Raw genomic sequence first — 46910 nt, 5'->3', positions numbered from 1 at the left:
GCCAGGCGCGATCGCCCGGGCGGCGAGCGCCATGTCGAGCGCCGCGAGAGCCAAGTCAGCTTTGAGATGGTCCGCCAGCGCCCAGCCCACCACGCGGCGGCTCCAGGCGTCGAGGATCACGGCGAGATAGACGAAACCCTCCGCCAGCCGCACGTAGGTGATGTCGGCCACCCACAGCTGGTTCGCGCCCGTGGGCATCATCTTGCGCGCCAGATTGGGGTAGACGCTGAAACGATGCCGGCTGTCGGTCGTCGGCGGACGGAACGTGCGCCCGGTGATGCACAGCAGATTGTCGGTCTGCCGGAGGCGCTGCACGCGCTTGTGATTCACCGCCCAGCCGGACTGGCGCAGCAGCGCCGTGATTCGGCGATAGCCGTAGAAGCGATGCTCGAGCGACAGGCGCTGCACCTCGTCGCGCACCGCCGTCTCCTCCCGCGCCGGCTGTGACGCCTGCCAGTGCCGGTAATAGCCGGCACGGCTGACGCCGGCCAAACGGCACATCCGTTCGATCCCACGCGCGCCTTGCCGCTCGGCCTGCGTCTGGATCACGACGTAGATCCCGTCCCGCCAGACCCGCCGCTCGTGCGACGATGTCCCGCGAAGTGCTGCAAGGCTGCTCGAAAAAAATCCAGCTCCAGCGCCTGCTGCGCGACCTTCCGCTCCAGCTCGGGAGTGCCCGCCGGTACCGCCGGAGCATCCTTGACCCCGGCGCCGATCGCGCGGTCGCCCGCATCCAGGACTCGCGCCGGCAGTCCCTTGCGCACCCGCTCGCCGGGAAACAGCAACGCATCCGCGCCGCCGATCTGAAAAGCGCGATTCCACTTGTAGAGAAGCCCGCGATCAATCCCGAGCTCTGCCGCCAGGCCCGCCACGTCCAACGCGTCCTGCATCCGCGCCACCGCCGAAAGCTTGAACGCCTGCGTATGCCGTCGTCGCCTCGCCACACCAGCCTCCTTGCTCAGTGTGTCTTAGCTCAGTGTCTCACTTTTGGGGGTCACTCCACTCCCTCACACGAAGACACGACGAGCACGAAGACACGACGAGCCTGGCGGGGATCACGAAGATCGGCGCCGGTTCGGAATCGTCGTGGCTTCGTGATCCTTCGTGCCGTCGTGCGGAATTGCTGTCGGCGCGCCGCGCGGCGGCCCCGGTCCAGCGAGACGTCGGGACCAGCCCTGAGCATGCCTCTTGTCCCTCGGCCCCGCGGGCCCGCCGGCGCAGCGCTGCTGCGGAGCCGGTTTTACGCGAAGACGCGAAGAAGACGGAAGGCGCGAAGAGAGAGGGTTGCGCCGCAAAGCGGCGCTTCCCTGCTCGACGGCCTCCAATGGTCTCGAGCGTCGATTTCGCGCCGATGCATCTTCGCGCCTTCGCGTCCTTCGCGTGGAACAGCTGCCGCGGCGCAGTGAAGAGGTCTGGCGGTCCAGCATCGGCTTCCGCAACCGGGAGACGGCGCCGTATCGCCGCGGCAGGGTGACGGCAGCGTCCGGCTTCGTTACTCTCGCGTGATGAGCAACCTTTCCGCCTCCATCGTGCTGATCACCGGTGCCGCGTCCGGGATCGGGGCGGCGACCGCCACGGCGCTGGCCGGCGCGGGCGCGCGCAAGCTGATCCTGGTCGACCGCGACGAGGACCGGCTGCGCGATTTCGCCTTCACCTTGCCCTGCGAGCGGCAGCTGATCGTCGGCGACGTCTGCGACGAGAGCCTGTGGGCGGCGGCCGATCTGACCGGCCTCACCCACGCCGTGGTCAATGCCGGCATTGCCGCCGGCGGCATGATCGACGCGCTGAGCTTCGCCGAATGGCGGCGGGTGATGTCGGTCAATCTCGACGGCGCCTTCCTGACGCTGCAGGCGGCGATGCGGGCGATGAGAGGCAGCAAGGGCGCGATCGTGCTCACCGCCTCGGCGGCCGGGATCAAGGCCGAGCCGGGAATCGCCGCGTACGGCGCGTCCAAGGCGGCGGTGATCCAGCTGGCCAGGATCGCGGCCAAGGAAGGCGCCACGGCCGGCATCCGGGTCAATTGCGTCGCCCCGGGCGGCGTCGCGACGCCGATCTGGTCCGACGCTCCCTTCTTCCAGGATTTGGTCCGCAGCCAGGGATCGGAAGAGGCCGCCTTCGCCGCGCTGGGCAGCCAGGCGACGCCGCTCGGCCGGCTCGCCACGCCGGAGGAGATCGCCGCCCAGATCGTCTTCCTGCTCTCCGACGAGGCGGCCTTCACCACCGGCGCCTGCCTGGTCAGCGACGGCGGCTATTCGCTCTAGGATCCCGATGCGCTTCGCTCCGGCGGCCCTGCTCGGCGCCCTCGCCCTGCTCGCCGGCTGCCGCGACCAGCCAGCGCCGGCGAACGAATTCGATCCGGCGACAATTGCCGCGGCAGGCGCGTGCCGCGAGCAGATCTTCGAGGGGACGCGCTTCACCATCTGCCCGTTCGACACGAACCGGGACCGGATCGAGCTCGCCTGGCGCGGCGCGGACGGACGCCCGCTGCGCAGCCTGCCGGCGCTGCGCGACTGGCTCGGCCCACGCGCGGCGGACGTCCGCTTCGCGATGAACGCCGGCATGTACGACGACAAGGGCGCACCGATCGGCCTCCTCGTCGTCGACGGGGCGCGGCTGAAGCCGCTGAACCTCAACACCGGCCCGGGCAATTTCCACCTCCTCCCCAACGGCGTGTTCGCCGTCGACGAGGCGGGCCGGGTGTCGGTGACGGCGAGCAGGGATTTCGCGGCGCGCGTGCCGAAGCCGCGCTGGGCGACCCAATCGGGGCCGATGCTGGTGATCGACGGCGCGCTTCATCCCGGCCTCGCCGACAATGGCGACTCCCGTTACGTCCGCAACGGCGTCGGCGTTCGCGACGCCCGCCGCGGCGTCTTCGCGATCAGCGACGAGCCGGTCTCGTTCGGCCGTTTCGCCCGCCTGTTCCGCGACGCCCTGGGCTGCCGCGACGCCCTCTATCTCGACGGCAGCGTCTCCAGCATCTGGGATCCGGGCGCCGGACGCGAGCAGGGCCACATGGAGCTGGGGCCGCTGATCGTGGTCAGCCGGGGAAAGTAGCCGGCCTCATTCCTCCCCGGCACGGGGAGGAATTGATCTCAAGCCAGCAGGTCCTGCATCTCCTCGTGGCGCTCGATATACGCCCGCACGAACGGGCAGCGCGGCACCACCTTCAGCCCCCGCGCCCGCACCTGGTCGAGCGCGCCGCGGACCAGTCGGCTGCCGATCCCCTGCCCCTCCAGCGCGGGCGGCACCATCGTGTGGGTGAAGACGATGCGATCCTCCTCGAGCCGGTATTCGGCGATCGCGATCTCGCCGTTCGCGACCAGCTCGAAGCGATGCGCCGCGGGATTGTCCTGGACCTCGTTCATTCCTTTTCCTTTTGCCGAAGAGTCACCGGCCGGCTGCCGTTAACCACATAAAGTGATGAAATGGTTCGCGTTTCTGACGGGCTGCGGAACGGCGCTCCTGCCCTGCCGGTTTCCGTCCTTCCACCCCGTGGCACAGGATCGCGCGATGTTCATCCACAACAAGAAGCTGCAATATACCGTCCGGGTCTCCGAGCCCAACCCGGTTCTCGCCACCTTCATGCTCGAGCAGTTCGGCGGTCCCGACGGCGAGCTCGCCGCGGCGATGCGCTATTTCACCCAGGGGCTCGCCGAGGACGATCCCGGCCGCAAGGACCTGCTGCTCGACATCGCGACCGAGGAATTGAGCCATCTCGAGATCATCGGCTCGATCGTCGCGATGCTCAACAAGGGCGCCAAGGGCAAGATGTCCGAAGGCACGCTCGAGGAGGCCGAGCTCTACATGGACATCGCCAAATCGGCGAGCACGCCGACCCAGCAGATCGTCTATGGCGGCGGCCCGTCGGTCACCAATTCGGCCGGGGTGCCGTGGAGCGGCGCCTATGTCGACAGCCGCGGCGAGCCGACGGTCGATCTCCGCTCGAACATCGCCGCCGAGGCGCGGGCCAAGATCGTCTACGAGCGGCTGATCAACATCACCGACGATGCCGGGGTGAAGGACGCCCTCACCTTTTTGATGACTCGCGAGGTGGCGCACCAGAAGTCGTTCGAGAAGGCGCTCTACGCGATCGAGAACAATTTCCCGCCGGGCAAATTGCCCGGCCATCCCGATTATTCGAGCCTCTACGTCAACACCTCCCAGGGCGAGGGCGACCTCCAGGGGCCGTGGAACAGCGGCGACGAATGGGACCGGATCGACGACGTGGTCAGTGCCATTCCGCTCGGCGGCGGCGACGGGACGGCGAGCGTCTCCGGCCTCAGCCGCCGCGAGAAGAAGGATCTGAAGGAAACCGCGGTCCGCACGATGTCCGATCCGACCCGCAACCCGACCACCGGCACCGACCTCGGCGCCGGCCCGGGCACGGGCCGCACCAAGGAGGTGCCGCAGGAGGGCTGACGCGTCGCCTCCCCTCCCGCTTGCGGGAGGGGATTGAGGGGTGGGGCGGCCGCAGGCCGCGCGGTTTCCCCGCACCCTCGGCGTCCCGCACGCAGCCCCACCCCCGCCCCCTCCCGCAAGCGGGAGGGGAGATTCTCAGGGCGGCGTGAGGGCGGCGTCGCGGAGGCCGCGCCAGAGGCGGAGCGCCTGGACCGTCTCCGCGACGTCGTGGACGCGCAGCAGCTGGACGCCCTGCTCGGCGGCCTTGAGCGCGAGCGCCAGCGAGCCCGGGAGGCGCTGGTCGGCCGGGGCTTCGCCGGACAGCGCGCCGATCATCCGCTTGCGGCTGGCGCCGAGCACGATCGGGCAGCCGAGGCCGTGATAGAGCGAGAGGTGGTTCATCACCGCGAGATTGTGCTGGACGGTCTTGCCGAAGCCGATGCCGGGATCGACCAGGATCTGCTCGCGCGCGATGCCGGCGGCGACCGCTGCGGCGATCCGCTCCTCGAGCCAGTCGTAGACCGCGAAGGCGACCGGCCGATCGTAATGCGGCGCCTTCTGCATCGTCTCGGGCGTGCCCTGATGGTGCATCAGCACGATTGGGCAGCCCGCCCGTGCGACCGTCGCGGCGGCGCGATCGTCGAAGGTCAGCGCCGCGACGTCGTTGACCATCGCGGCGCCGGCGGCGAGCGCCGTCTCCATGACCAGCGCCTTGCGGGTGTCGATCGAGACCGCGGTGCCCGAGGCGGCGAGCGCGCGGACCACCGGCTCGATCCGCGAGGCCTCGTCCTGCTCCCATACCGGCTGGGACCCCGGCCGGGTCGATTCACCGCCGACGTCGACCAGAGCGGCGCCGGCCGCCGCCATGGCGAAGCCGGCGTCGGCCGCGGCCTGCGGCGAGGCGAATCGGCCGCCGTCGGAAAAGCTGTCCGGCGTGACGTTGAGGATCGCCATCACCTGCGGCTGGTCGAGGCGGATGGTGCGGGCGCCGAGCTGCAGCGGCCGGCGCGGCGCGACGATGTTCGCCCAGGCCGCTTCCGCTTCGGGGCCGAGCGCCGCCAGCGCCGCCTCGATGCCGGAGACCGGCACCAGCGCCACGGCGGCGCGCCGATCGCCGTCCAGCGTGACGATCTCGACCGCCGAGAACCAGGCCATGGTGCCGGCGAGCCGAGCGACTTGGCCGTCGAGACCGAACGGCGCGTCTACGAACGCGGTGGGGCGAAGATAGGATCGGCTGCGCATCGCGCCTTCGTCCCGCGCGGCGCGCGCGATGTCCAGCCCCCCGGCGCCGCGCCGGGAGCGTCGAGGCGCGTTCGGCAGGCGGCTCAAGACCTTGCTTTTCCGGCCTTTTCAGAACGGGCGCGATCGCGAACGATCGGCAATGTCGAAAAAATCGCCTGGCCCGCAAAAAAGTGCGACAGAAATCGCATCATCCAGTGACTAGTGGCGATGGAGAGGTGTGGCGACCGCCTCTTTTCGAAGGTCAGCAGGGTAACTGAATCTCCGAGGTACGAACCGCCATGGTGGGCATGGCATTGGTTCGCACCGCTTCTACGCCCAAAGGGGCTCCCGCATGCCTCCCGTGGTCAAAGGCGTGCGGGCGATGAGGCGTGAAGGGACGGTCGCCGAGCCGTCATACTACGCTCTTTCCTGCCGCTGTCGAGACCGTTTTGATCCGCACGGGCGGCCGCTGGGGTCCCGATCGAAGCAACGCGCCGACCTGTCCCGTTTTAGTCCATCATCAGCAAGTAACGCTGGCGCAGCGTATCTATCGGAGCGAGCGTCCCGGCCTCTTCATAGTGCCAGAAAGTCCAGCCATTACAGGCAGGTGCACCCTGGACGAGGGCGCCCATCTTGTGGATCGAGCCCTGGTCGGCGCCGACGTCGAGCGTGCCGTCGGCGCAGATCCGCGCCTGCCAGCGGCGCTTGGTGTCGGTGAGGATCGTGCCCGGGACCAGCATGCCGGTCTCGACCAGCGCGCCGAACGGCACCTTGGGCTGGGCGCGTTTCGAGGCCATCGTCTTCATCGCGCTCTCGTCCAGCTCGAGCGTCGAATCGATTCGCTGGCGGGCGACCTTGACGTAGCGCTTCTCGCGCTCGATCCCGATCCAGTTGCGGCCGAGCCGCCGCGCCACCGCGCCGGTCGTGCCGGTGCCGAAGAACGGGTCGAGGACGACGTCGCCCTTGTTGGTGCAGGCGAGCAGCACCCGGTAGAGCAGGGCTTCGGGCTTCTGGGTCGGATGGGCCTTGGCGCCGCCCTCCCCTTTCACCCGCTCGCCGCCCGAGCAGATCGGCAGCAGCCAGTCCGAGCGCATCTGCAGCTCGTCGTTCAGCGCCTTCATCGCGCGATAGTTGAACGTGTAGCGGCTGTCCTCGCTGTGCGACGCCCAGATCATCGTCTCATGGGCATTGGTGAAGCGGGTGCCGCGGAAGTTCGGCATCGGATTGGCCTTGCGCCAGACGATGTCGTTCAGGATCCAATAGCCTTCGTCCTGCAGCGCGGCGCCGACGCGGAAGATATTGTGGTAGCTGCCGATCACCCACAAGGTGCCGTTGGGCTTGAGGATGCGGCGCGCCTCCTTCAGCCAGGCGCGGGTGAAATTGTCATAGGCCGCGAAGGTCTCGAACTTGTCCCAATCGTCGTCGACCGCGTCGACCCGGCTGCCCTCCGGACGGAACAGGTCGCCGCCGAGCTGCAAATTGTAGGGCGGATCGGCGAAGATCATGTCGACCGAGGCGCTCGGCAGCTTCGACATGGCGGCGACGCAATCATCCTCGAGAATCTGGTTGAGCGGGAGATCCGGCGCAGGCGCCACCTTCCTGGCGCGCCGAGCGCCAGCGTCCACACGCGTCAATACCGTCATCGAGATGCCGCCCCCGGTTTACCGAACTCGCGCCCAGAGTGAGTCAGCGCGAGTCCGCGGTCAAGAACAAGCACTTGGCCGGCACGGCTGCGGCGGGTTGCAACGCGGCGGGAACGAAAGGAGTCCTCGCTAGGAATGGGGCCCGGCGGCGTTCTTCAGACTCAATATGAAGTGGTGTGGCCGGAAAGACTCAGCAGGCCGGCGATGTGGGTTGTGGCCGCGAGGCCTCCAGATCGAGGGCGAGCTGCCGCACCGGCGCGAAGCTGCGGCGGTGGAGCGGCGTCGGCCCGAGCGCCTCGAGCGCGCGGCGGTGCTCGGGCGTCGGATAGCCCTGGTTGGTCTCCCAGCCGTAACCGGGATGGGCGCGGGCATAGTCGGCCATCATCCGGTCGCGGGTCACCTTGGCGACGATCGAGGCGGCGGCGATCGACCGGCATTTCGCGTCGCCGGCGACGATCGCGACCGAGGGCCGCTCCCATTTCGGGGTGCGGTTGCCGTCGACCAGCACCATCGCCGGATCGAAGCCGAGCGCGTCCACCGCGCGGCTCATCGCCAGCATCCGCGCCCAGTAGATGTTGAGCCGGTCGATCTCCTCGACCGTGGCAATGCCGACACCGACCCGCGCGACCTGGTGCAGCTTCGCGCAGATCGCCTCGCGGATCTTCGCCGGCAGCGCCTTGGAATCGTCGATGCCGCGCGGAAAGCGCTCGCGGTCGAGCACCACCGCCGCCGCCACCACCGGCCCGGCGAGCGGCGCACAGCCCGCCTCGTCGACGCCGCAGACCGGATCGGGATAGACTTTCTCGAGCTTGAAGCAGGGCCGCGCCATCGGCGCAGCATAAGGAGCCCGCCGCCGCGAACCCAAGGAAAAAGCGTGTCCGCTCAACCTTTTCCTGTGGATTAATCCGTGCGAGGAAGCCGCTCCCGATCCTCCCCGCTCGCGGGGAGGGGGACCGCACGAAGTGCGGTGGAGGGGGTTCAGAGCCCCCCCCACTAAGGCCGATTGCACGCCTCGCCAGATGAAGAGCCCCCTCCACCACTCGCTCTCGCGAGTGGTCCCCCTCCCCGCTAGCGGGGAGGATGATCAGGCCGTCGTGCCCCCGGCACGACTGCGGACTGCCGGCGGCAGTCCGCACCTGATCAGTCCTCGATCTCCACCCAGGTGGGGGCGTGGTCGCTGGCCTTGTCGCGGCCGCGATAATCCTTGTCGACGCCGGCATCGAGCAGCCGGTCGGCGGCCTGGGGCGAGAGCAGCAGGTGGTCGATGCGGAAGCCGGTGTCGCGCTGCCAGCAGCCGGCGGTATAGTCCCAGAAGGTCCAGATCGGCCCGTCGGGATGGCGGGCGCGGATCGCGTCGGTCCAGCCCTGGTGGACGATCGTGCGGAAGGCGGCGCGGCTCTCCGGCTGCATCAGCGCGTCGCGCGCCATCGCCTTGGGGGAGAAGACGTCCTCGTCGGTCGGGATGACGTTCCAGTCGCCGGCGAGCACGGTCGGCCGCTCCTCGTCGAGCAATTCGCGGGCATGGGCGCGAAGCCGCTCCATCCAGGCGAGCTTGTAGTCGAACTTCTCGCCCGGCACCGGATTGCCGTTGGGCAGATAGATCGAGGCGATCGTCACGCCGCCGACCTCGGCTTCGATGTAGCGGCTGTGCGTATCGTCGGGATCGCCCGGCAGGCCGACACGCCGCAGGTTCGGCAGCCCGGCCGCGACCGGCGTCAGGATGGCGACGCCGTTGAAGCCCTTCTGGCCGTGCCAATGGCCGTCGTAGCCGGCGGCGCGGACGTCCTCGATCGGGAAGGCCTCGTCGGCGCACTTGATCTCCTGCAGGCAGAGCACGTCGGGCTTCTGCTCCTCGAGATATTCGACCAGCCGCGGCAGCCGCGCGCGGATGCCGTTGAGATTGTAGGTGACGATCTTCATGGGCGCCGGTCTAGCGGGACGCGCCGCCCGCGTCACCAGCGTCAGACGCTGAAGCTGGAGCCGCAGCCGCAGCCGGAGGCGGCATTGGGGTTGCGGACCTGGAAGGCGGCCCCGCCGAGCGATTCGACGAAGTCGACCTCGCCGCCGCGGACGAGATCGTGGGTCATCTCGTCGACCACCAGGGTGACGCCGTCGCGCTCGGTGGCGAGATCCTCCGCCTCGACCGCCTCGGCGAGGCCGAAGCGGTAGGAGAAGCCGGCGCAGCCGCCGCCCTCGACCGCGAGGCGCAGGATCGCCGGCTTGCCGGTGCGGGTGGCGATGGCGGCGACCCGGGCGGCAGCGGCGGGCGTGAGGGCGATTTCGGGGACCTGGGTCATGCAAGCGAGATAGGGAGCGCGCGGCGGCGCAGCAAGCGCCGGACCGGCGGCCGCTGCCGTCGCGCGACAGCGGCCGGGCGCGGCCTCGTGCGACTCGTTCCGAGCAGGGTCCGTCGACAGCGTCACCGCCCTGAAAAGCCGTTGTTCCCCGGATGCTTACGTCCTACACCGCTCGGATGACCGCTTTGCTGCTCGCCCTGGTGGCCGCCGCCACCCCCGTTCCCGGCGAAACCTGCGTCTACGAGGCGGTGCCGGCCGGCAGCCGCGGCGCGATCGCCGACGCGGTGCTCGCCAAGCGCCTCAGGGGCAGCCCGGTCGAGGCCGTCCTCCAGAAGGCGACCGACGGCTGCGCCCGCCAGCACGGCTGGACGGTCCAGCAGGCCTTGCACGCCAATGGCCATGCGATGATGCGCGTCGGCGCCGAGCGCATCGCCGAGCAGCTGGGCAGGCCGGGCTGGAGCGGGATCGCGATGACCGCCGTCCGGCTTCGCCCGCGCGAGCAGCTCGAGACGCTCGTCACCGTCGGCAAGGGCAAGGCCGAGTTCGAGCTCGTCCTCACCCACATGATCGCCGCCGACCGCGGCATCGCGGCCTTCGTCGACGCCTCCGACAATGCGACGGTCGAGCGCTTCATCCTGATGATCAAGCTGCTTGCCGTCGGCGAGCTCGAGCGGCTCCGCCTGGCGGAGGCGCCGGCCTTTCTTTCCGCGCCCGGCGGATTGATGCCGGGGACAGCAGATGCCCGGTGATCCGGAACACGATCAGCACGTGCTCGAAACTCTCGAGAAGGAAGGCGGCGGCCTCAGCTACGTTCTCGACCCCTCGCGTGTGAAACCGAGCTACTGTGTCTCCTACGGCTGGTCGATGCGCTACGGGTGCGAGATCATCGTGTTCGGCACGTACACGATGGCGCTCACCTCGTGCCCCGCCCTGATCGACCTGTTCTGGGACCAGGCTGCAGCGGGCACGCCGGTGATGGACGGCCAGCTCTGGGAGGGGGCGGATGGATCCCGGTTCGCCGGCCGCCTGGTCGATCCGTCACAGACCGGGCGCGAATATTTCCGCGATGCAAGACTGTGCAGGGACCATGCGGCGGTGGTCGGCGACATGCCCGTATACCAGCTCTTCTGGCCCGACGAGAATGGCGCCTTTCCCTGGGATTCCGGCTATCGTGGCATCGAGCAGCCCTTGCTGTTCGATCCCCGTTCGGGCCCCGAGTAGATCGCGCGGCGGCCCCGGCAGCGATCCGGGCGCTTGTGCGATCCGCCGCTCCGGGCCATAGGGCGGCCACCCTCTCCAGCCGCGAGCGAGACTGATGAAAACCCGCGTCTACGTGACCCTCAAGAACGGCGTCCTCGATCCGCAGGGCAAGGCGATCCACCATGCGCTCGAGGGGCTCGGCTTTTCGGGCGTCAACGACGTCCGCGCGGGCAAGTTGATCGAGCTCGACCTCGCCGAGGGCGTCTCCGACGAGGATGTCGAGGCGATGTGCCGCAAGCTCCTCGCCAACACCGTCATCGAGAATTTCCGCATCGAGCGCCCGGAAAGCCAGGGCGCGGCCGCATGAAGAGCGCGGTCATCGTCTTTCCCGGCTCCAATTGCGACCGGGACATGATCGTCGGACTGGAGACGGTGACCGGGCAGCGCCCGATCCCGATCTGGCATCGCGAGACGACGCTTCCCGACGGGCTCGACGTCATCGCCGTTCCGGGCGGCTTTTCCTACGGCGACTATCTGCGCTCCGGCGCGATGGCGGCGAACTCGCCGGTGATGCGCGCGGTGAAGGACGCGGCCGAGCGCGGCGTGCCGGTGCTCGGTGTCTGCAACGGCTTCCAGATCCTCACCGAGGCGGGGCTGCTGCCCGGCGCGCTGATGCGCAACGCCGGCATCCGCTTCGTCTGCCGCGACGTCGCCTTGACCGTCGGCGAGGCGCGCTCGCCCTTCACCGCCGGCTATCGCGCGGGCGAGCAGGTGGTCTTCCCGGTCGCGCATCACGACGGCAATTACCAGGCCGATGCCGAGACGCTCGACCGGCTCGAGGGCGAGGGCCGCATCGCCTTCCGCTATGCCGGCGAATGCAACGGCTCGGCCCGCCACATCGCCGGCATCGTCAGCGAGAGAGGCAACGTCCTCGGCATGATGCCCCACCCCGAGCGCGCGGTGGAGCCGGCGCACGGCAACCAGGACGGCCGGCGGCTGTTCGAGGGGCTGCTCGAGACGGTGGGGGCGTAATCCTCCCCGCTCGCGGGGAGGGGGACCGCACGAAGTGCGGTGGAGGGGGTTCTGGGACCCGCTCCGGCCTGCAACGAGCCCCCTCCACCAAGCTTCGGTTGGTCCCCCTCCCCTTACAGGGGAGGATCTAAGAAAGCACCGCCTCCGCGGCGAGGAACAGCAGGAAGCCCGCGGTCGCGGCGTTGAGCAGGCGCATCGCCCGCGCATAGCCTTGGGCTTCGTCGAGGCCGGCGATGGTGCGCGCGAGGCGCAATTGCCAGGCGATCAGGCCGAGATAGGCGACGCCCACCACCAGTCCGTCCGGCCCGGGGAAGAGTCTGGAGACCAGGAACGAGGCGATCATGCCGGCCGCCGCCAGGCAGGCCGCGCCGAGCCGCAGCGCGCCCGCTGGCCCGAGCACCACCGCCAGCGTGCGGTCGCCCCTCGCCCGATCCTCGTCGACCTGGAAGACCTGGGTGACCGGGTAGAGGCCGAGCGCGGTGAGCGAGGCCGACGCCGCGCCGAGCGACAGAGCGGGATCCTCTGGCGCGAGCGGCGCCAGCGCCGCCCAGCCGGCGGCGAAGCCGATCACGCCCTGCCCCAGCCCGATCGCCGCCGCGCTGCGCCACGGCCCCGCCTTCCAGCGCGTGCGGGGATGGCTGTAGGCCGCCGTCCAGCCCACGATGAGCAGGTAGAGCGTGACGAATTCCGGGCCGGACGGGAAGGCGAGAAGCAAACCGGCGAGCGCCAGCGTGATCGCGACGCGGGCGAGGTGCGGCGGCACCGGCGGCGGCACGGCGAGGCCGCTCACCGCCCCTTCGTCGCGGTCGTAGACGGCGTTGAACGCCGTCGCCGCCGGATAGAGGAAGAGGTGGAGGCTCAGGAAGGCCGCCGCGGCCGCCCAGTCCGGCCGGCCGCCCGAGAGCAGCGCGCCCCAGAGGAAGATCGGCGCCAGCGTCAGCTGGAACGGCAGCCGCAAATGCGGCCAGGCGGCGGCGAGACCGGTCAGCGGCGGCTCACCGCTTCAGCACCCGGGTGAAGCGGGCGAGGAGGAAGAGGACCATCGGCCAGAAGCACGTGTTCCAGACGTCGTGCCAGCTGCGCGCCCAGGCGATGCGCTGGCCGGCGGCGTGGGTCTCGATGATGTCCCACGCCTCGCCGGCCAGCGCCGCGACGAGCACGGCCAGGATCGGGAAGCGCCCGCGCAAAGGCTGGCGGAACAGGATCGCGGCGAGCAGGAAGACGGTCAGGCCGACATAGATGTGGAGCGCGTCCTTGGGCAGGCCGAAGAGCTGCGTCAGCCAGATCTTGGCCTGCTGGAAGTCGCTCATCTCAGACCGCCGCGCGGAACGGGCTGAAATCGGTGCCCGAATCGTAGACGTCGACGCCCTCGCGCCGCTTCAAAAAGCCGACCACGGCATAAGTGACCGGCGTCAGCAGCACCTCCCACGACACCTTGAGCGCGAACTGGCTGACCATCACCCACAGCATCGCCTCGACCGGCCAGCCCGGCGCGCCGTAGAAAGCGAGCGGGTAGAAGACCAGGCTGTCGAGCCCCTGGCCGACGATCGTCGAGCCGATCGTGCGCATCCAGAGATGCCGCCCCTCGGTCGCCAGCTTCATCCGCGCGAGCACGTAGCTGTTGGCGAACTCGCCCAGCCAGAAGGCGACCACCGAGGCGAAGACGATCCGCGGCACCTGGCCGAACACGCTCTCGTACGCGCCCTGCCCCGGCCAGTCGGAGGCCGGCGGCAGCGCCACCACCACCCAGCTCATCGCCGCCATGAACAGGGTCGCGACGAACCCCGCCCAGATGCAGCGCCGCGCCCGGGCATAGCCATAGACCTCGGTCAGCACGTCGCCGAGCACGTAGGAGAGCGGAAAGAACAGGATGCCGGCGCCGAACGGCCACAGGCCGATCAGCGGCAGGTCGATCTCGGCGCGCTTGCCGGCGCCGAGCACGTTGGAGAGCAGGAGGATGGTGACGAACGCCGCCATCACGAAATCGAAATAGCGGAAGTGCGCGCCGCGCAGCGCCTCGCCTTCCACCGCCTGCATCCTGCCCCCGCTCATCCTCGCGGCCTAGCGCGACCGGCGGCGCGGCGGCAAGGGGGTGGCCGGGCGGAGACGTCGGCCGGGCGGACGATCAGGGTCTCGCGCCAGCCTTGCGGAACCGCGCGCGCGCCCATTGATAGGGGTTCGTCACCGGCGCCTGCGAAAGCGCCCGTTCCCCGCAGGCGACGCTGACCAGGACGTCACGTCCTGAGCCGGATGGCGGCGCCTCCTCGTTGAAGGATCGGGGATCGGTGTCCGCCGGATCGAACGGAAGCCTGATCAGCGGCGGCGGGTTCCGCGTGCCGTCGAGAGCGGTCTCGTGATGCTCCTCCCGCAGGCGCCGCGTGGGGCAATGCACGGCCAGTGCCTCGGAATAGGCGTCATAGGCGACCCCGTCTTCCTCGTCAGGCTCCCTGAGGATCAGCATCGTGGCGAGGCGCGCCACGTCGCCATTGCGGCCGATCAGCGCGACGAACGCGGCGGCCTCGCCGTCTTCCTTGAACAGGCGCCACGACCGGCCGTCGGCCTTGCCCGGTATGGAGGCGCGATGGTCTTGCGCCGCGGCGGGGCCAGCGGCGGCGGCGGCGAGAGCGATTGGAACGAGCACCTTCAGAGACATCCGCATGGTCGATCCTCCCTGTGCGACTCCATAGCACAAGGCGCTTCTGTTCACCATTTGTTTTGTTGGCACGCGGCGCTGCCTCGTTCGCCGCAGGGCGTTTCCCCGCCGCGCGAATCCCGCTAGAGCGGAAACCATCGCGCGCCCGTAGCTCAGTTGGATAGAGCACGAGCCTTCTAAGCTTGGGGTCACAGGTTCGAATCCTGTCGGGCGCGCCAATTGTGCGGCTGTTTTCCCGAAGGGAGAACAGCCGGACGATCGGCGGGCTCATGCGGTTCGCGCCTTTTCGGAATCGGAGCGCAGCGGAGATGACGGAGCCCGCAGGGCGACGACAATCGTGTCGGGCGCGCCAATTGTGCGGCTGTTTTCCCGAAGGGAGAATAGCCGGACGATCGGCGGGCTCATGCGGTTCGAGCCTTTTTCGGAATGCAGCGCAACGGAGATGACGGAGCCCGAAGCGCGACGACAATCCTGCCGGGCGCGCCAACCGGCGGCTGTCCAGCCCGGACACATGGGTGACAGAACGTTCCTGAGACATGGGTGACAACCTCGGACCGAACGGGCTGTTGCCCGGGCCGTTGCGGAGGAGGAACATCCCGCACCCTTCCTCGTTCGCCGCCGCATGTCCTCCCCAGCCTCCCCACCCGTCGCCACGCGTTCGTCTGGCCAGCGCCTCGCGATCGCCGCGCTCGCCGTCGTCCAGATCCTCGTGACCCTGCTGCCCTCGGCCGGCATCGGCGCGCCGATCGGCGAACGCTCCGACAATGTGCGGACGCTGATCACGCCGGCCGGCTGGGCCTTCTCGATCTGGGGGCCGCTCTACGCCGGCTCGCTGGCCTATGCCGTCTACCAGCTGCTGCCCGGGCAGCGCGACAATGGCCTGCTCGCGCGGATCGGCTGGGCGAGCGCCGGCGCCTTTCTCGGCAACGCGGCCTGGGCGCTCTACGTCCAGTTCGTCGCGGTCGACGCCGTCTCGGCGGCGATCATCGCCTTCACCCTCGCCTGCCTGCTGTCGATCTACCGCGCGCTTGCCGAGGCGCGGGCGTTCAGCCGCGGTGAGCGCTTCCTCGTCGCGCTGCCGCTCAGCGCGCTCGCCGCCTGGCTGACCGCGGCGACGATCGTCAACATCGCCGCCGCCCTCGTCCATCACGGCGTCGACGCCGGCGAGTCGGCGCCGCTGGTCGCCGCCGCGATCGTGCTGGTCGGCGGCGCCATCGCCGCCGCCGCGATCTGGCGCGGCCGCGGCAATCCCTGGTACGCCTTGGTCTTCCTCTGGGCGCTGGCCGGCATCCACGCCGCCGAGGCGGGTCGGCGCGAGGTCGATGCCGCGACGCTCGCCGCCGGCGTGCTCGTCCTTGCCGTCACCCTGGCGCGGCTCGCCGGCCCGGCGAACCGCCGCCACTGGCTCGGCGGCCCGGCGTAGCGAACCGGGGCTCGCTCAGCCCTGCGGCTTCATCCAGCCGTGCATCGCCATCCAGCGCGCGAAGGCGTCGAACCAGCCGGTGCTGGTCGTCTCCTTCGGATACATGCCAAAGCCGTGGCCGCCCTGCTCGTAGAAATGGAACTCGACCGGCCGCTTCGCCGCGCGCCAGCTCTCGATCAGACCGAAGCCCTGGCTGGCGAACAGGGGATCGTCGGCGGCGAGGGCGACGAACAGGGGCGGCGCGTCGGCCGGCACGGTCACCGGCGAAAGCGGGCCGTAGATGTCGCCGATGAACGCCGGCTTCGCCTCGCCGTCGAGGGTCGCCGCCATGGTCAGCATCGCGCCGGCCGAGAAGCCCAGCATGCCGACCCGCTGCGGATCGATCTTCCACTCGGCCGCGCGGCCGCGGACCAGCGCGAAGGCGGCGCGGGCGTCGGCCAGCTGCGGGGCGAGCGCGGCCGCCGCCTGCTCCGGCGACGGACGGGCGGGCCGCGCCGCGCCGGAGAACATCGCCGCCATCTCCCGCTCGAAGCCCGCCATGTCGGCCGGAGTCTGGTTGAGCCGGTATTTGAGCACGAACGCCGCGACGCCGCGCGCCGCCAGCGCCCGGGCGACGCCCCAGCCCTCGTTCTCCATCGACAGGGTGCGGAAGCCGCCGCCCGGCGCGACGATCACCGCGGTCCCCGTCGCCTTCCCCGGCTGCGGCAGGAACGGGGTCAGCGTCGCAACGGTCACGTTGCGCGCGAAGACGCTACCGTACTGGCTGTGCCAACTCTCGGGCGTCACGGCGCCGGGGAGCGGCCCGGTGCCGAGCGGAATCGCGCCCGGCTGCTGCGGCGCGGCGATCGGGGTCATCCGGTCGCCTTGCGCCCAGGCGGGCGAGAGGGACGCGAGCGCCAGCGCCGCGCTCGCCCGTACGATCAGGCGCCCCGCCCTGCTCGCTCTCCTCATCGTGATCCTCCCTTGCTCCCTGCGGCGGAAGACTAGGCCCGAGTCCGGGCGCGTCAATCGCCCCCTCCCCGTCCGCGCGAGAAGCGCTTGCGCCGCCCGCCGCGCCGCGGCAGCCTGCGCCCGGCGCCGCGCGCGCCTTGCGGGGGAAAGACGATGATCAAGACGCCGACCGACCATCCGCTCGAGCGACTCGTGTTCTTCTCCGACGCGGTGTTCGCGATCGCGATCACCCTGCTGGTGATCGAGATCCACGTCCCGCACCTGCCGCACGGCGCCGCGGACGGCGACTTCCTGCGCGCGCTCGCCCAGCTCGCACCCAGCTTCGTCGGCTATTGCGTCAGCTTCGCGGTGATCGGCGCCTTCTGGTCGGGCCACCACCGCAGCTTCGCGCTCGCCGGCCGCTATTCCGGCCGGGTGGTGGTCTGGAACCTCGCCTTGCTCGGGGCGATCGCCTTCATGCCGTTCGTCACCGCCTTCGGCAGCACCTACAGCGGCGCGCGGGTACCGACCGTCCTCTATTGCGCCTGGATGCTGCTCACCGCCTTGCTCAACATGAAGGTGGTGCGGATCGTCACGTCCGCGCCGATGGTCGCGCCGGGCAACGATGCGGCGGTGGCCGACGCCCGGCGGCGCAGCCGCAGCGTCGCGCTCGGCGCGGCCAGCGCGACGCTGATCGGCCTGATCGTCCCCTATCTCGGCCAGGCGGCGCTGATCTCGATCCCGCTCTGGCGCCGGCTGCTCGCCGGGCTCGAGCGCGGCCGCGCCCCCGTCCCAGCCGCCGCGGCCGAGGCCGACGCGCACGGCTGACGTCCGGTCCGGCGTCCGCTCAGCGGGTCTCCGGCACCTCCCCGCCGCAGAGCGCCGCGGTCACCCGCCGGGTCATCGCCTCGCAGCTCGGCCCGAGAAACGGAAAGGTCCCGCTCAGCGCCGTCTTCAGCTCGGGGGCGAGCGCCTCCTGCAGCCGCCGCTTGGCGCGCAGGTGGCGCGTCTTGACCGTGCCCTCGGGGATGCCGACCGCCGCGGCGACCTCCTCGATGCTCAGCCCCTCGACCTCGCGCAGCACGAACACCAAGCGGAACGCCTCCGGCAGCCGGGCGATCGCCTGCTCGAGCATCTGCCGGATCTGCGCGCGGGCGAGCGCGGCGTCGGGCGGCGCGGCGCTTGTCGATCCTGCCATCAGCCTCTCCCGGTAATCGTCGAGCACCACCACCGAGCGCGGATCGAGCCGCTCCCGCCGCCGCTTTGCCGCCCGCGCCCGGCCGAGCGATTCGTTGACGACGATGCGGGTCAGCCAGGTGGCGAGCGAGGCGCGCCCCTCGAAGCGGCCGATCGCCCGGAAGGCGCTGAGATAGGCGCTCTGCACCGCATCCTCGGCCTCGCTGCGGTTGCCGAGGATGGCGAAAGCGGTGCGGAACAGCCGCTGGTTGTGGCGCTGGGTGACCACCCGCACCGCGGCCGCGTCGCCGCGCGCCACCCGCGCCGCCAGCGCCACATCGTCGACCGGCGCCTCGTCGCGCCGCAAACCTGCTTCCATCCGCACCCTCCTGCAGCCTTGGATGCCGCGGCCGGCGGGAAGTTCCCGTCAGCCGGGATCGGACGCGGCGGCGAGGTCCATGAAGTTGCGCGCCGCCTCGCGATCCTGCGGGTCCTCGAAGGCGATGTCGAGATCGGGGGCGGCGCCGAACATGTGCATCAGCGCCCAGAGCGCGAAGCGGCGGCCGCGGTCCTGCTCGAGGCCGAGATCGACCCCCATACGCTCGAGCGCCGGCGCCACCGCCTCCGGCGCCACGGCGGCGAGGTCGGCGGTGCCGAAATAGCGGCGCAACTGATCGTCGAAGTCCATCGGCCCCGCTTAGGCGAGGATCGGGCGTCGGGGAAGCGGCGGGCGCGTCCGGAAGATCAGCGCAGCTGGGGGAGAATCGGGCCGCTCTCGGCGACGACGTTGAGCACCCGGGTCGCGCGATTGTAGGCGGCGACCGCGGCTGCGGCGCTCTCCTGCTCCGGGCCGGAGGCGAGCAGGGTGAAGCGGGCGACGGCGAGGTCGCGCAGCACCGAGACCGCCTCGGGCGGCGCCGGCTCCTGCGTGGCCGCGACGGCCGCGACCTGCTGCGCAGCCTCGATCTGCGCCAGCCGCGTCTGGCGCGACAGGCCCATATCCACATTCGAGACCGGTGCGATCGGCTTCACTTCTTTCCCCCCGGAAGACGAATAGTCTTTAGTTGCGAGACGTTATCATAACGTCAACGCAACGGACTGGCAAGTTCGGGCGGCGTCGCGCGCCCTTCGCGGGCCTTCACGGTCCCGCCCGCAGCGGTCCTGCCCGAACGCTCCCGCGGGACCAGACCGGCCTCGGAGCCTGCACCGCGGCCCCTATTTCACGCGAAGACGCGAAGAGCGCGAAGGCGCGAACAGCGACGGCCAGGCCGACGGCAGCTGAAGGAGCCCCAGCGCCGCCACAGGCGGCGCAGAAAAGGACCGGCTCATGCCGGTCGATAGGGCAGCAGAACCGCAGATCCTTCGCGCCTTCCTTCTTCTTCGCGGCTTCGCGTGAAAATCAAGCGCGTGGGCGAGCCGCCACGTCCTTCAGGCGCCAGGTGCGGTTGGGCTGCACCACTCTGGCGCCTTCGCATCGAACGGCTGAGAGCAGGCGGCACGCTGGGTCGGCGCCGCTTGCTCCTCACGCCGTTTCCTTGACTACGGCCGCTTCGCCTCCGCCTCGCCGAGGAAGCGCTCGACGGCGGCGCGGAAGGCTTGCGGCTGGTCGAGCATGATGAAGTGGAAGCTGCCGTCGACCCGCTCGAGCCGGGCCCTGGGCGCCGCGGCGTACGCCCCGCGGAACAGGGTGTCGAACGCCTCGGCCGGCGCGCCATAGGCCGGATCCCAGGCGTAGAGCACGGTCAGCGGCGCCGCGATCCGGCCGAGCTCGGGCCTGAGGTCGGTGGTCATCAGTTCGTAGACCGCCGCCGCGACCACCTTGCGGTCGGAGGCGAGGCCGTCCTCGACCAGGGCCGGGCGCGCGGCCTCGGTCTTGGCCATGCGGGCGATCACCGCCTCCTGCATCGGCCGCGCCTGCTCCGGCGCCTGGCGCAGCAGCCCGTCGCGCATCGCCGCCGCCTGCGGCTTCGCGCTCTCCACCGTCGCCGCCGGGTTCATCAGCAGGGTGTAGAAAGGCAGGGCATCGACCACCAGCACGCGGCCGACCTGCGCCGGGTGGCGGGCGGCGAGCATCAGCGCCGCCTCGCCGCCGAGCGAATGGCCGATCACCGCCGGCGCCTTCAATCCATTGGCCTCGATGTAAACGGAGAGCGCCTCGACGAACGGCGCGACCACCGCGCCCTCGGCCGCCGGCGCTTCGGGCGCCCTGGTCCCGGCAAAGCCGGCGAGGGTGACGCGGTGCAGCCGGTAGCGGCCCGCGAGGTCCTTCGCGGTCGCATCCCAGACGTGCTGCGAGGAGGCGAGGCCGGGGATCAGGATGACGTCCGGTCCCTTCCCTTCGACCGTGACCGCGAATGGCGGCGCGGCTTCGGCGCGGGCGACGACGGTGAGCGCGAGCAGAGCCGCGATGATTCCGAGTATCCGTTGCATGATGTCAGTCCTTCTCTGGAAAGAAGATGTCCTCGATCGCGAGGGCGAAGACCCCGGCGATGGTGAAGGCGAGCGGCAGGCTCGGGTCGTAGCGGCCGTTCTCGATCGCATTGACCGTCTGGCGGGAGACCTGGAGCGCCTCGGCGAGGTCCCCCTGGCTCCAGCCGCGCGCCGCGCGCAGGTCCTTGATCCGGTTGTTCATCGGTAGCGCAGGGTGAGGATGCCCACCCCCAGCCCCCACAGGCTGCCCATGATCGCCCAGACGCCGAAGGCATGGAGGCCGGGAAGGCCGGCCTCCTGGGCGAAGCCCCAGCCGAAGGTGATCAAGGCGGTGCCGAGGAAGGAGAAAGCGATCGCCTCGAGCTGGATGCGGCGCTGCATCTCGTCCATCCGCAGGATCGCCCGCAGGATCACCCAGGCCGCCGCCACCGCGCCGATCATCGGCGACAGCGCCAGCGCGATCCGCACCGCGCCCTCGGGGTGGAAAGCGTCGTCGATCCGGTTCGAGGCGATCAGCAGCCCGGCGTAGAGCGACATGGCGGCGCCGAGCTGGACGAAATAGCGACGTGGCTTGAGCATGTTTCCTCCTGTAAAGGGAGCTTTACAGAAGACAGCCACGCCTGTCAAGGACGCTTTACAGACAATCCTCCCTGTGAGGCGAAGCCTCATGGTGAGGGGGGTGTAGGCGGGTCGGCATGATCAGCAGGTTCGCCATGCCCCCGGCATGGCTGGACAGTGCGGGGCACTGTCCACCTGCTGATGGCATGCCGAGCGCCGGAGCCGGCCGCGGAGCGGCCGTCGGCCGAAATGAACGGGCCGTCGTGCCCCCGGCACGACTGCAGGCTGCGGGGCAGCCTGCACCCGTTCATGGTGGAGGGGCCGGGTGGGAGTAAGGCGCGCCCTTTGCCCCTCCACCGCGTTTCACGCGGTCCCCCTCCCCATCCGCTTCGCGGACAGGGAGGATTACGGCAGCACTACGCCAAACGCCCGCTCACTTCCCGCTTAGCCAGCGCCCATTTTCATGTTATGTTCTCCCTTTCGGCAGGAGAAGGACCATGCGCAGCGCAGCCCTCTTGTTGCTTCTGGCGTGTCTCGCCACCCAGGCCGCAGCGGCCCCGCGCGGCAAGCCGAAGGATCCTCCGCCGCTGGTGCGCACGCCTTCCCCGCCTCTCATCATCACCACGACTCCGCCGCCGGCGGTGCGACCCCCCTCCCCGCCGGCCGAGTCGGACCGAACCCGCGACCCGCAGGTGGTTGCCGCTTATGAGGACTGGACAGTCGGCCATGCCGATCCCTACGTCTTCGCCTACACCGAGAATGCGAGCCACTCGGAGTTCGGCCTGATCTGCCGCGACGGCTGCATCTTCTATCTCGACGTCCAGCTGGCCTGCGAGGACGGCCACGCCTATCCGGCGATGATGAACAGCAGGAACGGCTCCGATACATTCGACCTGCAATGCATCCTGGTCGACGGGTCGCCGCTGCTGACCGCGGGCCCGACCGACACACTGGTCGGCGCGATCAAGTCCGGAGGCGAGATCGGCTTCGCCGTCCCGCTCGAATCGGGACGCTTCAACGTGGCGCGCTTCTCGCTGGCCGGCGGCGTCGAGGCGCTGGGCCGCGCCCGCGCCCTGTCGGACGCCCGCCGCGACGAGGACGAGACGGCACCGCGCGACTTCACGATCTGAGGGCGGCTTGCGCCGCGGGGGCCGGACAGAAAGGATCGTGCAGGGCTCTTCTGGGGGAGGGAGACATGGAAGGGATCATCGAAACCGTGATGCTGCTTAGCGCGGGTGCCGTGGCAGTGCCGCTCGCGTTGCTCGCCATCGTCACCTGGTTCCTCCACTTCTTCGTGGCGCTGCGCGCCCCGCCCACCGCGCGGGCGACCTGGACGGTGGTACCGGCCTTCGTCGCGGTCGCGATCCTGCTCGCCACGTTGGCGCCGCCAGACAGGGCCTGGGCCCTGCTCCTCGGCACCGCCGTCGCGTCCCTCGTCGCCTTCCTCTGGTGGCACTCGGAGTTCCGGACGGCGTGGATCGAAAGCGCCGACGTGCTGCCGGAGGGCGTCGAGCTGGCCAATGACAATTGGCGCGCCGGCCTGATCCTGGCGATCGGCGTGATCGGGCTGCTGCTCATCCGCGGACTGTACCAAATGGTCGCCGAGGGCCGGCTCTAGCCGCGGCGTCGGGAGCCGCGGCGAGAGCGATCCGGCCTATTCCTACTTGTCGCCGGAGGCGATGGGGAGGGGTTGGAGGGGGGTAGAGGCGGGTCGGCAGGCCGGGGGCTTGCCGAGCGCCGGAACCGGCTGCGGAGCAGCCGTCGGCCGAAATGAGCCGGCCGTCGCGCCCCCGGCACGACTGCGAACTGCTGCGAGCAGTTCGCACCCGCGCATGGTGGAGGGGCCGGGCAGAGTGAGACGCGCTCTCGGCCCCTCCAAAGCGGTTCACGATGTGCAGGTCGGGGCTGCCCCCGGCAGCCGCTCGCCATGCCGGGGGGCATGGCGACCTGCGCATCCCCCTCCTCATGAGGCTTCGTCTCACAGGGAGGGATTGGACCGCCCCTACGCCGCCGCCACCGTCACCAGATGGTCGCGCTCCCGTTCCTCGAACGCGATCTTGACGTCGAGGAAGCGGGAAATCACGTCGGCGCCGGTCAGGCTGTGCTGCGACGGCTTGACCGTGGTGAAGCACCCGCCGCCGGCGAGCGCGAGAGGCAGCAGCAACTGGTCGGCGAGATAGGGGCCCGCCGCCGCCGCGCCGGCGAGATAGCCGGCCATCCTCTTCGCCGCCTTGGCCGCAAGCACCTGCGCCGGCACGCCCAATTTGCCGAAGCCGCTGACCAATTCGCCGACCTGCTCGAACTGCGCCTCGAGCATCAGGATGTTGCCCGGCCCGGTGCGCTCCGGCAGCGGCTCGATCCGCCGCGCCGCGTCGGGCCAGCCCAGGTGCTTCTCGACCTCGGCGAGCTCGCGCTCGGCGATCTCGCGCGGCAGCGCCGCGATCAGCACCCGCGCCTCGACCCGGCGAAGCGCGCCGCGCTCGACCAGCTCGATCGGCCGCAGCCGCGCGCACGGCAAAATGTCGACCTCGATCCGCCCGCCGCCGGCCGGGTAGAAGCCCGGCCGCACCAGCCGCGCGGTCACGCTCGGCCCCATCCGGTTGAGCACCGGCAGGAACACGCGCTCCAGGAAATCGAACGGCGGCGCGTGGATGTTGTGCGTGCCGCCCTCGAGCACCAGCCGCGACGGCGCGTCGGCCAGGATCAGCGGCGGCAACAGGGTCTGCAGCACCAGGCTGGTGCTGCCGGCGGTGCCGACCGAGAAATGGTATTCGCCGGGCGTTACCCGGCCCGGCGCGAAGCTCAGCGTCGAGGCGCCGACCGCGAGCTCGTCGCACTCGGCCCCGCCGATCGCGCACGCCGCCTCGACCGCGGTGACGTGCTGGCGCATCACCCCCGGCTTCGACCGGTTGGCGCGGATGTTGTCGATCCGGAAGGCCTTGCCGGTGACGAGCGACAGCGACAGCGCCGTGCGCAGCATTTGCCCTCCCCCCTCGCCTTCCGAGCCGTCGATGATGATCATTGTCTCACTTTCTGATTCCCTCCCCTCCCGCTTGCGGGAGGGGATAAGAGGGGTGGGCCGGCGACGGAGAGCTCGCGCTGGCGCGCTGCCACTACAACTCTCCGTCCGCCTCCGGCGATCGCCGCCCTCTCCCTTGAGGGGAGAGGATACCGGAGCTTGGCGGCTCTGCCGCCTAGCGGAGGTTGGTGAGGGTGACTGGGGCTCGAAGAGCGCCCGCTCCGCCATCGAGGCGGAGCGTTCGCTTCCCCTCACCATGTGATCGAACGCGCTCGAGGCGCTCCGCCCCCGCCGCTGCGCGCCAGGGCGGTGACCCGGCCGCAGCATGCCCCCGGCATGCTGCTCCTGGTCCCCTCACCCCTTCACGCACACCACCTGCTTCAGGGTGTGGACCACCTCGACCAGATCGGCCTGGGCCGCCATCACCGCCTCGATCGGCTTGTAGGCCGCCGGGGTCTCGTCGATCACGCCCGCGTCCTTGCGGCATTCGACGCCCTCGGTGGCGAGGACGTGATCGTCGAGGGTGAAGCGCTTCTTCGCCTCGGTCCGCGACATCAATCGTCCGGCGCCGTGGCTACAGCTGTCGAACGACTCCCTGTTGCCGCGGCCGCGGACGATGAAGCTCTTCGCCCCCATCGAGCCCGGGATGATCCCCATCACCCCCTCGGCCGCGCGCACCGCCCCCTTGCGGGTGACCAGCACGTCCTCGCCGAAATGGCGCTCCTTGCGGACGTAATTGTGGTGGCAGTTGATCGCCTCCAGCTCCGCCTCGAACGGCTTGGCGATGACCGACCGGATCGCGCGGATCGTGTTGGTCATCATCATCCGCCGGTTCAGCGCCGCGAAGTCCTGCGCCCAGCCGACCGCCTCGACATAATCGTCGAAATGGTCGGTCCCCTCGGTGAAATAGGCGAGGTCCTCGTCCGGCAGATTGACGAACCACTTGCGCATGTCCTCCTTCGCCAGGGCGATGAAGAAGGTGCCGATCGCGTTGCCGACGCCGCGCGAGCCCGAATGGAGCATCACCCACACCTGGTCCGCCTCGTCGAGGCAGAGCTCGATGAAGTGGTTGCCGGTCCCCAGCGTCCCCAGATGCACGAGGTTGTTCGTGTTCTGGAGCTTCGGGTACTTGTCGGTGATCCGCTTGAACCTCTCGGCCAGGGTCGCCCAGGCGGAGACGATCTCCGGCGGCGGGTCGCCCCAGCTGCCCTTGTCGCGCTTGCCGCGCCCGACGTCGCGCCCGTGCGGCACCGCCTGCTCGATCGCCCGGCGCACCCCTTCCAGATTGTCCGGAAGGTCCGAGGCGTGGAGCGAGGTCCTCGCCGCCATCATGCCGCAGCCGATGTCGACCCCGACCGCCGCCGGGATCACCGCGCCGCGGGTCGGGATCACCGATCCGACGGTCGCGCCGATCCCGACATGGACGTCCGGCATCGCCGCGACGTGCCTGAAGATGAACGGCATCTTCGCCGCGCGCGAGAGCTGCTCGCGCGCCTTCGGATCGACCGCGACCCCCCTGGTCCACATCTTCACCGGCGCGCCGCCCTCGACCGCCATCATCTCGAAACTCTCGGCCATCGGGCCCTCCTTCAATGATCCCTATTATCCAAATTCGTCATACCGGCGAAGGCCGGTATCTCGTGGAGGGCTCGTCCAGGCGCCGATGGAGGGCGCTTGCCATCCCGCCCCGTCAGCGCCTCTCCCCTCACCCGTCATTCCGGCGAACGCCGGGATCTCGGGTCGGAAGGACAGAAGCGCCAATGGAGCGCTCCACGACCCTCGGGACTCCTTCGCCACGAGATTCCGGCTTCCGCCGGAATGACGAGCAGGCAAGCGCGGTGGCACCGGTGGCTGGAGTCGAACCAGCGGACCTTGGTGTTGGAATCCAGGCCGCACCCGCGCGCTCACCGGCATCACTGCAATCCTTTGGGGCGGCTGGCCCATTCCAGCCGCCCCGCCGCTCCCGCTCCGCCAGCGCCTCTCCCCGCACCCGTCATTCCGGCGAAGGCCGGAATCTCGGGCCGGAAAGGCAGAAGCGCTCATGGAGCGCTCCACGACCCTCACGACCCCTCCTCCACGGGATTCCGGCTTCCGCCGGAATGACGAGCAGGGGATCGCCAGAGCCACGCCTCGCATCACCACAATCCTTTGGGGCGGCCGGCCCATTCCAGCCGCCCCGCCGCTTTGTCGGGCGGCGACACGATCCGTCCGACGGAAAATACAGTGCAGAGGCCGTGCCAGTTTACCTGCGCGTGCTGCAGAAAAGTCGCAACGCCTTGTTCTCACGTGGGAAATTCTCCGCCCCGCTGCAACAGCCCTCCAGCGTCACCCGCGCAGCGCCCGCCGAATCCCTATCGACACGTCTAGCAATCTATCTCATCGTATAAGGATGAGACCCAATGTCGTGATCGGCTTCCTCGGCTCCACCCTCGACGCGAGCAGGCAGGGCCCGGAGCGCTGGAACAAGTGGCGGCCGACCGTCGGCCTGTGCATGCACGAGGATCTGCGCGTCGACCGGCTCGAGCTGATCCACGGCGGCCAGCACGAGGGGCTGGCGAAACATGTCCGCGCCGACATCGCCGGAGTCTCGCCCGAGACCGAGGTCAACCTCCGCCGGCTCGACTTCGCCGATCCCTGGGACTTCGAGGAGGTCTATGGGAAGTTGCTCGATTTCGCCCGCGCCTATCGCTTCGATCCGGAGGCCGAGGATTATCTGATCCACATCACCACCGGCACCCACGTCGCCCAGATCTGCCTGTTCCTGCTCACCGAGGCGCGCTACCTGCCCGGCCGGCTGCTGCAGACCAATCCGTCGCGCCCGGCCGAGGGCGCCGCCGCCGGCAAATGGAGCGCGATCGACCTCGATCTGTCGCGCTACGACAGCATCGCCACCCGCTTCGCCGCGGCGGCGGCGGAGGGCAGCTCGTTCCTCAAGTCGGGCATCGAGACGCGCAACCCCGCGTTCAACCGGATGATCGACGAGATCGAGCAGGTCGCGGTCCGCTCACGCGCGCCGATGCTGCTGATGGGGCCGACCGGCGCCGGCAAGTCGCAGCTCGCCCGCAAGATCTACGAATTGAAGCGGGCGAAGCACCAGGTCTCCGGCCCGTTCGTCGAGGTCAATTGCGCGACGCTGAGGGGCGACGGCGCGATGTCGGCGCTGTTCGGGCACCGGAAGGGCGCGTTCACCGGCGCCGCCGCCGACCGGCCCGGCCTGCTGCGCACCGCCGACAAGGGCGTCCTGTTCCTCGACGAGATCGGCGAGCTCGGCCTCGACGAGCAGGCGATGATCCTGCGCGCCATCGAGGAGAAGCGCTTCCTCCCCGTCGGCGCCGACAAGGAGGTGGGTTCCGACTTCCAGCTGATCGCCGGCACCAACAAGGAACTCGGCGGCGCCGTCGCCGCGGGCGCGTTCCGCGACGATCTGTTCGCCCGCCTCAACCTCTGGACCTTCGAGCTGCCGGCGCTGCGCGACCGGCGCGAGGACATCGCCCCCAACCTCGACTACGAGCTCGACCGCTTCGCCGAGCGCGAGGGCGCCCGCGTCGGCTTCAACAAGGAGGCGCGCCGCGCCTTCCTCGATTTCGCGACCGCCCCCGACGCCGCCTGGACCGGCAATTTCCGCGACCTCGCCGCCAGCGTCACCCGCATGGCGACCTTCGCCCCCGCCGGCCGGATCGACGTCGCCACCGTCGAGGCCGAGAAGGCGCGGCTGCAGCGGTTCTGGGGCGGAGGCGAAGGTCGCCATGCGGGTGCGGCGGGTGCGGAGGCGGACGCGCTCGAGGCGCTGCTCGGCGCCGAGGCGCTGGCGGCGATCGACCCGTTCGACCGTGTCCAGCTCGCCGAGGTGGTGCGGGTGTGCCGGCGCAGCCGCTCGCTCTCGGAGGCGGGTCGGGCTTTGTTCAGCGCCTCGCGCACGCGGCGGGCGAGCGCGAACGACGCGGATCGGCTGCGGAAATATCTGCAGCGGTACGGGCTGGAGTGGCGGCGGGTGCGGGAGTGAGGGGTGGATGGGGCGAGAAAAGGCTGCAATTGGCTGAGAGCCGACTGTGAGCCTGAAGCCATCAACCGGAGAGCGTTGACGTAGGAAGGCAGTCCAATGAGTGGACAATTACGGACCCAATCCCAGCCAGTCGGGCACGAACTTCGCCCGCCAGGAGGAGGCCGCCCGCTAGTGCGGCTGCCTCCGTACAAAATGGACGTTTTCCAACCATACGTTTCAGGTTGTCGATCGTCGGAATCGCCACCTTCTTCGATCGATGGCTTTTTGGCTTCAGTGATCACGCCAGTGGGCTGGACCCGAGCCTTAACCGAAGCACGAACGGAAGGAGTAACGGCCAACAAGCTCGAAAGATGTGACCAGCTGCTCAATCGGCGGTATGCCTGAGCCGATCATGAAGAAAGCGGTGAGCGCCTCCGTAAACGGCTCGACGGCATTGCCGTCCCGGAGCGCAGCTAGTAGCGGAGCAAGCGACGAGTCCGGGCTGAGGATATGTTCGGTCGAGCACGCCGTGAGTATGTCGCCCCAGTCGTCCGGCTTCGCTAGGGGGAGCGCCGCCGCGATCGCTTCAACGGTCGCCTGGGGCAGCCCGACTTCACATGCGAGCGCGAACTGGACGGTCGCGTATGTTGGAGCCCTGTCCCGCCGCTTTGCATCCAGGAAAGTTCGCCGCCGATCATCGGTAAGGCCTGCCCGTATTAAGCGATAGAGATTGGCCATCCGCTTGACCGCGCGCGGCGACTTGGCTGCAAGGGGCGCCATCGCCTCGAAGAAGACAATCTCGATCGCGTCTAGTCGCAGACGACTGCGCGCGACGGCCGGCTCAACCTCGGGAGCTTCCGGCGGCAGCGGACGAAAGCCTGATATTGTCCGGACGTGGGGATTTTCGTTCTCAGCAAGCGGATTGAAATCCTGCGCGTCGATGGCGGCTTGGCCCAGCAGGTCGCGCACATAGCGGCGGTAGCGGCCGGTCGCCGCTGGATCATCACTCCGGCCACGAATCGGCCGGATCCAGAAGGGGATTTGGAAGATTTTTTCGAGATAATCGGCCGCGCTCGGGCCGGATAGCCGGGAGAGTTGATCATATTGCTTTTCTAGCGACAGCTTCAACCACTGCGGGTCAACCGCCACGACCACCACGAAGCAGGGGAACGCCAGCAGCAGGTGGACCGCCTCAAGTACCTCCACGACCTGTTTTTCCGGGCAGCGATCAAGGTCGTCGATATAGATGATGATCCGCTCGATCAGGTCAGCCTCGCGCTTTTCCCGCATCGCGCTGATCACCGAATTCAGCTGCTCGAAGCATTTGCGGACGGTGCTGAGCAAGCCGAGGTTCGCACGGACGGTGGCAACATCCGTTGATTCGCGCAGAAGGAAGTCGAGTAGTAGCGCGGGCGCTGGCGAGCCGCCTTCGGCGACCCTCCTATAATGATCGACGAAGGCCTTGCTCTTGTCGGCCTGCGATTTGGACGCCGCCAATTCCCGCTCTCCGGCGCTGAGCGCCTCCTTCGCCTTGGCCAAGTCCTCGCGTGCTTGGCGGCGTCGCTCGAGCATCTTGGCGTGGAACAGACTGACCACCCGAAGCGCAGGCAAGCCGAAAGACAGGATCGACGCTACCCAGCCAACGACCGCGATTAGGATGAGCGCGAGTTGCCCATGGCTTGGGAGCGCGACCGGGGATCCGAATACGAGCACATAGACCGTAGCGATCGTCACGACCACGCTGGCGGAGATGAGTGTCCTTCGCATCCAACTCGTGCCGCCGCGCAAATAGTCACGAGACGCATAGAACCAGCGGGCGATCGACGTGCTCGCTTCGGCATAGCGCCTGATGCGCTCCTCAGGCTTCTCGCCCGCCAGGACACCACTGCGCACAATCTCAAGCGCCGTTTCCTCGGGCGAGTTCGCCTTAGCCGCGAACTTGTCCTTATCGTCAGGTTTGCGCTCGGGGCCGAGCAACGCCTGGGCGGTGTCGGCCGCTGCGCCGATTAGCGAGAGCTTGGCGCTCGATTCCGCGACCGCGATCAGCCGCCGGCTCTCCGCGATCTTTTCCTCTTGCACCGCAGTATAGCCGGTCGCGGCGCGTAGCAGCTCGAGTTCCTTGGCGGTCCGGTTTGCGACTATGTTGACGAGCTCCGCACCATGCCGGCCGCCGTGGGTCTCAGCGTTTTCGATCCCACCGGCAGCGATCTGATCGAACAGTTCGGCTGTCATCGATGCCCAAAGGTTGGCGCTGTCAGCGAAGGTCCAGGCGTTGAACTCGAGCTGCAGCACGCCCGATACTCGCGCGATCTCATCGGACGCGCTGACGCCGTTGGCGAGAGCGGCACGCTCCGCTAGCGCCTGCTCCCGGATCTCAGTCTTGAGTTCGGCGAGGAGGGTGCTCTTGCCCGAACCCCAGGGTCCAAACACACCGATTGCAAGCGGCGGCTCCGCGGCGCGCAGCAGGATGATGTCAGCGAGCGCGCGTGCATCGACAGATGCGCCGAAGACATCTTGGCCCGCCCTGACGCGGTCGCTCGAATAGCCTGCGCGATCAAAACGGGAAGGCGCGAACTCTCGTATCGCCTCCAACCCCCCTCGGACCGACTCCCAGGGTTCGCGGTAGGGAGATTTTTTCGTTCTTGCGAGTTCGTCCGCGATTGCCAGCGCAAGCTGGCGGAACGGATCAATTCCACGTGTAAGTTGATCAAGCGATCGTAGGCCCGCCTGCCCCGACGGGGTCAACAACAGCGCCACGAACAGATGGGACAGGTTGATAGCACTGGGTTTGCGATCCACGCGCCGACGGATACTCGCAGCAGCGCGCAGAATGTCGACGATCTCCCATCCGATGATCGGACGCACCGCCGGCAGTCCGGGCGGAGCCGCACGATATGCCCGCACTGCGTCCATCGCCCGAGGGCTCGGCATAATCTCGTAGCTTTTGAGCAAGCTGCCTATCGAAGACGGACTCGATCCTTCGAGCGCAAAGGCTAGCGCAGCATCGATGAATTCTGCGGCCTGAATTACGACGGCCTGCTCCGAATCGTGCGCACTGATAATGTCGGCTGCGACTTCGAAGATCGCGTCGAATGGACTTGCAAGATACGGGGTCTCGGAGTCTGGCCAGAACCAATCGAGGATGTCGAGCGAAGAAACTGAGGACCGGCCGAGGGAGATAATCGGATCTTTGGGATCGGGGGTAAGTGCGTCAGCTAGGGCGCGCGATTCCAATCCGAGTGTATGCGCTTTCCCGATCACCGCGTTTCGACGGATACCGATCTCTCGCGCGATCTCGGCTGCAGTCAGCCCTTGTGCCCAGAGCTCCGTCAGTCGCCCCGTGCGCTCCTCAGTCCAGAGCGAGCTCTGGTCGCTGTCACTATTTGGACCGATAGAATCTGCCATTTCTCGCCCCTTGGTCGCCGACCATAGGAGACGAGCTTAGTAAATTCCAAGCCACCTCTTCATCGAGCGCACGGGGACCCGGTTCAACAACTAGGCCTGCCGCGCTTTCGTCGATTTGGCGGCTAACCCTATTGATCCGGAACTTCAGCGATCTCGCAGCCACCCTCATCCGCATCGCGACCTTCGCCCGGGCCGGCCGGATCGACGTCGCCACGGTGGAGGCGGAGAAGGCGCGGCTGCAGCGGTTCTGGGGCGGGGGCGGCGCCCGCACCCCGGCCCCAGAAGCGCTGGAGGGGCTGGAACCGCTGGTCGGCGCCGAGGCGCTGGCGGCGATCGACCCCTTCGACCGCGTCCAGCTCGACGTGGTGCGGGTCTGCAAACGCAGCCGCTCGCTCTCCGAGGCCTGGCGGGCGCTTCGGGGTCCGCGACGGGCGCCAGCAGGAGCCAAAGCTCATCGTGCCAACGACATCAGCAAGTCGTCGCGCTTCGCGAAAAGCGGCTTTTCATATTCGTCGCCGGTGTCAAATGCCTGCAGCATGCTGCAAAACTCTTCGAGGTCGAGGCACAGGATGAGCTTGCCCTGATCGCGAAGCGCCCCGCGGACCGTCCGGCTTGCGTTCTCCGAATAGCCATTTCGCGCGATGACGATCGCCACCGACCGCAGCGCCGTGGCGTAGAGATAACGTTCGGTTGAGTAGATCTGGTCCTGGCCAATTGGATCGGTGTAGTTCTTGAACTCGAAAACAATATAGCGCGCGCGAAAATCGGCCGACAAAGTCGTCCAGAACGCGCTCCGCACGGGTTGCAGCCGCGCGATCAGATCGACCCGGTGATAGCCATTTTCGATCGCCGATTGACGCCGCCAGCCAAGAAGCTCCGTGCCAAACAGGAGCGTGAGCGCCTCCTCGCACAATTTCTCGAAGCTCGCGGCCGCGCCACCCTTGTTTCCCGGCTCTATCGCCTTGAGCGCGCTGGCGATCCGCGCGCCTTCACCTGGCGGTGGCAGCTCCTGGCCGGCGTCGTCGAGCATCGCAACGGTGGTGGCGTTGCTGGGTGCGTTTTCGGCGCCGATCTGGAGGGCACGCAGTAGGTCGGCAAGCCGCCGGCTCAAGTTTGGGAAGCGCGTTACGTGCTCAATGAGTCGGTTCAAATCCCACAATTCAATCGTATCGCCGGACACGTCATCGAAGGCGCGCCGGGCCTCTCTCGTAAGCCGCTGTGGAATAATCAGAATGCCTCCCTCGGCATGGCGGGCTTTCATCATCGCGAGCAGGTTGGAAGCAGCGTTGTGGATAAGCGCGCGCGAAGCCAGGCCGGAGCGGATCAGCTTGAGCTCGACCAACACGTGCGACCCGCGCTGCATAATCGAGACGTCAGGCTCTCCGCGCGAGGAGGTGCTGACATCCTTGGCAAGGACTTCCCAGCCGTCCCGCTCGAACAGGTCGGCCAGGAACTCGATCCAGGCCTGTTCGAGATTCATCAAGTCGATGTGAAGATCACTCGTTCGACTCACGTGCGCATCCTTTCAGGGAACTATATTGCCAGCGTTGATGTTACCAATAATGTACGTACAAACCAAGAAACGTTCCATGGAACATGGCTTTGGGCACCAAGTTGGTTGCGCACGACCCTCTTCGGAGCATTGCCTAATGATCCCTCCAAGCTGCAATGTGCGCGCGGGGCGCCCGGAACACACATTTCGTTATGCTCAGCCTCGACCGAACCTCGCCAGAAGCGGACTGTCAGCTTTCAGCTTACAGCTTACAGCTTACAGCTTACAGCTTACAGCAACCGAGAATTGCCGATTGCCAATGCCTTGGTCTGCTTCGGTGTCGGCGACATTGATCCACGGCTTCCCTTCGTGATCATGGCCGGCACACGATATACCCGAACGCGTTCATATCGGTGCATGCCGAGAAGAAGCTCATCAGCAGCTGATAAAGCTGAATGAAGTGAGGATCGGGGCGACCGCCAGATCGAATGTCAGCGAGGGCCTGCTCCACTGCGCCTTTGCTGAGCGAGGAAGTGACGATCATAGCGCGCCGTATGGCGTCGGGGGCCGCCCGTGCCTGCTCGAAGGCCGCCGCGAGCAGGTCCGGATCACCTCGGACAACCCTTGGGATCGCCGTGTGAACGCTGCTCCCGCTGATGTAATTGTTCCTCCAGCCGTTGATCTTGCCACCCATGGCCGCGGCCGGGAGCATCATGCGCTCGAGATTCTTTTGGGCTTGGCTGACGGACACGTGGAAAGGGCTGGCGCCGAGGGAGAGGGGCCCGTGCTTTCCGTGATAGAAGCTGATGCGCGGCGGGCTGGCCCGATTGTCGAGACCGATGAAGTCAGCCCATTCGTCGCCAAGATCGTCGCATACTAGGATTTCGTCTCCGTCAGCGACGCTGGCTACGATCGCGCCAAAGGTGGAATCCGCGTCGAACGCGGTCTGGCCCTGCGCGAACGTCCCTTTTTCGTCGGTGACATTCTCGAGGTCCGCGTTCGTAACGAGGTAGCGCAGCAGCACGTCGCCGCCCTCGGCCATCGCGCCGTCGCGAAACAAATTTCCTGCTATATAGCCGAGAGCGGGGTCGCTGAAGAGAACGATATAGCCATTCTCCTTGTCAATATAGCGGCGCAGCGGAAGCCGGTTCGGGTCGGTCCCGAGCGGATAATCTGTCTTCTCGACCCAAACGCCGGCAGTTAGCGGAAGGTCGAGCTTGCGCAGCGCGATATCGGATTTGTTAAGCGCGATCGCGCCGACCGGATCCTGGTGCGTCCCTGGAAGCGACAACGAGCAGAGCCTTCCCGCTACCTCCCCGACTTCCAACACTTGGCCAAGTTGATCGAGAAGGGCGTCCACCTCGACCTTTGGAAGCTGGTAACAGTTACCTTCCTCAACGCGAACGAGCCGGATCAGCCGTGTGTCGTGAATGGCTCCGGCTAAGCCGGCAATGTCGACGGCAAAGGCCGCCGGCCGAGCCGCCTCAAGAGCTTCCTCAAGGTCCACCGCACGGGCGAAAGTGCGAATGAAATCGTTCCGGGCTGGTCCCGCGCCGAGCAGATCATCGATTACGGAGACCGCATAATCGACCAATTCAAGATGGCCGATTCGCTCCGAGCGCAAAGAGATGCGTCCGGTGCTGGGAGTGGTCCTGTAATGGTCCTCGCCCGCACGGAGTGCGTAACCGAGCGGCGCATAGCGGCTCGCTCCGGCTGGGCCAACGACCGCTTTGAGATCGTTTGCCTCATAACTCTTCGTCCGCATGGCAAAACCGGAGACGGAAAGGTTCCGAAGCCGCACCTTCTCGAAGATCGCGTCCTGACGGGCGATGGCCGCGTCCACCCTCTCGGCGGATACCCGCCCGAGATAGCGGGTCGCGAAAGCATTGGGCAGGTTGAGGCGAGATTTGAAGATCGCGGCATGGCCGCGATGCTCGACCAGCAGCAGGAAGCCCCAAACCCTTTCGTCAGCGCGCGCCTCGTCCGCTAGGAACGCTGGCCTTTGCTCATAGGCGAAGCAGATCGCCGACCAAACGGCCGGACCATGCGGCACGCGCCGGTGCGCGAAAAAATTGTTCGAGGGTTCCGCATGGGCTGCCCTGATCGACGTAAATAGGCCGCTCACCGCGGCAAGGCTGAGGCGCCTCTTCAGCCTGTGGAAATTGGCCGTTTTGCCGGCCCGAAGATGCTCGATCATGCCTCCCCCTTCAGCCTTAGCGGCGGCCGTTGCCGCGCCCTCCTGAAAACCTGTCGCAGCCAAGCGCGGCAGGGCCATGCCTTTGCCGAGGCTCGCCAGTCTCGCTTGCGTGTTGATGGTGCCAAGTCCCCCTTTTGCTGGGAGAGAGGAACGAAGCGACAAGGGTGGAGAAGTTCACCGCAATGATGTCCAACTATGCAATTCCGTTTGGCGCGAGCACGCCCCCGTCGCGGTCAATGTCCAAAGCTGCAAGAAGCCATTCACGCTCAAAGGGGGTGAGCCTCTCGTCGTTCGACAACGCGACGGAGGCCAGCCTGCGCGCCAACGAGTTCCTATCGTCACCGGGCTGAACGAAGCGCTCCGAAACCTGTATCGGCACCCCTTCCTCGTCCAGGTTCCGAAGGGCCTCGTTACGAAACCACCGACTCATCTCGCGCACGAAGTAGCTGTAGTCGGCGATCACAAAGCGCTTGCGGACAAATATTTCGACGAGTGCAAACAATTGCGGAAGACCGTATTCGCACGCTCTCAGAAACTTGAACACGTTGTCGTAAGTCGCGATATCGCTCGTGAGATTCTGATCGCGCTCGATTAGGAAGGCCTTCAAAGACTTATGCGAGCGGAGGCTTCCAATCAGGAACGCTAGCTGCTTCGCTGAGAATGCACCAAACTCCCGAGCGTTCTTAACTTTGCAGATGACTTCAAGCGTCGCCAGCGTGGTATTGAAGTCCGGCAACCCAGACCAGACCAAAGCTCTGCGTCCTCGTAAAGACGCGTCGACATGTTGCTTGAGGGCCAGTGCAGTGTCGAGCCCCACCGCCGATGCAAGACGCAGTTCTGCCTTCGTAAGGTCCAGTAACTGGCGGAGCGCTGTGACGCGATCATCGATAGCAGTGGTCGTGTCCTCGTCTTCTAGATGTACGACGTAATCGTCTGACGCGCTCTCGTCATCTCCAAAGAGCGTCGGCGACACCTCCGTCTCCTCAGCCGTCGGAGGTTCGTTAAATAGATAGACCTGACCAACATGGTGCTGACCTAGCCGGCCAGCACGTCCTCTGATGTTTGCGAAGGTGAAGAAGTCGTAGTTCTGGCGGCTAATCTTCTTATCGAAGATGAGAACGCTCCTTGCAGCGGTATTAACGCCTTCGATAAGCGTAGAGGTGCAGAACAATACCGGCAGCTCAGAACGATTGAACATCCGGACCATGTGCGACGCGATTGCCCTCGGCACCCTGGCGTGATGTACGCCGAAGCCGTACTCCACAGCCTTCGCTAGCGGCCACCTACTCCCAACGTTCTCCCGCAGCCACTCCGCGAATTCCGTTGTGTTCTCCGACACAGCCATCTGCTCGGACGCGCTTTCGGCCAGCCTATTAGCTCGATCGGGCGATGACACGAAAACCAATGCGGGCCAGTTCCGCTCCTCTGCCAACTCGTCCAAAAGCCGAGCCTCCTTGTCGGCGGCTTGACGGAGGTCGAACGTGTCGACCGCGACGGTGGAGAAGCGGGTCTTCAGAAACTGAAAGCTCCATCGGCCCTCAACGTTCATTTGGACGTTGTCGATGTTCGGACCCAGGAAGAAGAACTGCCGTGAACGCCTAAGTAAGCGATAGACCGCTGCGTTCAGCGTTACGTGGCGCTCATCTCGTCGACGGGGATCTAGCTTGTAGAATTCGTCGACGACCGTGAGATCGAGATCACCGAGATCCTCTCGTCCAATGAGTCGCTCTTGTGTGCCGAGGAAGATGACATTGCGACCCGCCGCGACGTCTGTCGGGTGCATCAGGATCTCGAAACGGCTGGAGAAGCGACGGCGCAGACGGCGCCGGAACTCGTCAAGCAGGGCGATCGTCGGCAGCACGATCGCGACCCGCCCATACTTGCCTGTTGCCAAGAGAGCGTCAATCAGGAGGCTCTTGCCGAAGCTCGTCGGTGCGCTGAGGATTAGATTCTCGCCGGAGAGCAGCTTGTTTAGAGCTACGATTTGCTCGCGGTGAAAGGTAATGCCGCCGAGCTCAGGCGCGGTGACCGCTTCGGCTATTAGCCGATCCACGTCGTCCGCCGCTTCTCGATCGATGTAGTTCCAGAGGCCTACGGCACGGGCCAGGGCACTGAACGGCTCACGAAGAGGCGTCAGCTCCCTCCGCGATGGGATCAGGTCGGCAAGTCGCGGAATGACTTGAAGAAGCGCGGGATCGTCTGGCTCGGCAGCGTGAACGGCGACGGCCGCATCCCGCATGATCGCGAAAACCCTGGGCAGTAGCTCGGTGCCGGGCGTGTCCTTCAACTCCTGCCAGTCGATGCCCACGAGCGTCATGGCTTAAGCCCCTTAAGACGAGCATCGAAGGCGTCGGCGAGCTTCTGCTTAGAACCGAGCGGAAGATGGATCAGCACGATGCGCACCTTCTGCGGCAATCCCGAGGCGGCTATCACCTTGGACATTTCAGCGACCTCCAGATGGAGAGCCGAAGCATACTCCTGGCAGATCGACGCAGCCGACGAAGTAGCGACGCTTTCGCTAGCGATGCCGATCGGGAAGATTGCGGTTTTGAATAGCTCGTCGAGGGATGTCTGCACCGACAGAAGATTACGGATGCGCTGATATTCAGGAACGCTTTTCGATACTTGTGGACCGAGGATTAGCTTTTCGTTCTGGAGGAAGCCTCGCTCGATATGATCCGTGAGTGACTTCACGGCGGCTCGCGCGCCATCCACGCCATCTTGGTAAAACTTCGCCTCGCCAAGCCACAGCTCTGGCCCGCTCTCCGGATAGCGGACATGGACCATGTCGAAAGACTTCACGACGTCGTTTGACGATGTCAGGTAGAACACCCGAGGTGCGAACGGTATCGTGCCGAAAAACTCACGGCAGATCGCGTGAAGCACAATCTCGCCAATCTCGCCGCGCTGGGCATAAATCGCGCTCGAGTAAATCCTTGCCGCCGCCTCTTTGAGGCGAACGTACATGTTCCCGTGGTGGACACGCAGCTCATCCTCGTGGAGGGCGTAGTCCGCAATCCACTCGATAAGATGATCGGCGAGTGCCTCGCACCGCCAGATAGCCAGCTCAAAGCCCGCGCAGTAGACGGCCGCCGGCGGGATCATATCGGTCCGATACGAGATTTGCGTTAGCAGACGTGCGGGTCTTGTCTGATAAGGATTCAACGAACGTCGGGCATTGGTCCGGAAATCGCCCCTCCCCTCGAGCTTTGCGGCAGACTGCTTAGTCCGGCTGCGAAATGCAATCTCTAACCTTCTCTTACTGGCCAGCGAGTAAAGATCGGGCGGGGAACTCATACCGACGAGACCATGCTTGTTCGGCCAGCCAGTGACGCGCGAGGGGGAGTCCATCACAACTTCTCGGAGCCTCGTCGAAGTAAGATGTTCATCATATGTTCCGAGCGGCTTGCGAGCAAGGGGACTGTGGCAGGTCTCTTCGTGGTCCTCGGCGGTGATGGCTGCGCCGGTACACGAGGCGCCGGTCGCCTTCGACCTGCCGGCGGTCGCCTCCCCCCTCGATGTGGCGGAGGTGAGCACAAGGGTGATCGCCGCCATGACGGCCGGCGAGATCGCGCAGGCCCCTGCGCCCGCACCCCGCCGGATGACTCGACCGCGCTGGCATCTCACTCTAGAGGCTCCGCACCCATTTCGGCCGGCGCACGTTCAACGCGCAGGTCGATCAACAAGCCGCCTCCGCCGCGGGGCCGGCTTGCACTGCCCGCACCCACAGTAAGCTTATCCCCGAAAGTCGCTTTTGAACTCCCCCGCCCCGCCGCCGTCCGCCCAGGTCGATCCCCGCCGCCTCCTTCGTGACCTGTCGCCTTACCGGGCGGCCGACACGCGCCGCAGCCTGTACGAGCTCGCCGTCACGGCCCTTCCGTTCGCCGCCCTGTGGGCGGCCACAGTAATCGCGCTCCAGGCCGGGCATTGGCTCGCCCTCGCCCTCGCGCTGCCGGCGGGCGTGTTCCTGCTGCGCCTGTTCTTGATCCAGCACGATTGCGGCCACGGCGCGTTCTTCCCGGGCCGGTCCGCCAACGACTGGGTCGGGCGGGTGCTCGGCGTCCTGACGCTCACCCCCTATGAATATTGGCGCCGCTCGCACGCGGCCCACCATGCCGGGACCAGCAACCTCGATGCCCGCGGGCTCGGCGATCTCGACACGCTGACGGTGGCGGAGTTCAGGGCTCGCGGCCGCGCCGGACGCCTCGCCTACCGCCTGTACCGCCATCCTTTCGTCCTGTTCGGGATCGGGCCGGCCTATGTGTTCCTGCTCAAGCACCGCCTGCCGGTCGGCATGACCGGCCGGGCGACCTGGGCGAGCGCGATGGGCACCAACGTGGCGATCGCTTTGGCCGCGGGCGCGGCGGGCTGGCTGATCGGCTGGCAGGTCTTGCTGCTCGCCCACATCCCCATCGTGCTCGTCGCCGCGACCCTGGGCGTCTGGCTCTTCTACGTACAGCATCAGTTCGAGCGCACCCTGTGGGACCGGCAGGCGCAATGGAGCTTCCACGAGGCCGCGCTGTTCGGCAGCTCGCATTACGTGCTGCCCACCGCCCTGCGCTGGCTGAGCGCCAATGTCGGCCTCCACCATGTCCACCACCTCGCCAGCCGTATCCCCTTCTACCGTCTGGACGAGGCGATGCGGGCCCTGCCGGCCCTCCGCGCGATCGGCCGGGTCGGCATCGCCGAGAGCCTGCGCTCGGTCCGCCTCGTGCTCTGGGACGAAGGCAAGCGCCGGCTGGTGTCCTTCAGGGAAGCCCGCGCCTGACGGAAGCGGGCGGGGCCGGGTCACGGCGACGGTGCATCCCGTCGAGATCGAGCCTGGCGCACGAGCCGGCCCTGTTCTTCCGCGGCATCAGGCCCTGTTACGCCCCCTGTTCCGAGCCGCACGACGCGAGTCGACTCGGGGCGTGAGGCGCCCTCCGCCACAGCCTTCTCCCGAGGGAGGCGCGCCCGGAGGCGCTGCGCGTCGCGCCTTCCCCACCGCCCGCGCCTGTAGATTCTCCTGTTTTAGCAGGTGAAACAGCGGCGCAGACGCCAAGCCGCGGCGTCATTTCGCTACTTGCGAAAATCGCTTGACTAGAGTAGAACGAACAAAGAACGCAGATCCTTCGCGCAACAGCAATGTTCGCGGCGCGGCCACTCTCCTCGGGCACGGGTAAGCGGCGTCAGCGCGAGGAACGGCTCGGCAGGCAGAGCCGCGCCGAAGTGAGTCCCGGCCACGGATGCGATAGCGCATCGTCTTCGAAGGTCGGGACCTGGAGAAGAAGCGCGCGCGGGGCGGTGGGCGGCCGCCCCGGTCGTGCTGCACGGCAGCAAATCGGCGGTGCTCCGACCGTAAACAACGGTCGATTTACGGTGGCGCACTGCAGCATCGCACCGCCGGCGCGGGAGGTCGTCAGAAGGCCGGTAGCCTCTGCTCCTGGCGAAACAGGCGCTCGAGCAATCCGCGGCTCGCCCGCCACCAGGCTCGCCCCCGACTCTCCCCTACGCCGGCGCCGGCACCAGCCCGTTCGCGACCGGCACCCCAAAGTCCGGCGTCCCGTCCTCGTGGTAGCGGAAATATTGCACCCGCGTATGCCGGTTCGGATCGAGCAGGGGATCGCCCTCGATCTTCTCGTAATCGCGGGCGTGGTAGACGAGGACGCCGCGACCGCGCTCGTCGACGGTGAAGCTGTTGTGGCCGGGGCCGTATATCCCGTTCTCGGGCGCGCTCTTGAACACCGGTTCGGGCGATTTGGTCCAGGACGCCGGGTCCATCAAATCGGCGTCGTCGCGCGCGGTCAGCATCCCCATGCAGTAGCGCGCGTCGGTCGCGCTCGCCGAATAGGTCATGAAGATCCGCCCGTTGCGGATCAAAGGCGCCGGCCCCTCCGCCACTTTGTATCCCCGGATCTCCCAGGGGAGCGTCGGGACGGTCAGCCGCGTCGGCCGGGCGGCGAGGGTCAGCGGCGTGGCGAGCGGGGCGAGGTAGAGGTTCGAGTTGGTCGCGATCCCCGGCTCCTTCTGCGCCCAGGCGAGCCAGCGGGTGCCGCGATGGACGAACGAGGTCGAGTCGAGGGTGAAGCTGTCCCAGGGCGTCTCGAGCCGGCCGAGCAATTCCCAGCGCCCGGTCAGCGGATCGGCATCGTCGCAGGCGAGCGCCCAGGTGCGGATCTGGAACGCCCCCGCCCCGCCGCCGCCCGGCCCCGCCGCGAAGTACATGATCCAGCGGCGATCGATCCGGTGCAGCTCCGGCGCCCAGATGTAGCCCGACATCGGGCCGGTCGGCGGATGGCGCCACAGCACTGTCTCCTCCGCCGTCGCCAGGCCGGCGAGGCTGGGCGATCGGCGCAGCACGATCCGGTCGTATTCGGGCACCGAGGCGGTCATGTAATATTGCCCGTCGCCGTGCCGGAAGATCTGCGCGTCGGCGCGCTGGCGGACGAGCGGGTTGCGCAGCGGCGACGCCGGCGCTTCCCCGGCCCGCCGGGTCGCGGCGCAGCCGGCGAGGCCGATCGCCGCGCCGCCGGCGAGGAAGGTCCTTCGGGTCAGGCGGCCGCCGATCATGTCCCCTTTCTCCTCTCGCGCCCTCGCCCCCTCAGGCCGCGCCCGCTCAGGCCGAGCCCGCCAGACCGCCCGCTCAGGCCTCGCCCGGCCTGACGTCCTCCACCGCGTTGGTCGGCTTCGCGCCCCAGAGGGCGTAGAACAGGATGTACACCTCGCAGGCGGCGGTCAGCAGGAACGAGAGCTGCAGGCCGTAGCGGTCGGCGAGCCAGCCCTGGACGACGACCAAAGCGCCGCCGGCGATCGCCATGATCAGCAGGCCCGAACCCTCCTCGGTCAGCGTGCCGAGACCGCGGATGCCGAGGGTGAAGATGGTCGGGAACATGATCGAGTGGAACAGGCCGACGCTGATCAGCGCCCACATCGCCGTCTCGCCGCTGGCGAAGGTCGCGACCAGCATCACCACGAATGCGCCGACCGAGAAAGCGGCGAGCACCGTCTCGGCGCGGATCTTCGTCATGATCGCCGAGCCGAGGAAGCGGCCGACCATCATCCCGCCCCACAGGAAGGTCAGGTAGTGGCCGGCCTGCTCGTGGGTGATGTCGGCGATGTCGCGCTGCGAGACGAAGTTCACGAACAGGTTCGCGACGCCGATCTCGGCGATCAGATAGATGAAGATCGCCGGCACGCCGAAGACGAGGTTGCGGTGGCGCCAGAGCGAATGGTGCCTGCGCTCCTCGGCGGCGGCGCGGCGGCTGGCGGCGCCCATGTCGGGCAATTTGAAGCGGGCGATCACCACCGCGAGGACGACCAGCACCGCCGCCACCAGCACATAGGGCAGGATCACCGACTGGGCGTCGGCGAGCCGCTCGGCGGGGGTGAGCATCGTCCCCTCCTTCGCCGTCCCGCCGACCGATCGGCCGAGGATGAGCCAGGCGCCGAACGACGGCGCCAGCATCGTGCCGGCCGAGTTCATCGCCTGGACGAGGTTGAGCCGCGACGAGGAGGTCTCCGGCGATCCGACCACCGCGACGTACGGGTTGGCGGCGACCTGGAGCAGGGTGATGCCGGCGGCGATGACGAACAGCATCGTCAGCGTCACGCCGTAGGAGGGGATGCTCGCCGCCAGCGTCATGCCGAGCGCGCCGGCCGCCATGGTGAGCAGGCCGATCACCAGCGACTTCTTGTAGCCGACCCGCTCGATCAGCTTCGCCGAGGGGATCGCCGCGACGAAATAGGCGATGAACCAGACGCTCTCGATCAAGGTCGTCTGGGTGTAGTTGAGGTCGAACACGCTGCGCAGGTGCGGCAGCAGCGTGTTGTTGATCACGGTGATGAAGCCCCACATGAAGAACAGGCTGGCGAGCAGCGCCAGCGCCCGGCCGTAGGTCTGGGTCGGTGCGCCGGCGCCCGACGCGCCGGTGGTGGTGGATGGGGCCATCGCCATCGTCTCTCCCTTTGCCGCTCGGGCGGCTTCTCTTCTGCCGGCGCACATTGCCGCGTCGACGCGCGTCCGGCCAGCCTCTATGTCTGGGCAGCTTGGCGCGTGCGGGCGCCGGCTTGGGACGAGGATCGGCCATGGCATTGAGACTGGTGCAGCTGCGCGGGGCGGACGGCCGGGCGATGGTCGCGGCGATCAGGGACGACGGCGCCGCCCGGCGGGTCGGCGGGGTGTCGGGCACCTACGAGCTCGCCCTCGCCGCGATCGACGCCGGCACCAGCCTGGCCGACGCTGTCGCCGCGCGGATCACCGGCGAACCGGTCGATCTCGCCGCGGCGCAGGCCGAGGGGCGGCTGCTCCCCGCGATCGGCCATGACGATCCCGCCCATCTCCACCTCACCGGCACCGGCCTCACCCACCTCGGCTCGGCCGAGGGCCGCGACAAGATGCACAAGGCGGCGGCGGGCGGCGCGACCACCGATTCGATGCGCATGTTCCTGATGGGCCTGGAGGGCGGCAAGCCGGCCGAGGGCGCGGGCGTCCAGCCCGAATGGTTCTACAAGGGCGACGGCGGGTGCCTGGTCGGCCCCGGCGACAGTCTCGCCTCGCCCGGCTTCGCCGAGGACGGCAGCGAGGAGCCGGAGATCGCCGGAATCTACGTCATCGACCGCGACGGCAATCCGCGCCGCCTCGGCTTCGCGCTCGCCAACGAATTCTCCGATCACGTCACCGAGCGCGGCAACTACCTCTGGCTCGCCCATTCGAAATTGCGCCCGGCGGCGATCGGCGCCGAGCTGCTGGTCGGCGACCTCCCGGCCGACGTGCGCGGCACCAGCCGGATCGTACGCGGCGGCGAGACGATCTGGGAGAAGCCCTTCCTCTCCGGCGAGGCCAACATGTCGCACAGCCTCGCCAACCTCGAGCACCACCATTTCAAATACGACCTGTTCCGCCGCCCCGGCGACGTCCACGTCCACTTCTTCGGCACCGCCACCCTCTCCTTCGCCGACGGTGTCCGCACCGAGGAAGGCGACGTCTTCGAGATCGAGGCCGAGCCCTTCGCGCTCGCGCTGCGCAACCGCCTCGGCAGCGTCGCCCACAAGCCGGTCGCGGTGAAGGCGCTCTGAGCCCCTAATCCTCCCTGTCGCCGAAGGCGATGGGGAGGGGGACCAGGCGAAGCCTGGTGGAGGGGCCGAGAGCCGGAACCGGCTGCGGAGCAGCCGACGGCGAAGCCTGGTGGAGGGGCATTCCTCCCCGGCACGGGGAATGACGAGGTCCGTCGTGCCCCCCCCGGCACGACTGCAGGCTGCTGGGAGCAGCCTGCACCTCGTCATCCACGACGCAAATGCGTCGTGGTGGAGGGGCTGGCACTGACTCGACCCCGCCCCTCCACCGCGTTTCACGCGGTCCCCCTCCCCATCGCCTTCGGCGACAGGGAGGATTGAGCGGCTCAATGATTGTGCCGCGGCACGCCGAAGGTCTGCGCCAGGCGCTGGTACTTCACCGCCGGCTCGATCACCGCGCCGGTCTCCAGCTGCCCCACGGTGTCGCGCTGGATCTCCTGCCAGGGGGTCTGGCTGGCCGGATAGGCATAGCCGCCCTCGGCCTCGAGCGCCGCCCGCCGCGCCGCGATCTCCTCGTCGGGCACGAGCATGTTGGCCTCGCCTTTCCTCAAATCGATCCGCACCCGGTCGCCGGTCCTGAGCAAGGCGAGGCCGCCCATCGCCGCCGCCTCGGGCGAGGCGTTGAGGATCGAGGGCGAGCCGGAGGTGCCCGACTGGCGGCCGTCGCCCATGCACGGCAAGGCATGGACGCCCGCCTTGATCAGCTTGGCCGGCGGCCGCATGTTGACCACCTCGGCCGCGCCCGGATAGCCGATCGGCCCGGCGCCCCGCATGATCAGGATGGTGTTCTCGTCGATGCCGGTCGCCGGATCGTCGATCCGTGCGTGATAATCCTCCGGCCCGTCGAACACCACGACCGGCCCCTCGAAGGCGTCGGGATCGTCGGGATTGCTGAGGTAGCGCCTGCGGAACTCGTCGGAGATGACGCTCAGCTTCATCACCGCGCTGTCGAACAGATTGCCGCGCAGCACCGAGAAGCCGGCCGCCGCCTTCAGCGGCCGGCCGTAGGGGCGGATCACTTTCTCGTCCTCGATCGCGACGCCGCGGCAATTGTCGCCGATGGTGCGGCCGTTCACCGTCATCGCCCCCTCGTCGATCAGCCCCTGGCGGATCAGCTCGCCGACCACCGCGGGCACGCCGCCGGCGCGGTAGAAATCCTCGCCGAGATATTCGCCGGCCGGCTGGAGGTTGACCAGCAAGGGGATGTCGCGGCCGTAGTCCTGCCAGTCGTCGATCGCGAGCTCGACGCCGGCGTGGCGGGCGAGCGCGGCGAGGTGGATCGGCGCGTTGGTCGAGCCGCCGATCGCGGCGTTGACCCTTATCGCGTTGAGGAAGGATTCGCGGCTGAGCACGTCGCTCGGCTTCCTGTCCGCCTCGACCATCTCGACGATCTGCAGCCCGGTCCGGTACGCCGCCTCCTGGCGGTCGCGATAGGGCGCCGGGATCGCCGCCGAGCCGGGCAGCGACATGCCGAGCGCCTCGGCCAGCCCGTTCATCGTGCTCGCCGTGCCCATCGTGTTGCAGAAGCCGGTCGACGGCGCCGACGAGGCGACCAGTTTGATGAAGCCCTGATAGTCGATCTCGCCCGAGGCGAGCAGCTCGCGCGCCTTCCAGACGATCGTGCCCGATCCGGTGCGCTCGCCTCTGTGCCAGCCGTTCAGCATCGGCCCGACCGACAAAGAGATCGCCGGGATGTTCACCGTCGCCGCCGCCATCAAACACGCCGGGGTGGTCTTGTCGCAGCCGGTGGTCAGCACCACGCCGTCGAGCGGATAGCCAAACAATATCTCGACCAGGCCTATGTACGCGAGGTTGCGGTCGAGCCCCGCCGTCGGCCTCTTGCCGGTCTCCTGGATCGGGTGGACCGGGAATTCGAACGGGATTCCGCCCGCCTCGACGATCCCGGCGCGGATCCGTTCGGCGAGGACGAGATGGTGGCGGTTGCACGGGCTGAGATCGCTGCCGGTCTGGGCGATGCCGATGATCGGCTTGCCCGACTGCAATTCCTCCAGCGCCAGGCCGAAGTTCATGTAGCGCTCGAGATAGAGCGCGGTCATGTCGGCGTTCGAAGGATCGTCGAACCAGGCGCGCGAGCGGAGGGTCCTGGGCGTCTTCTGATCGGCCATGTCGTCTCACCCTGCTGCTGCTCGGTGTCGACGCCCTTACTCGCCCAAGCGGCAAATGCCAGCCTGTCGTGGCGGGCCCCACAATCCTCCCTGTGAGGCGAAGCCTCATGGGGAGGGGGATCAGGCGAAGGCTGGTGGAGGGGCCGGAGCTGGTTGTCGTTCCCGGCCCCTCCACCGCGCTCCGCGCGGTCCCCCTCCCCATCGCCTTCGGCGACAGGGAGGATTGCAGCCCCCTTGCCCGCTCTTGCGCAGTCGCTCCGCCCCGGCGCTGGCGCCCGCCCAGCCTCTTGCCGCCCCACCCGCGATCGGGCACCCACACCGCATCCCGCCGCGCGTGTCCTTCGCGCGGCTCGTCTCTGCCGGAGTCTCCATGAAGAAGCGCATCGCCGCGGCCGCCTTTCTCCTCCTGTCCTCGACCGCCCTCGCCCAAAACGGAAAGGCGCCCAAGGCCGAGCCGAAGACATGGGACGTCGCCGCGCCGCCGGTGAAGACGCGCAACGTGGCGATCGACGTCGACGAGGGCACGTGGATGAATATCGACGTCAGCCCCGACGGCCGCACCGTCGCCTTCGACCTGCTCGGCGACATCTACACCTTGCCGATCGCCGGCGGCCGCGCCACCCGCATCGCCGAGGGCATGCCCTATGAGGTGCAGCCGCGCTTCTCGCCCGACGGCC

Annotated in this window: 43 protein-coding genes, 1 tRNA gene and 1 pseudogene; 16 read left to right on the top strand and 29 right to left on the bottom strand. The window is 68.0% G+C overall.

The window, feature by feature from the left end; all coding sequences use genetic code 11:
* Together E2493_RS13820 and E2493_RS13815 are read right to left on the bottom strand one after the other, a co-directional pair.
* Positions 1-549: IS3 family transposase (locus tag E2493_RS13820; protein ID WP_135087763.1), on the bottom strand; the 549-nt coding region annotated here is incomplete at its 3' end.
* Positions 546-944: a transposase gene (locus E2493_RS13815; RefSeq protein ID WP_167737529.1), complete on the bottom strand. Its 399-nt coding sequence runs from the start codon at positions 942-944 to the stop codon at positions 546-548. The genes E2493_RS13815 and E2493_RS13820, both read right to left, overlap by 4 nt.
* A 561-nt stretch (positions 945-1505) precedes the next feature.
* On the opposite strand from E2493_RS13815, the gene E2493_RS13810 reads away from it, so the two are divergent.
* Entirely contained in the window at positions 1506-2261 is a 756-nt protein-coding gene (locus E2493_RS13810) for an SDR family NAD(P)-dependent oxidoreductase (protein WP_135087759.1), read from the top strand.
* Positions 2262-2268: 7 nt separating this feature from the next.
* Positions 2269-3054 carry a phosphodiester glycosidase family protein gene (locus E2493_RS13805; protein WP_135087757.1) on the top strand — a complete coding sequence of 262 codons (786 nt, stop codon included), beginning with the start codon at positions 2269-2271 and terminating at the stop codon, positions 3052-3054.
* Between the two features lie 38 nt (positions 3055-3092).
* On the opposite strand, the gene E2493_RS13800 is transcribed toward E2493_RS13805, so the two are convergent.
* Complete coding sequence (locus E2493_RS13800; RefSeq protein WP_135087755.1) at positions 3093-3365, bottom strand: GNAT family N-acetyltransferase; 273 nt, start codon at positions 3363-3365, stop codon at positions 3093-3095.
* A 127-nt stretch (positions 3366-3492) separates the two neighbouring features.
* Here E2493_RS13800 and E2493_RS13795 point away from each other — a divergent pair, with 127 nt between their 5' ends.
* Entirely contained in the window at positions 3493-4419 is a 927-nt protein-coding gene (locus tag E2493_RS13795; RefSeq protein ID WP_225421473.1) for a manganese catalase family protein, read from the top strand.
* Positions 4420-4554: 135 nt separating this feature from the next.
* Here E2493_RS13795 and folP read toward each other — a convergent pair whose 3' ends face one another.
* From folP to E2493_RS13770, 5 genes are all read right to left on the bottom strand, one after another.
* Positions 4555-5640, bottom strand: coding sequence for a dihydropteroate synthase (folP, locus tag E2493_RS13790; protein WP_135087768.1), 1086 nt, complete (start codon positions 5638-5640; stop codon positions 4555-4557).
* A 488-nt stretch (positions 5641-6128) separates the two neighbouring features.
* A complete protein-coding gene (locus E2493_RS13785; RefSeq protein WP_135087753.1) occupies positions 6129-7262 on the bottom strand; it encodes a site-specific DNA-methyltransferase in 1134 nt (377 codons plus the stop codon).
* Between the two features lie 190 nt (positions 7263-7452).
* Positions 7453-8091 carry a ribonuclease HII gene (locus E2493_RS13780; protein WP_135087751.1) on the bottom strand — a complete coding sequence of 213 codons (639 nt, stop codon included), beginning with the start codon at positions 8089-8091 and terminating at the stop codon, positions 7453-7455.
* A 311-nt stretch (positions 8092-8402) separates the two neighbouring features.
* A complete protein-coding gene (locus E2493_RS13775) occupies positions 8403-9182 on the bottom strand; it encodes an exodeoxyribonuclease III (RefSeq protein WP_135087749.1) in 780 nt (259 codons plus the stop codon).
* Positions 9183-9223: 41 nt separating this feature from the next.
* Positions 9224-9559, bottom strand: coding sequence for a HesB/IscA family protein (locus tag E2493_RS13770; protein WP_135087747.1), 336 nt, complete (start codon positions 9557-9559; stop codon positions 9224-9226).
* A 176-nt stretch (positions 9560-9735) separates the two neighbouring features.
* On the opposite strand from E2493_RS13770, the gene E2493_RS13765 reads away from it, so the two are divergent.
* From E2493_RS13765 to purQ, 4 genes are all read left to right on the top strand, one after another.
* The gene (locus tag E2493_RS13765) at positions 9736-10308 is read left to right on the top strand and encodes a hypothetical protein (protein ID WP_135087745.1); all 573 of its coding nucleotides are present in this window, start codon (positions 9736-9738) and stop codon (positions 10306-10308) included.
* On the top strand, positions 10298-10780 hold the full coding sequence (locus E2493_RS13760; protein ID WP_135087743.1) for a DUF4262 domain-containing protein: 483 nt from the start codon (positions 10298-10300) through the stop codon (positions 10778-10780). Before E2493_RS13765 ends, E2493_RS13760 begins: the two co-directional genes overlap by 11 nt.
* Before the next feature lie 94 nt (positions 10781-10874).
* Complete coding sequence (purS, locus tag E2493_RS13755) at positions 10875-11126, top strand: phosphoribosylformylglycinamidine synthase subunit PurS (RefSeq protein ID WP_135087741.1); 252 nt, start codon at positions 10875-10877, stop codon at positions 11124-11126.
* Positions 11123-11791, top strand: coding sequence for a phosphoribosylformylglycinamidine synthase subunit PurQ (gene purQ, locus E2493_RS13750; protein ID WP_135087739.1), 669 nt, complete (start codon positions 11123-11125; stop codon positions 11789-11791). Before purS ends, purQ begins: the two co-directional genes overlap by 4 nt.
* A 127-nt stretch (positions 11792-11918) precedes the next feature.
* Here purQ and E2493_RS13745 read toward each other — a convergent pair whose 3' ends face one another.
* From E2493_RS13745 to E2493_RS13730, 4 genes are all read right to left on the bottom strand, one after another.
* Positions 11919-12749: a UbiA family prenyltransferase gene (locus E2493_RS13745; protein WP_167737527.1), complete on the bottom strand. Its 831-nt coding sequence runs from the start codon at positions 12747-12749 to the stop codon at positions 11919-11921.
* Positions 12750-12786: 37 nt separating this feature from the next.
* Positions 12787-13101 (bottom strand): hypothetical protein, encoded by a 315-nt coding sequence (locus E2493_RS13740; protein ID WP_135087735.1) that lies wholly within the window; start codon positions 13099-13101, stop codon positions 12787-12789.
* 1 nt (position 13102) lies between these two features.
* The gene (locus E2493_RS13735) at positions 13103-13843 is read right to left on the bottom strand and encodes a queuosine precursor transporter (RefSeq protein ID WP_135087733.1); all 741 of its coding nucleotides are present in this window, start codon (positions 13841-13843) and stop codon (positions 13103-13105) included.
* Positions 13844-13916: 73 nt separating this feature from the next.
* Complete coding sequence (locus E2493_RS13730; RefSeq protein WP_135087731.1) at positions 13917-14450, bottom strand: hypothetical protein; 534 nt, start codon at positions 14448-14450, stop codon at positions 13917-13919.
* Positions 14451-14585: 135 nt separating this feature from the next.
* Here E2493_RS13730 and E2493_RS13725 point away from each other — a divergent pair.
* Both E2493_RS13725 and E2493_RS13720 read left to right on the top strand, forming a co-directional pair.
* Positions 14586-14662 (top strand) — tRNA-Arg (locus E2493_RS13725).
* A 404-nt stretch (positions 14663-15066) separates the two neighbouring features.
* On the top strand, positions 15067-15867 hold the full coding sequence (locus E2493_RS13720; protein ID WP_135087729.1) for a hypothetical protein: 801 nt from the start codon (positions 15067-15069) through the stop codon (positions 15865-15867).
* Positions 15868-15882: 15 nt separating this feature from the next.
* On the opposite strand, the gene E2493_RS13715 is transcribed toward E2493_RS13720, so the two are convergent.
* Entirely contained in the window at positions 15883-16818 is a 936-nt protein-coding gene (locus E2493_RS13715) for an alpha/beta hydrolase (RefSeq protein WP_135087727.1), read from the bottom strand.
* A gap of 153 nt (positions 16819-16971) precedes the next feature.
* Here E2493_RS13715 and E2493_RS13710 point away from each other — a divergent pair, with 153 nt between their 5' ends.
* Positions 16972-17625, top strand: coding sequence for a TMEM175 family protein (locus E2493_RS13710; protein WP_135087725.1), 654 nt, complete (start codon positions 16972-16974; stop codon positions 17623-17625).
* 19 nt (positions 17626-17644) lie between these two features.
* Here the strand turns inward: E2493_RS13710 and E2493_RS13705 are convergent, their stop codons facing one another.
* The 6 genes from E2493_RS13705 to E2493_RS13680 all read right to left on the bottom strand — a co-directional run bounded on the left by E2493_RS13705 (position 17645) and on the right by E2493_RS13680 (position 20982).
* Entirely contained in the window at positions 17645-18352 is a 708-nt protein-coding gene (locus E2493_RS13705; RefSeq protein ID WP_135087723.1) for an RNA polymerase sigma factor, read from the bottom strand.
* A gap of 48 nt (positions 18353-18400) precedes the next feature.
* Positions 18401-18661 (bottom strand): hypothetical protein, encoded by a 261-nt coding sequence (locus E2493_RS13700; RefSeq protein WP_135087721.1) that lies wholly within the window; start codon positions 18659-18661, stop codon positions 18401-18403.
* Between the two features lie 56 nt (positions 18662-18717).
* Entirely contained in the window at positions 18718-19005 is a 288-nt protein-coding gene (locus E2493_RS13695; protein WP_135087719.1) for a hypothetical protein, read from the bottom strand.
* A gap of 507 nt (positions 19006-19512) precedes the next feature.
* Positions 19513-20403, bottom strand: coding sequence for an alpha/beta fold hydrolase (locus E2493_RS13690; protein WP_135087717.1), 891 nt, complete (start codon positions 20401-20403; stop codon positions 19513-19515).
* Positions 20404-20407: 4 nt separating this feature from the next.
* Positions 20408-20605 carry a helix-turn-helix transcriptional regulator gene (locus E2493_RS13685; protein ID WP_135087715.1) on the bottom strand — a complete coding sequence of 66 codons (198 nt, stop codon included), beginning with the start codon at positions 20603-20605 and terminating at the stop codon, positions 20408-20410.
* Positions 20602-20982 (bottom strand): hypothetical protein, encoded by a 381-nt coding sequence (locus tag E2493_RS13680; protein WP_135087713.1) that lies wholly within the window; start codon positions 20980-20982, stop codon positions 20602-20604. The genes E2493_RS13685 and E2493_RS13680 overlap by 4 nt, the downstream gene beginning before the upstream one ends.
* A gap of 476 nt (positions 20983-21458) precedes the next feature.
* Here E2493_RS13680 and E2493_RS13675 point away from each other — a divergent pair, with 476 nt between their 5' ends.
* Together E2493_RS13675 and E2493_RS13670 are read left to right on the top strand one after the other, a co-directional pair.
* Positions 21459-22091 (top strand): hypothetical protein, encoded by a 633-nt coding sequence (locus E2493_RS13675; protein ID WP_135087711.1) that lies wholly within the window; start codon positions 21459-21461, stop codon positions 22089-22091.
* 65 nt (positions 22092-22156) lie between these two features.
* Positions 22157-22579, top strand: coding sequence for a hypothetical protein (locus tag E2493_RS13670; protein WP_135087709.1), 423 nt, complete (start codon positions 22157-22159; stop codon positions 22577-22579).
* Positions 22580-22963: 384 nt separating this feature from the next.
* Here the strand turns inward: E2493_RS13670 and rtcA are convergent, their stop codons facing one another.
* Entirely contained in the window at positions 22964-23983 is a 1020-nt protein-coding gene (gene rtcA / locus E2493_RS13665; protein WP_135087707.1) for an RNA 3'-terminal phosphate cyclase, read from the bottom strand.
* A 351-nt stretch (positions 23984-24334) separates the two neighbouring features.
* Positions 24335-25558, bottom strand: coding sequence for an RtcB family protein (locus E2493_RS13660; RefSeq protein WP_135087705.1), 1224 nt, complete (start codon positions 25556-25558; stop codon positions 24335-24337).
* Positions 25559-26369: 811 nt separating this feature from the next.
* Between E2493_RS13660 and rtcR the strand changes: the two genes are divergently transcribed.
* Entirely contained in the window at positions 26370-27983 is a 1614-nt protein-coding gene (rtcR, locus tag E2493_RS13650; RefSeq protein WP_135087703.1) for an RNA repair transcriptional activator RtcR, read from the top strand.
* 303 nt (positions 27984-28286) lie between these two features.
* Here the strand turns inward: rtcR and E2493_RS13645 are convergent, their stop codons facing one another.
* From E2493_RS13645 to E2493_RS13625, 5 genes are all read right to left on the bottom strand, one after another.
* Complete coding sequence (locus tag E2493_RS13645; RefSeq protein WP_135087701.1) at positions 28287-31367, bottom strand: P-loop NTPase fold protein; 3081 nt, start codon at positions 31365-31367, stop codon at positions 28287-28289.
* A gap of 451 nt (positions 31368-31818) precedes the next feature.
* Positions 31819-32847 (bottom strand): restriction endonuclease, encoded by a 1029-nt coding sequence (locus tag E2493_RS13640; protein ID WP_135087699.1) that lies wholly within the window; start codon positions 32845-32847, stop codon positions 31819-31821.
* A gap of 385 nt (positions 32848-33232) precedes the next feature.
* Positions 33233-35056, bottom strand: a complete 1824-nt coding sequence (locus tag E2493_RS21875) for a hypothetical protein (protein ID WP_225421472.1) — start codon at positions 35054-35056, stop codon at positions 33233-33235.
* A gap of 193 nt (positions 35057-35249) precedes the next feature.
* Entirely contained in the window at positions 35250-37373 is a 2124-nt protein-coding gene (locus E2493_RS13630; protein ID WP_135087697.1) for a DEAD/DEAH box helicase, read from the bottom strand.
* The gene (locus E2493_RS13625; RefSeq protein ID WP_135087695.1) at positions 37370-38611 is read right to left on the bottom strand and encodes a HamA C-terminal domain-containing protein; all 1242 of its coding nucleotides are present in this window, start codon (positions 38609-38611) and stop codon (positions 37370-37372) included. The genes E2493_RS13630 and E2493_RS13625 overlap by 4 nt, the downstream gene beginning before the upstream one ends.
* 199 nt (positions 38612-38810) lie before the next feature.
* On the opposite strand from E2493_RS13625, the gene E2493_RS13620 reads away from it, so the two are divergent.
* Entirely contained in the window at positions 38811-39824 is a 1014-nt protein-coding gene (locus tag E2493_RS13620; RefSeq protein WP_135087693.1) for a fatty acid desaturase, read from the top strand.
* Positions 39825-40555: 731 nt separating this feature from the next.
* On the opposite strand, the pseudogene E2493_RS13615 reads toward E2493_RS13620, so the two are convergent.
* Together E2493_RS13615 and E2493_RS13610 are read right to left on the bottom strand one after the other, a co-directional pair.
* Positions 40556-41602 (bottom strand): annotated as a pseudogene (locus E2493_RS13615) (glycoside hydrolase family 43 protein); the annotation flags it as partial.
* A 76-nt stretch (positions 41603-41678) separates the two neighbouring features.
* On the bottom strand, positions 41679-42989 hold the full coding sequence (locus tag E2493_RS13610; RefSeq protein WP_135087691.1) for a sugar MFS transporter: 1311 nt from the start codon (positions 42987-42989) through the stop codon (positions 41679-41681).
* A gap of 131 nt (positions 42990-43120) precedes the next feature.
* On the opposite strand from E2493_RS13610, the gene araD1 reads away from it, so the two are divergent.
* Positions 43121-44110, top strand: coding sequence for an AraD1 family protein (araD1, locus tag E2493_RS13605; RefSeq protein ID WP_135087688.1), 990 nt, complete (start codon positions 43121-43123; stop codon positions 44108-44110).
* Between the two features lie 323 nt (positions 44111-44433).
* Here the strand turns inward: araD1 and E2493_RS13600 are convergent, their stop codons facing one another.
* The gene (locus E2493_RS13600) at positions 44434-46233 is read right to left on the bottom strand and encodes an IlvD/Edd family dehydratase (protein WP_135087686.1); all 1800 of its coding nucleotides are present in this window, start codon (positions 46231-46233) and stop codon (positions 44434-44436) included.
* A gap of 370 nt (positions 46234-46603) precedes the next feature.
* On the opposite strand from E2493_RS13600, the gene E2493_RS13595 reads away from it, so the two are divergent.
* The coding region (locus E2493_RS13595; RefSeq protein ID WP_225421471.1) for a TolB family protein at positions 46604-46910 on the top strand (307 nt) is incomplete at its 3' end.

Origin of the sequence: Sphingomonas parva (ex Maeng et al. 2020) (assembly GCF_004564275.1) — a bacterium.
GTDB lineage: Bacteria > Pseudomonadota > Alphaproteobacteria > Sphingomonadales > Sphingomonadaceae > Allosphingosinicella > Allosphingosinicella parva.
Note: the sequence above shows the minus strand (reverse complement) of the source record. Positions and strands in the feature narration are given on the sequence as shown.

What these genes read in the sequence shown, in the direction of transcription:
- E2493_RS13810 (WP_135087759.1), top strand. Translation starts at nt 1,506, where the DNA reads ATGAGCAACCTTTCCGCCTCCATCGTGCTGATCACCGGTGCCGCGTCC.
- E2493_RS13805 (WP_135087757.1), top strand. Translation starts at nt 2,269, where the DNA reads ATGCGCTTCGCTCCGGCGGCCCTGCTCGGCGCCCTCGCCCTGCTCGCC.
- E2493_RS13800 (WP_135087755.1), bottom strand. Translation starts at nt 3,365, where the DNA reads ATGAACGAGGTCCAGGACAATCCCGCGGCGCATCGCTTCGAGCTGGTC.
- folP (WP_135087768.1), bottom strand. Translation starts at nt 5,640, where the DNA reads ATGCGCAGCCGATCCTATCTTCGCCCCACCGCGTTCGTAGACGCGCCG.
- E2493_RS13785 (WP_135087753.1), bottom strand. Translation starts at nt 7,262, where the DNA reads ATGACGGTATTGACGCGTGTGGACGCTGGCGCTCGGCGCGCCAGGAAG.
- E2493_RS13780 (WP_135087751.1), bottom strand. Translation starts at nt 8,091, where the DNA reads ATGGCGCGGCCCTGCTTCAAGCTCGAGAAAGTCTATCCCGATCCGGTC.
- E2493_RS13775 (WP_135087749.1), bottom strand. Translation starts at nt 9,182, where the DNA reads ATGAAGATCGTCACCTACAATCTCAACGGCATCCGCGCGCGGCTGCCG.
- E2493_RS13770 (WP_135087747.1), bottom strand. Translation starts at nt 9,559, where the DNA reads ATGACCCAGGTCCCCGAAATCGCCCTCACGCCCGCCGCTGCCGCCCGG.
- E2493_RS13765 (WP_135087745.1), top strand. Translation starts at nt 9,736, where the DNA reads ATGACCGCTTTGCTGCTCGCCCTGGTGGCCGCCGCCACCCCCGTTCCC.
- E2493_RS13760 (WP_135087743.1), top strand. Translation starts at nt 10,298, where the DNA reads ATGCCCGGTGATCCGGAACACGATCAGCACGTGCTCGAAACTCTCGAG.
- purS (WP_135087741.1), top strand. Translation starts at nt 10,875, where the DNA reads ATGAAAACCCGCGTCTACGTGACCCTCAAGAACGGCGTCCTCGATCCG.
- purQ (WP_135087739.1), top strand. Translation starts at nt 11,123, where the DNA reads ATGAAGAGCGCGGTCATCGTCTTTCCCGGCTCCAATTGCGACCGGGAC.
- E2493_RS13740 (WP_135087735.1), bottom strand. Translation starts at nt 13,101, where the DNA reads ATGAGCGACTTCCAGCAGGCCAAGATCTGGCTGACGCAGCTCTTCGGC.
- E2493_RS13735 (WP_135087733.1), bottom strand. Translation starts at nt 13,843, where the DNA reads ATGAGCGGGGGCAGGATGCAGGCGGTGGAAGGCGAGGCGCTGCGCGGC.
- E2493_RS13730 (WP_135087731.1), bottom strand. Translation starts at nt 14,450, where the DNA reads ATGCGGATGTCTCTGAAGGTGCTCGTTCCAATCGCTCTCGCCGCCGCC.
- E2493_RS13720 (WP_135087729.1), top strand. Translation starts at nt 15,067, where the DNA reads ATGTCCTCCCCAGCCTCCCCACCCGTCGCCACGCGTTCGTCTGGCCAG.
- E2493_RS13715 (WP_135087727.1), bottom strand. Translation starts at nt 16,818, where the DNA reads ATGAGGAGAGCGAGCAGGGCGGGGCGCCTGATCGTACGGGCGAGCGCG.
- E2493_RS13710 (WP_135087725.1), top strand. Translation starts at nt 16,972, where the DNA reads ATGATCAAGACGCCGACCGACCATCCGCTCGAGCGACTCGTGTTCTTC.
- E2493_RS13705 (WP_135087723.1), bottom strand. Translation starts at nt 18,352, where the DNA reads ATGGAAGCAGGTTTGCGGCGCGACGAGGCGCCGGTCGACGATGTGGCG.
- E2493_RS13700 (WP_135087721.1), bottom strand. Translation starts at nt 18,661, where the DNA reads ATGGACTTCGACGATCAGTTGCGCCGCTATTTCGGCACCGCCGACCTC.
- E2493_RS13690 (WP_135087717.1), bottom strand. Translation starts at nt 20,403, where the DNA reads ATGCAACGGATACTCGGAATCATCGCGGCTCTGCTCGCGCTCACCGTC.
- E2493_RS13685 (WP_135087715.1), bottom strand. Translation starts at nt 20,605, where the DNA reads ATGAACAACCGGATCAAGGACCTGCGCGCGGCGCGCGGCTGGAGCCAG.
- E2493_RS13680 (WP_135087713.1), bottom strand. Translation starts at nt 20,982, where the DNA reads ATGCTCAAGCCACGTCGCTATTTCGTCCAGCTCGGCGCCGCCATGTCG.
- E2493_RS13675 (WP_135087711.1), top strand. Translation starts at nt 21,459, where the DNA reads ATGCGCAGCGCAGCCCTCTTGTTGCTTCTGGCGTGTCTCGCCACCCAG.
- E2493_RS13670 (WP_135087709.1), top strand. Translation starts at nt 22,157, where the DNA reads ATGGAAGGGATCATCGAAACCGTGATGCTGCTTAGCGCGGGTGCCGTG.
- rtcA (WP_135087707.1), bottom strand. Translation starts at nt 23,983, where the DNA reads ATGATCATCATCGACGGCTCGGAAGGCGAGGGGGGAGGGCAAATGCTG.
- E2493_RS13660 (WP_135087705.1), bottom strand. Translation starts at nt 25,558, where the DNA reads ATGGCCGAGAGTTTCGAGATGATGGCGGTCGAGGGCGGCGCGCCGGTG.
- rtcR (WP_135087703.1), top strand. Translation starts at nt 26,370, where the DNA reads ATGAGACCCAATGTCGTGATCGGCTTCCTCGGCTCCACCCTCGACGCG.
- E2493_RS13645 (WP_135087701.1), bottom strand. Translation starts at nt 31,367, where the DNA reads ATGGCAGATTCTATCGGTCCAAATAGTGACAGCGACCAGAGCTCGCTC.
- E2493_RS13640 (WP_135087699.1), bottom strand. Translation starts at nt 32,847, where the DNA reads ATGAATCTCGAACAGGCCTGGATCGAGTTCCTGGCCGACCTGTTCGAG.
- E2493_RS21875 (WP_225421472.1), bottom strand. Translation starts at nt 35,056, where the DNA reads ATGATCGAGCATCTTCGGGCCGGCAAAACGGCCAATTTCCACAGGCTG.
- E2493_RS13630 (WP_135087697.1), bottom strand. Translation starts at nt 37,373, where the DNA reads ATGACGCTCGTGGGCATCGACTGGCAGGAGTTGAAGGACACGCCCGGC.
- E2493_RS13625 (WP_135087695.1), bottom strand. Translation starts at nt 38,611, where the DNA reads ATGGCGGCGATCACCCTTGTGCTCACCTCCGCCACATCGAGGGGGGAG.
- E2493_RS13610 (WP_135087691.1), bottom strand. Translation starts at nt 42,989, where the DNA reads ATGGCGATGGCCCCATCCACCACCACCGGCGCGTCGGGCGCCGGCGCA.
- araD1 (WP_135087688.1), top strand. Translation starts at nt 43,121, where the DNA reads ATGGCATTGAGACTGGTGCAGCTGCGCGGGGCGGACGGCCGGGCGATG.
- E2493_RS13600 (WP_135087686.1), bottom strand. Translation starts at nt 46,233, where the DNA reads ATGGCCGATCAGAAGACGCCCAGGACCCTCCGCTCGCGCGCCTGGTTC.